The sequence below is a fragment of the Streptomyces sp. NPDC040610 genome, assembly GCF_055594065.1.
This window is the reverse complement of sequence record NZ_JBVIXA010000003.1, coordinates 171,354-217,547: the sequence shown is the minus strand read 5'-3', so window position 1 is coordinate 217,547 and position 46,194 is coordinate 171,354. Positions and strand designations below refer to the sequence as shown.

47 protein-coding genes and 1 tRNA gene (1 of these 48 cut by a window edge) are annotated in these 46,194 nt (G+C 71.4%); 19 read left to right on the top strand and 29 right to left on the bottom strand.

The window, feature by feature from the left end; all coding sequences use genetic code 11:
• From ACZ6AA_RS13630 to pdhA, 4 genes are all read right to left on the bottom strand, one after another.
• On the bottom strand, positions 1-681 hold a 681-nt coding region (locus tag ACZ6AA_RS13630; RefSeq protein WP_471458049.1), incomplete at its 3' end, for a molybdenum cofactor guanylyltransferase.
• Positions 682-771: 90 nt separating this feature from the next.
• Positions 772-2,418, bottom strand: coding sequence for a dihydrolipoamide acetyltransferase family protein (locus ACZ6AA_RS13625; RefSeq protein ID WP_471458047.1), 1,647 nt, complete (start codon positions 2,416-2,418; stop codon positions 772-774).
• Positions 2,418-3,422 carry an alpha-ketoacid dehydrogenase subunit beta gene (locus ACZ6AA_RS13620; RefSeq protein ID WP_468454043.1) on the bottom strand — a complete coding sequence of 335 codons (1,005 nt, stop codon included), beginning with the start codon at positions 3,420-3,422 and terminating at the stop codon, positions 2,418-2,420. Before ACZ6AA_RS13620 ends, ACZ6AA_RS13625 begins: the two co-directional genes overlap by 1 nt.
• Positions 3,419-4,561, bottom strand: coding sequence for a pyruvate dehydrogenase (acetyl-transferring) E1 component subunit alpha (gene pdhA, locus ACZ6AA_RS13615; RefSeq protein WP_468454041.1), 1,143 nt, complete (start codon positions 4,559-4,561; stop codon positions 3,419-3,421). Before pdhA ends, ACZ6AA_RS13620 begins: the two co-directional genes overlap by 4 nt.
• A gap of 191 nt (positions 4,562-4,752) precedes the next feature.
• On the opposite strand from pdhA, the gene ACZ6AA_RS13610 reads away from it, so the two are divergent.
• The gene (locus ACZ6AA_RS13610) at positions 4,753-5,253 is read left to right on the top strand and encodes an Lrp/AsnC family transcriptional regulator (protein ID WP_468454039.1); all 501 of its coding nucleotides are present in this window, start codon (positions 4,753-4,755) and stop codon (positions 5,251-5,253) included.
• Positions 5,254-5,310: 57 nt separating this feature from the next.
• Here the strand turns inward: ACZ6AA_RS13610 and ACZ6AA_RS13605 are convergent, their stop codons facing one another.
• Both ACZ6AA_RS13605 and ACZ6AA_RS13600 read right to left on the bottom strand, forming a co-directional pair.
• Positions 5,311-5,904 (bottom strand): TetR/AcrR family transcriptional regulator, encoded by a 594-nt coding sequence (locus ACZ6AA_RS13605; protein ID WP_468454037.1) that lies wholly within the window; start codon positions 5,902-5,904, stop codon positions 5,311-5,313.
• A complete protein-coding gene (locus ACZ6AA_RS13600; RefSeq protein ID WP_471458044.1) occupies positions 5,901-7,415 on the bottom strand; it encodes a 3-hydroxyacyl-CoA dehydrogenase in 1,515 nt (504 codons plus the stop codon). The genes ACZ6AA_RS13605 and ACZ6AA_RS13600 overlap by 4 nt, the downstream gene beginning before the upstream one ends.
• Before the next feature lie 217 nt (positions 7,416-7,632).
• On the opposite strand from ACZ6AA_RS13600, the gene paaN reads away from it, so the two are divergent.
• Positions 7,633-9,324 (top strand): phenylacetic acid degradation protein PaaN, encoded by a 1,692-nt coding sequence (gene paaN, locus ACZ6AA_RS13595; protein ID WP_471458042.1) that lies wholly within the window; start codon positions 7,633-7,635, stop codon positions 9,322-9,324.
• Between the two features lie 34 nt (positions 9,325-9,358).
• Here the strand turns inward: paaN and ACZ6AA_RS13590 are convergent, their stop codons facing one another.
• Genes ACZ6AA_RS13590 through ACZ6AA_RS13580 form a run of 3 tightly spaced genes read right to left on the bottom strand, consistent with a single transcriptional unit; the run spans position 9,359 to position 12,358 of the window.
• Positions 9,359-10,168, bottom strand: a complete 810-nt coding sequence (locus ACZ6AA_RS13590) for a TrmH family RNA methyltransferase (protein ID WP_468481565.1) — start codon at positions 10,166-10,168, stop codon at positions 9,359-9,361.
• Positions 10,169-10,223: 55 nt separating this feature from the next.
• A complete protein-coding gene (locus ACZ6AA_RS13585) occupies positions 10,224-11,519 on the bottom strand; it encodes an HTTM domain-containing protein (RefSeq protein ID WP_471458470.1) in 1,296 nt (431 codons plus the stop codon).
• Positions 11,519-12,358 (bottom strand): DUF5819 family protein, encoded by an 840-nt coding sequence (locus tag ACZ6AA_RS13580; protein ID WP_471458031.1) that lies wholly within the window; start codon positions 12,356-12,358, stop codon positions 11,519-11,521. The genes ACZ6AA_RS13585 and ACZ6AA_RS13580 overlap by 1 nt, the downstream gene beginning before the upstream one ends.
• Before the next feature lie 251 nt (positions 12,359-12,609).
• Between ACZ6AA_RS13580 and paaA the strand changes: the two genes are divergently transcribed.
• From paaA to ACZ6AA_RS13550, 6 genes are all read left to right on the top strand, one after another.
• Positions 12,610-13,623: a 1,2-phenylacetyl-CoA epoxidase subunit PaaA gene (paaA, locus tag ACZ6AA_RS13575; RefSeq protein WP_471458029.1), complete on the top strand. Its 1,014-nt coding sequence runs from the start codon at positions 12,610-12,612 to the stop codon at positions 13,621-13,623.
• Positions 13,620-13,910 carry a 1,2-phenylacetyl-CoA epoxidase subunit PaaB gene (gene paaB, locus ACZ6AA_RS13570; RefSeq protein ID WP_471458027.1) on the top strand — a complete coding sequence of 97 codons (291 nt, stop codon included), beginning with the start codon at positions 13,620-13,622 and terminating at the stop codon, positions 13,908-13,910. Before paaA ends, paaB begins: the two co-directional genes overlap by 4 nt.
• Before the next feature lie 11 nt (positions 13,911-13,921).
• Positions 13,922-14,692 (top strand): 1,2-phenylacetyl-CoA epoxidase subunit PaaC, encoded by a 771-nt coding sequence (gene paaC, locus ACZ6AA_RS13565; protein ID WP_471458468.1) that lies wholly within the window; start codon positions 13,922-13,924, stop codon positions 14,690-14,692.
• Positions 14,686-15,213 (top strand): 1,2-phenylacetyl-CoA epoxidase subunit PaaD, encoded by a 528-nt coding sequence (paaD, locus tag ACZ6AA_RS13560; RefSeq protein ID WP_471458025.1) that lies wholly within the window; start codon positions 14,686-14,688, stop codon positions 15,211-15,213. Before paaC ends, paaD begins: the two co-directional genes overlap by 7 nt.
• Positions 15,213-16,280, top strand: coding sequence for a 1,2-phenylacetyl-CoA epoxidase subunit PaaE (gene paaE, locus ACZ6AA_RS13555; RefSeq protein WP_471458023.1), 1,068 nt, complete (start codon positions 15,213-15,215; stop codon positions 16,278-16,280). Before paaD ends, paaE begins: the two co-directional genes overlap by 1 nt.
• A 139-nt stretch (positions 16,281-16,419) precedes the next feature.
• Positions 16,420-17,571 carry an acyl-CoA dehydrogenase family protein gene (locus ACZ6AA_RS13550; protein ID WP_468454019.1) on the top strand — a complete coding sequence of 384 codons (1,152 nt, stop codon included), beginning with the start codon at positions 16,420-16,422 and terminating at the stop codon, positions 17,569-17,571.
• A 167-nt stretch (positions 17,572-17,738) separates the two neighbouring features.
• On the opposite strand, the gene ACZ6AA_RS13545 is transcribed toward ACZ6AA_RS13550, so the two are convergent.
• From ACZ6AA_RS13545 to ACZ6AA_RS13525, 5 genes are all read right to left on the bottom strand, one after another.
• A complete protein-coding gene (locus ACZ6AA_RS13545; protein ID WP_468454315.1) occupies positions 17,739-18,068 on the bottom strand; it encodes a rhodanese-like domain-containing protein in 330 nt (109 codons plus the stop codon).
• Positions 18,069-18,171: 103 nt separating this feature from the next.
• Entirely contained in the window at positions 18,172-19,032 is an 861-nt protein-coding gene (locus ACZ6AA_RS13540) for a J domain-containing protein (protein ID WP_468454017.1), read from the bottom strand.
• A 9-nt stretch (positions 19,033-19,041) separates the two neighbouring features.
• Positions 19,042-20,586: a DUF2252 domain-containing protein gene (locus tag ACZ6AA_RS13535; protein ID WP_468481642.1), complete on the bottom strand. Its 1,545-nt coding sequence runs from the start codon at positions 20,584-20,586 to the stop codon at positions 19,042-19,044.
• Between the two features lie 164 nt (positions 20,587-20,750).
• Positions 20,751-21,272 carry a hypothetical protein gene (locus tag ACZ6AA_RS13530; protein WP_468481560.1) on the bottom strand — a complete coding sequence of 174 codons (522 nt, stop codon included), beginning with the start codon at positions 21,270-21,272 and terminating at the stop codon, positions 20,751-20,753.
• Positions 21,273-21,283: 11 nt separating this feature from the next.
• Complete coding sequence (locus tag ACZ6AA_RS13525) at positions 21,284-21,847, bottom strand: RNA polymerase sigma factor (protein ID WP_468454013.1); 564 nt, start codon at positions 21,845-21,847, stop codon at positions 21,284-21,286.
• A 189-nt stretch (positions 21,848-22,036) separates the two neighbouring features.
• On the opposite strand from ACZ6AA_RS13525, the gene ACZ6AA_RS13520 reads away from it, so the two are divergent.
• Entirely contained in the window at positions 22,037-22,942 is a 906-nt protein-coding gene (locus ACZ6AA_RS13520) for an alpha/beta fold hydrolase (RefSeq protein ID WP_468481558.1), read from the top strand.
• Between the two features lie 195 nt (positions 22,943-23,137).
• Here ACZ6AA_RS13520 and ACZ6AA_RS13515 read toward each other — a convergent pair.
• A tRNA-Leu gene (locus tag ACZ6AA_RS13515) sits at positions 23,138-23,221 on the bottom strand.
• A 768-nt stretch (positions 23,222-23,989) separates the two neighbouring features.
• Between ACZ6AA_RS13515 and ACZ6AA_RS13510 the strand changes: the two genes are divergently transcribed.
• From ACZ6AA_RS13510 to pknB, 6 genes are all read left to right on the top strand, one after another.
• The gene (locus ACZ6AA_RS13510; RefSeq protein WP_468481557.1) at positions 23,990-24,883 is read left to right on the top strand and encodes an FhaA domain-containing protein; all 894 of its coding nucleotides are present in this window, start codon (positions 23,990-23,992) and stop codon (positions 24,881-24,883) included.
• A 10-nt stretch (positions 24,884-24,893) separates the two neighbouring features.
• Positions 24,894-25,400 (top strand): FHA domain-containing protein FhaB/FipA, encoded by a 507-nt coding sequence (locus ACZ6AA_RS13505; RefSeq protein ID WP_030360578.1) that lies wholly within the window; start codon positions 24,894-24,896, stop codon positions 25,398-25,400.
• A gap of 128 nt (positions 25,401-25,528) precedes the next feature.
• Positions 25,529-27,124 carry a Stp1/IreP family PP2C-type Ser/Thr phosphatase gene (locus ACZ6AA_RS13500; protein WP_468454007.1) on the top strand — a complete coding sequence of 532 codons (1,596 nt, stop codon included), beginning with the start codon at positions 25,529-25,531 and terminating at the stop codon, positions 27,122-27,124.
• Between the two features lie 26 nt (positions 27,125-27,150).
• The gene (locus ACZ6AA_RS13495) at positions 27,151-28,563 is read left to right on the top strand and encodes an FtsW/RodA/SpoVE family cell cycle protein (RefSeq protein ID WP_468454005.1); all 1,413 of its coding nucleotides are present in this window, start codon (positions 27,151-27,153) and stop codon (positions 28,561-28,563) included.
• The gene (locus ACZ6AA_RS13490; RefSeq protein WP_468481556.1) at positions 28,560-30,023 is read left to right on the top strand and encodes a peptidoglycan D,D-transpeptidase FtsI family protein; all 1,464 of its coding nucleotides are present in this window, start codon (positions 28,560-28,562) and stop codon (positions 30,021-30,023) included. The genes ACZ6AA_RS13495 and ACZ6AA_RS13490 overlap by 4 nt, the downstream gene beginning before the upstream one ends.
• A 171-nt stretch (positions 30,024-30,194) precedes the next feature.
• Complete coding sequence (gene pknB / locus ACZ6AA_RS13485; RefSeq protein WP_471458018.1) at positions 30,195-32,231, top strand: Stk1 family PASTA domain-containing Ser/Thr kinase; 2,037 nt, start codon at positions 30,195-30,197, stop codon at positions 32,229-32,231.
• A 133-nt stretch (positions 32,232-32,364) separates the two neighbouring features.
• On the opposite strand, the gene ACZ6AA_RS13480 is transcribed toward pknB, so the two are convergent.
• Genes ACZ6AA_RS13480 through ACZ6AA_RS13455 form a run of 6 tightly spaced genes read right to left on the bottom strand, consistent with a single transcriptional unit; the run spans position 32,365 to position 36,564 of the window.
• Complete coding sequence (locus tag ACZ6AA_RS13480) at positions 32,365-33,108, bottom strand: class E sortase (protein ID WP_471458016.1); 744 nt, start codon at positions 33,106-33,108, stop codon at positions 32,365-32,367.
• A gap of 26 nt (positions 33,109-33,134) precedes the next feature.
• Positions 33,135-34,235, bottom strand: a complete 1,101-nt coding sequence (locus ACZ6AA_RS13475) for a class E sortase (RefSeq protein ID WP_471458014.1) — start codon at positions 34,233-34,235, stop codon at positions 33,135-33,137.
• Positions 34,232-34,870, bottom strand: coding sequence for an aminodeoxychorismate/anthranilate synthase component II (locus ACZ6AA_RS13470; RefSeq protein WP_468481552.1), 639 nt, complete (start codon positions 34,868-34,870; stop codon positions 34,232-34,234). Before ACZ6AA_RS13470 ends, ACZ6AA_RS13475 begins: the two co-directional genes overlap by 4 nt.
• Entirely contained in the window at positions 34,867-35,055 is a 189-nt protein-coding gene (locus ACZ6AA_RS13465; protein ID WP_469007229.1) for a hypothetical protein, read from the bottom strand. Before ACZ6AA_RS13465 ends, ACZ6AA_RS13470 begins: the two co-directional genes overlap by 4 nt.
• Positions 35,056-35,079: 24 nt before the next feature.
• Entirely contained in the window at positions 35,080-35,769 is a 690-nt protein-coding gene (locus ACZ6AA_RS13460) for a class E sortase (RefSeq protein WP_468454311.1), read from the bottom strand.
• Between the two features lie 21 nt (positions 35,770-35,790).
• Positions 35,791-36,564 carry a DUF881 domain-containing protein gene (locus ACZ6AA_RS13455; protein ID WP_468453993.1) on the bottom strand — a complete coding sequence of 258 codons (774 nt, stop codon included), beginning with the start codon at positions 36,562-36,564 and terminating at the stop codon, positions 35,791-35,793.
• Between the two features lie 149 nt (positions 36,565-36,713).
• Here ACZ6AA_RS13455 and crgA point away from each other — a divergent pair, with 149 nt between their 5' ends.
• The gene (crgA, locus tag ACZ6AA_RS13450; RefSeq protein WP_468453991.1) at positions 36,714-36,971 is read left to right on the top strand and encodes a cell division protein CrgA; all 258 of its coding nucleotides are present in this window, start codon (positions 36,714-36,716) and stop codon (positions 36,969-36,971) included.
• 351 nt (positions 36,972-37,322) lie between these two features.
• Here the strand turns inward: crgA and ACZ6AA_RS13445 are convergent, their stop codons facing one another.
• The gene (locus tag ACZ6AA_RS13445; RefSeq protein ID WP_468453989.1) at positions 37,323-38,219 is read right to left on the bottom strand and encodes a rhomboid family intramembrane serine protease; all 897 of its coding nucleotides are present in this window, start codon (positions 38,217-38,219) and stop codon (positions 37,323-37,325) included.
• Between the two features lie 134 nt (positions 38,220-38,353).
• Positions 38,354-38,887: a peptidylprolyl isomerase gene (locus tag ACZ6AA_RS13440; protein ID WP_468453987.1), complete on the bottom strand. Its 534-nt coding sequence runs from the start codon at positions 38,885-38,887 to the stop codon at positions 38,354-38,356.
• Positions 38,888-39,149: 262 nt separating this feature from the next.
• Between ACZ6AA_RS13440 and ACZ6AA_RS13435 the strand changes: the two genes are divergently transcribed.
• The gene (locus ACZ6AA_RS13435; protein ID WP_468453985.1) at positions 39,150-39,872 is read left to right on the top strand and encodes a DUF5324 family protein; all 723 of its coding nucleotides are present in this window, start codon (positions 39,150-39,152) and stop codon (positions 39,870-39,872) included.
• A gap of 126 nt (positions 39,873-39,998) precedes the next feature.
• Here ACZ6AA_RS13435 and ACZ6AA_RS13430 read toward each other — a convergent pair whose 3' ends face one another.
• The 4 genes from ACZ6AA_RS13430 to ACZ6AA_RS13415 all read right to left on the bottom strand — a co-directional run bounded on the left by ACZ6AA_RS13430 (position 39,999) and on the right by ACZ6AA_RS13415 (position 44,204).
• Entirely contained in the window at positions 39,999-40,718 is a 720-nt protein-coding gene (locus ACZ6AA_RS13430; RefSeq protein ID WP_468481551.1) for an ANTAR domain-containing protein, read from the bottom strand.
• The gene (locus tag ACZ6AA_RS13425) at positions 40,715-41,581 is read right to left on the bottom strand and encodes a GAF domain-containing protein (RefSeq protein ID WP_468481550.1); all 867 of its coding nucleotides are present in this window, start codon (positions 41,579-41,581) and stop codon (positions 40,715-40,717) included. The genes ACZ6AA_RS13430 and ACZ6AA_RS13425 overlap by 4 nt, the downstream gene beginning before the upstream one ends.
• A gap of 140 nt (positions 41,582-41,721) precedes the next feature.
• The gene (locus tag ACZ6AA_RS13420) at positions 41,722-43,584 is read right to left on the bottom strand and encodes a CheR family methyltransferase (protein WP_468481549.1); all 1,863 of its coding nucleotides are present in this window, start codon (positions 43,582-43,584) and stop codon (positions 41,722-41,724) included.
• Positions 43,584-44,204, bottom strand: coding sequence for a chemotaxis protein CheB (locus ACZ6AA_RS13415; RefSeq protein ID WP_468454309.1), 621 nt, complete (start codon positions 44,202-44,204; stop codon positions 43,584-43,586). Before ACZ6AA_RS13415 ends, ACZ6AA_RS13420 begins: the two co-directional genes overlap by 1 nt.
• A 182-nt stretch (positions 44,205-44,386) precedes the next feature.
• On the opposite strand from ACZ6AA_RS13415, the gene ACZ6AA_RS13410 reads away from it, so the two are divergent.
• On the top strand, positions 44,387-45,082 hold the full coding sequence (locus ACZ6AA_RS13410) for a M23 family metallopeptidase (RefSeq protein ID WP_468453977.1): 696 nt from the start codon (positions 44,387-44,389) through the stop codon (positions 45,080-45,082).
• Positions 45,083-45,111: 29 nt separating this feature from the next.
• On the opposite strand, the gene ACZ6AA_RS13405 is transcribed toward ACZ6AA_RS13410, so the two are convergent.
• Positions 45,112-45,393 (bottom strand): hypothetical protein, encoded by a 282-nt coding sequence (locus ACZ6AA_RS13405; RefSeq protein ID WP_468453975.1) that lies wholly within the window; start codon positions 45,391-45,393, stop codon positions 45,112-45,114.
• Between the two features lie 219 nt (positions 45,394-45,612).
• Here ACZ6AA_RS13405 and ACZ6AA_RS13400 point away from each other — a divergent pair, with 219 nt between their 5' ends.
• Positions 45,613-45,879 (top strand): chaplin, encoded by a 267-nt coding sequence (locus tag ACZ6AA_RS13400; RefSeq protein ID WP_468453974.1) that lies wholly within the window; start codon positions 45,613-45,615, stop codon positions 45,877-45,879.
• A 109-nt stretch (positions 45,880-45,988) separates the two neighbouring features.
• Here ACZ6AA_RS13400 and ACZ6AA_RS13395 read toward each other — a convergent pair whose 3' ends face one another.
• Positions 45,989-46,194 carry the 3' portion of a tyrosinase family protein gene (locus ACZ6AA_RS13395; RefSeq protein WP_471458010.1) on the bottom strand. Its footprint extends 664 nt past the window's final position, so 206 of the gene's 870 nt are visible here — the last part of the coding sequence; the start codon falls outside the window, past its right edge; the stop codon is at positions 45,989-45,991.

The window sequence follows — 46,194 nt, the reverse complement described above, 5'->3', positions numbered from 1 at the left end:
CTCCGTGGAGCCAACGACGTTGGCGGGCCTCAGGGCACCACTTGCACCAGTTGCACCAGGGGGTTCTTCCGCCCCGGCAGCCCCTGCCATACCGGCGAGTCCAACAGAAGCAGCAGGCCCCGTCGACCCCCTCAGCCCCGCCACACCCGCCACACCCGCCGCACGCCCCGCCCCCGCCGACCCCGAAGGCCCGCTGGCCGCAGGCGCCCCACCTCCCCCGAGCCCCGCCAACTCCCTCCGCAACGCCCCGCTCCGGTAAGCGGCGACGAGCGGCTGGTCCCGGCCCTCGGGGTCGGTGAGCAGCACGCCGTCCGCGCCGTCGGCCGCGGCGAGGGTGGCGACGAGTCGGCGTACGGTCTCCTGCCGCAGGAACGGCAGGTCGGCGGAGAGCACCACGACCACCTCGGCGTGTGTGCGGCGCAGCCCGGCGTCGAGGGCGGCGAGCGGACCGCCGCCTTCGGGCTCCTCACGGGCCCACTCCACGGGCCGTCCGGTGGGCCGGGGCGCCGCGACGACGACGGTGGTCCCGGCGTCGGCGCACGCCGCGAGCACCCGGTCGAGCAGGGCCCGGCCGCCCACCCGTACACCGGGCTTGTCCGCGCCGCCGAGCCGCGCGGCGCGCCCGCCGGCGAGCACGACGGCGTCGAACGCGGCGGTGTCCGGAGCTGTGCGCGAGGTCATCCCCCGAGTATGGGCGCACCCCCGGTCAATGCCACCTCCGCGGCCGCGCTCCGGCCCGCACCTCGCTCCCGGTGCGTGCCGGAGCGTGCGTCACACCGACCGCAGCAGCACCGCCGGCTGCTCCACGCAGTCCGCGACGAACCGCAGGAATCCGCCCGCCGTGCCGCCGTCGCACACCCGGTGGTCGAAGGTGAGCGAGAGCTGGACTACCTGACGGACCGCCAGCTCGCCCTGGTGCACCCATGGTTTGGGCACGATCCGGCCGACGCCGAGCATCGCCGCTTCGGGGTGGTTGATGATCGGCGTGGAGCCGTCGACCCCGAACACCCCGTAGTTGTTCAACGTGAACGTGGACCCCGTGAGTTCCCCCGGCGTCAGCGTCCCGGTCCTTGCCGCGTCCGAGAGGCGGGCGAGCTCCGCGCTCAGGGACTCCGTGTCGCGTGCGTGCGCGCCCTTCACGACGGGCACGACGAGTCCGCGGTCGGTCTGCGCGGCGAAGCCGAGGTGCACCTGGTCGAGCCGCACGATCTCACGGGCTTCCATGTCGACCGTGGAGTTGAGCTCCGGGTAGCGGGCGAGGGCGGCGGTGCAGACGCGGGCGAGGAGCGCGAGCAGGGAGACCTTCGGTCCGCCCGCCGCGTTCATCGCCCGGCGCGCGGCCATCAGTTCCGTCGCGTCGGCGTCGACCCAGCACGTGGCGTCCGGTATCTCACGACGGCTGCGCGCCAGCTTGTCGGCGACGGCACCGCGAACACCCCGCAGGGGAATCCGCGTACCGCCTCCGGGGACCGCGGCCGACCGCGCGCCGCCGACGGCCCCCCGCTCGCCGCCCGCCGACTGCGCACGCGTCCCCGCGCCCTCGGCGACGCCCGCCCCGGGGCTCCCGAAGGTGGCCCCGATGCCCGACGCCACGGCCCGTGCCGCCACGGACGCCGACGCCGGACCCGCGACCGGCGCCGCCGAGGCCCGCATGGCGTACTCCACGTCGGCCCGCAGGATCAGCCCGTCCGGCCCGGATCCCACCAACTCCCGCAGGTCCACGCCGTTCTCCCGGGCGAGCTTGCGGACGAGCGGGGAGATCACGGGGACCGGGCCGTCCCCGCGCGCGGCCGCCGCACCCGGGCCGGAGTCGGGCCCGGCCTCGGCCGCAGCCGCCGTCCCCGCCGTCACAGTCACCGGTGAGCCCTCCGCGCGGGAGACGGCGCCGAGGCCGTCGCCCGCGTCCCCGGAACCCGCACCCGCACCCGCACCCGCACCGGAACTCGCGCCGGACGCCGTGTCCGCACCGCTCCCCCCGGACTGCCCGGCAGCCCCCGACGTGCCCCCGTTCGCGGGCCGCACCCGGCGCCGTCGCGCGGGCGCCGCCGCCGTGCCGTACCCGACGAGGACGTTCCCGGACGCCTCGTCCCCGCCCGCCTCGGGAGTGCCGTCGGCGGACGCGCCCGACCGCGTACCGGAGGCGGCCGCGCCGGTCTCCAGGTCAGCGACCGACGCCCCCACGGCGACCGTCAACAGCGGCGCGCCCACGGGGAGTTCCGTGCCCTCCTCGCCGAATCGGGCGGTCACCACGCCCCCGTACGGACAGGGGACCTCGACCATCGCCTTGGCGGTCTCCACCTCCACGACCGGCTGGTCCACCTCGACGACGTCGCCGACCCGCACCAGCCAGCGGGTGATCTCCGCCTCCGTGAGGCCTTCGCCGAGGTCGGGCAGCTTGAACTCGAGGACCTGCGCCATCAGCTCTCCGCCTCCCACTGCAGCCGTGCCACCGCGTCCAGGATCCGGTCGACGCCCGGCAGATGGTGCCGCTCCAGCATCGGCGGCGGATAGGGGATGTCGAACCCGGCGACCCGCAGCACCGGCGCCTCCAGGTGGTGGAAGCACCGCTCCGTGACGCGCGCGGCGATCTCCCCGCCGGGGCCTCCGAAGCCGCCCGACTCGTGCACGACGACCGCGCGCCCCGTGCGCCGCACGGACGCCGTCACCGTCTCGTCGTCGAACGGCACCAGCGAGCGCAGGTCGACGACTTCGAGGTCCCAGCCCTCGGCCCGCGCCGCCTCGGCGGCCTCCAGGCAGACGGGCACGGACGGGCCGTACGTGAGCAGCGTCGCGCTGCGGCCCGCGCGCCGCACCACGGCCTTCCCGATGGGTTCAACGCTTGCGGGCTCGTCCGGGTTCCAGTCGGCCTTGGACCAGTAGAGCCGCTTCGGCTCCAGGAAGACGACCGGGTCGTCGGAGGCGATGGACGCGCGCAACAGGCCGTAGGCGTCGGCGACGGTGGCGGGCGTGACGACGTGCAGCCCGGGCGTCGCCATGTAGTACGCCTCGGAGGAGTCGCTGTGGTGCTCGACGCCGCCGATCCCGCCGCCGTACGGCACCCGGATGGTGATCGGGAGCGGCATGCCGCCCCGGGTGCGGTTGCGCATCCGCGCCACGTGCGAGATCAACTGCTCGAAGGCGGGGTACGCGAACGCGTCGAACTGCATCTCGACGACGGGCCGCAGCCCGTACATCGCCATGCCGACCGCCGCCCCGAGGATGCCCGCCTCCGCGAGCGGGGTGTCCGTGCAGCGGTCGTCGCCGAACTCCTTCGCGAGCCCGTCGGTGACCCGGAAGACCCCGCCGAGCGTGCCCACGTCCTCGCCGAGGACGTGCACGGACGGGTCGTCGGCCATCGCGTCGCGCAGCGCGCGCCCGAGGGCCTGGCCCATGGTGGCCGGTTTCACGGCGACAGTGGTCATCGTCCCGCTCCGTCCGGCTCGTTCTCGGCCTCGAGCTCGGCCCGCAACTGGGCCGCCTGCTCCCGCAGCTGGCTGGTCTGCTCGGCGTACACGTGCGTGAACAGGTCCATGGGGTCGAGGACCGGGTCCTGGTTCATCCGGGCCCTGAGGTCCGCGGCCATCGCCTCCGCGTCCTCGCGGACCGCGCGCCTGCGGTCCTCGTCGAGCAGGCCGCGCTCGGTGAGTTCGCGCTCCAGGAGGAGGATCGGGTCGTGGTCCTGCCAGGCCTCGACGTCCGCGTCCTGGCGGTAGCGCGTGGCGTCGTCGGCGTTCGTGTGCGCCTCCATCCGGTACGTGACGGCCTCGATGAGCGTGGGGCCGCCGCCCTCACGGGCGCGCCGCACCGCTTCGGAGAGGACCTCGTGCACCGCGACCGCGTCGTTGCCGTCGACCAGACGGCCGGGCATGCCGTACCCGACGGCCTTGTGGGCCAGGGACGGCGCGGCCGTCTGCTTGGCGAGCGGCACGGAGATCGCGAAGCCGTTGTTCTGCACGAGGAAGACCACGGGCGCCTGCCAGACCGCGGCGAAGTTCAGCGCCTCGTGGAAGTCGCCCTCACTGGTGCCGCCGTCGCCGACCATGGCGAGCGCGACCACGTCGTCACCCTTCAGGCGCGCGGCGTGGGCGAGGCCGACGGCGTGCGGGAGCTGGGTGGCCAAGGGGGTGCACAGGGGCGCTATGCGGTGCTCCCGCGGGTCGTAGCCGGTGTGCCAGTCGCCGCGCAGCAGCGTGAGGGCCGCCACCGGGTCGAGGCCGCGGGCGACCGCCGCGAGGGTGTCGCGATAGCTGGGAAACAGCCAATCCTGCTCGCGCAGGGCGAGCGCGGCGGCGATCTCGCACGCCTCCTGGCCGGTGCTCGACGGATAGACGGCGAGCCTGCCCTGCTTGGTCAGGGCGGTCGCCTGCGTGTTGTACCGCCGGCCGCGCACGAGCTCGCCATGGAGGCGGAGAAGCAGCTCCCGGTCCGCCTCGCGCGCGGCGTCGGTGCCGAGCACGCGATACGGCTCGGCGTCCGGCAGCAGCGGCGCGGGGTCGGTCCTGAGCTGCCATGCGGGGGGCGGGGCGGGCCGGTAGGCGCCCCGCTGCTCCATGACCGTCATGACGGCACCTCCTGGTGGGAAGCGATCTCCTCGTGGGAGCGGCAACAGAGGCGCGACGATGTGATGCGCCTCACCTACCGATTGTTCGGTCGTCGGCACATTTTGGCTACAGGCACCTCCAGGCTGTGGACAAACGGTTCTCCACAGCCTGGGATGGACGCAGTACGTCCATGGTAGGGAGGCGGGGGGACATGGCACCTGAACGAATGGCTGACGGGAACGCGGCGGGGCGTCCGGAACCCCAGCCCCGCCCGCTGGACGCCATCGACCGCGACATCCTGCAGATCCTGCACACGGACGGTCGCGCCTCGATACGCTCCGTGTCCGAGCGGGTGCATGTCTCGCGGGCGAACGCCTACGCGCGCATCAACCGCCTCATCGAGGACGGCGTCATCCGTGGTTTCGGCGCCCGCATCAACCACGAGCGGGCCGGCCAGGGCGCCTCCGCCTACATCACCCTGAAGATCGTCCAGAACACCTGGCGCACGGTGCGCGAGCAGCTGCGGACCCTGCCGGGCGCGTCCCACATCGCGCTGGTCAGCGGGGACTTCGACGTCCTGCTCCTGGTGCACACGCCGGACAACCGGGCGCTGCGCGAGCTGGTCCTCACGCGTCTCCAGGCCATGCCTGAGGTCCTCAGCACGCGCACACTGCTGGTCTTCGAAGAGGACGACCTGGAGGCGGAGGGCTGACGCCCGGCGCCCGCGCGATGCGGCACCCGGGCGCCCTCGACCCCCGACAGCCGCTGGTCAGCCGTCGGTGCGCAGCCCCGCGAAGGCCATCTGCACGACCGCGTCGGCGACTTCCTGGCCGCTCGCGGCGTTGTGGGCGTCCGGCCGGTACCACTCCACGATGGAGTTGATCATTCCGAAGAGCAGCCGGGTGGCGAGCCGCAGCTCGACGTCCGAGCGCAGGTCGCCGTCCGCGACGGCCTCCTTGAGCAGCCCGGCGACCTCGTGGTCGAACTCCCTGCGCCGCTCCAGGGCCCACCGCTCGGTGTCCGTGTTGCCGCGCACGCGCAGCAGCAGCGTCACATAGGGCAGCTCGGCGACCAGGACCTCGACGGTGCGGCGCGTGACGTACTCCAGGCGTCGCACCGCGCTGCCCTCGCGCGCGTGCTCCTCGGCGAGGATCCCGAAGAGGCCGTCGAGCGCCCGGCTCACCGCACGGCGCAGCAACTCCTCCTTGCCCGCCACATGGTGGTAGATCGACGACTTGGAGATACCGGCCGCCTTGGAGAGGTGCTCCATGGACGTGCCGTCGTAGCCGCGCTCGTTGAAGACCCGCACGGCGACCTCGAGGAGGGTCTCCGGGGTGTACGTGTCACGCCGGGCCGTGGTCATGAGTGCTCCTCCCGCGCGGCCGCCTGGCGCAACGCCTGTGAGGGGGCGTAGCGCCCCGTGGGGTACTCGCCGTGCATGCTGTCGAGGAAGTCCGCCACCCAGTACGTACGAAGTGCCGCTCCCCAGGAGAGCGGTCCGCGCGGGTAGTTCACGCCCAGGCGCATGGCGGTGTCGATGTCGTCGGCGGCGGCCACACCGCGCGCCACGGCGTCGTGCGCGAAGTCCACGAGCAGGGCGACCGTACGGGCCACGATCAGCCCCGGGGCGGCGCCCACGACGCTGACCTTCTTGCCGAGCGCCTGGAAGAGCCCCACCGCCTCGCCGAGGGCCTGCTCGCTCACGCGGGCCCCGGGGGCCAGGGCGATCCTGGTGGCCGAGGCGTAGTCGAGCGCCAGGTCGAACTGGATGGTGGGCTCCGCGGCGGCGTCGGCGGACGAGCCGTCGGCGAGGCGGAGGCGGACGCCGCTGGGCAGTTCGATCCAGCCGGGAAAGTCCGGGTACGCGGCGTCCCCGGCCTCGACACGGACCCCGGCGGCCTCGATGAGCGGGACCAGCGCGGCGGCCTGGAACAACTCGCCGTGCAGGGCGACGGACTCCGGCGCCGGCGCGGGCGCCGCCGTGTGCGGCTCGGCCTTCTCGGCGCCGTCCCCGTACGCGTACCAGCCCTGTCCCGACTTGCGTCCCAGGCGCCGTGACTCGACGAGGCGGCGCTGGGCGAGGGACGGGGTGAACTTGGGGTCCTGGAAGAACGACTCCCAGACCGAGCGTGTGACGGCTTCGTTGACGTCCTGGCCGATGAGGTCGGTGAGTTCGAAGGGGCCCATCTTGAAGCCGCCGCACTCGCGCAGCACCGCGTCGATCGTCGCGGGGTCGGTGGCCCGCTCCTCGTGCAGGCGCAGCGCCTCGGCGTAGAAGGGCCTGGCGACGCGGTTGACGATGAACCCGGGGGTGTCGGCGCAGCGCACCGGCGTCTTGCCCCAGGCCTTCGCGGTGTCGTACGCGCGCGTGGCCGCCGCTTCGTCCGTGGCGTGGCCGCTGACGACCTCGACCAGGGGCAGCAGCGGGGCGGGGTTGAAGAAGTGCAGTCCGACGAAGCGGCCGGGGTGCTTCAGCGCGCCCGCGACAGCGGTCACGGACAGGGACGAGGTGTTCGTCGCCAGCAGACAGCTCTCGGCGACGACCTCCTCCAGGTCCTGGAACAGCCTTTGTTTGACGTCCAGTTGCTCCAGGACGGCTTCGACGACGAGGTCGCATCCGGCGAGTCCCGCGAGGTCCTCGACGGCGCTCAGGCGGCCGGTCGCGGCGTCGCGGGCGGCGGCATCGAGGCGGCCCTTCTCCACGAGGCGGTCGAGGCGGGCGGTGATCGCGGCGGCCGCCGTCTTCGCGAAGCCGGGCGCGGCGTCGTAAAGACGCACGGGATGGCCCGCCACCAGCGCGACCTGGGCGATGCCCTGGCCCATGGTGCCGGTGCCGACCACGGCGACGGGGCCGCTGAGATCGAGTGCTGTCATGCTCGCGATCCTCCCGCACGGGGGTGTCGGCCGGGAAACAGGGGGTCTTGGCCAGGGGTTCGGGGCGGCCGGGGGGAGGTTTTCCACAGGTTCGGCAGACCCCCTTGTACCGACCGATCGTTCGGTTACTCTAGCTCTGTCCAGCTGTTCCTGCCCACTGCCCCTGCCCAGCTCGCCAGCTCGAAGGAGAGCTGACTCGACGAGGAGTTGGTCCCTCATGGCCGCCGAACTCACCGCGCACCAGCTGATCGCCAAGCACCGGCCCACCCTCGACCAGGCGCTGGAGACGATCCGCACGCGCGCGTACTGGTCGCCGCACCCCGAACACCCCAAGGCCTACGGGGAGAACGGAAGCCTGAGCCTGCCCGAGGGCAAGGCGGCCTTCGAGGCCCTCCTGAACAGCCGATTCGACCTCGACCAGCCGGGCACCGACGACTGGACGGGCGCGGAGACCTCGCCGTTCGGCCCCGAGTTGGGCATCACGTATCCGCATCCGGACGTGGACACCCTGCTGCCCGCCATGCGCGCCGGGATGCGCGCCTGGCGCGACGCGGGCGCGGAGACCCGCGCCATGGTCTGTCTGGAGATCCTGTCGCGCATCAGCGCCCGCACGCACGAGTTCGCGCACGCGGTCATGCACACCAGTGGCCAGGCCTTCATGATGGCGTTCCAGGCCGGCGGCCCGCACGCCCAGGACCGCGGCCTCGAAGCGGCGGCGTACGCATTCGCGGAGCAGTCCCGCACCCCCGACAACGCGGAGTGGACCAAGCCCCAGGGCAAGCGCGACCCGCTCGCCCTGACCAAGCGCTTCACGCCGGTCGGGCGCGGCATCGCCCTCCTGATCGGCTGCAACACCTTCCCGACGTGGAACGGCTACCCCGGCCTGTTCGCCTCCCTGGCCACCGGCAACCCCGTCCTGGTCAAGCCGCACCCGCGCGCGGTGCTGCCGCTCGCCCTGACGGTGCGCGTCGCCCGCGAGGTCCTGGCCGAGGCGGGCTTCGACCCGAACCTGGTCGCGCTGGCCGCCGAGCGGCCCGGCGAGGGCATCGCCAAGACCCTCGCGACCCGCCCCGAGATCAAGATCATCGACTACACGGGCTCGACGTCCTTCGGCGACTGGCTGGAGGCCAACGCCCGCCAGGCGCAGGTCTACACGGAGAAGGCGGGCGTCAACACGGTCGTCGTCGAGTCGACCGACAACTACAAGGGAATGCTGTCGAACCTGGCCTTCTCCCTGTCGCTGTACAGCGGCCAGATGTGCACGACCCCGCAGAACCTCCTGATCCCCCGCGAGGGCATCGCGACGGACGCGGGCGCGAAGTCGTACGACGAGGTGGTCGCGGACCTCGCGGGCGCGGTGGACGGCCTCCTCGGTGACGAGGCCCGGGCCAACGGCATCCTCGGCGCCCTGGTCAACCCGGACGTGAAGGCCCGCCTGGACGCGGCCCCCGGAATCGGCGAAGTCGCCCTCGCCTCACGGCAGGTCAGCAACCCGGAGTTCCCCGACGCCGTGGTGCGCACCCCGGTGATCGTCAAGCTCGACGGCGCCAAGCCGGACGCCGAGGCGGCCTACCTCAGCGAGTGCTTCGGCCCGGTCTCCTTCGCCGTCGCGGTCGACTCGGCGGCGGACGCGGTGGAGCTGCTGCGGCGCACGGTGCGCGAGAAGGGCGCGATGACCGTCGGGGCGTACACGACGTCCGCGGAGGTGTCCTCGGCCGTCGAGGAGACCTGCCTGGAGGAGAGCGCCCAGCTGTCGCTGAACCTCACGGGCGGCGTCTATGTGAACCAGACGGCGGCGTTCTCGGACTTCCACGGCTCCGGCGGCAACCCGGCGGCGAACGCCGCGCTGTGCGACAGCGCGTTCGTGGCCAACCGCTTCCGCGTGGTGGAGATCCGCAAGGAGGCGTGAGCCGGGCGGCGCCACGGCCCCCGAGGGAGCGGGCTCAGGCCTGGGCCTTCGGGGGCATGCCCGACGACCAGTGGAAGAGCGCCATCGCGACGCTCGTGGCGAGGTTGTAGCTCGACACCTGCGGCCGCATCGGCAGCGACACCAAGTGGTCGGTCCGGGCGCGCAGTTCGGCCGAGAGGCCGCTGCGCTCGGACCCGAAGGCCAGCACGGCGTCATCCGGGATCTCGACGCCCCGGATGTCCTCGCCCTCCGCGTCGAGGGCGAACAGGGGCCCCTTGGGCAGTTCCCCGACGTCCACGCGCTCCACGGCCGTCGCGAAGTGCAGGCCCGCGCCGCCGCGCACGACCGTGGGGTGCCAGGGGTCGAGCGTGCCGGTCGTCACGACTCCCGTCGCGCCGAAGCCCGCCGCGAGCCGGATCACCGCCCCGGCGTTGCCGAGGTTGCGCGGGTCGTCCAGGACGACGACAGGGGCGGCCCTGGGCGTGCGCTCCAGCGCCGCCAGGTTGGCGGCACGTGACGGGCGTACCGCCAAAGCGGCCACGGCCGTGGGGTGCAGCCGGGGCACGAGGGCGCGCAACGTCGCGTCGTCGGTCTCGGCGAGCAACGCGTCGAGCGCGTCCGACACATCCGGCGCCAAGTCCTGCGCAAGGCCGAGTACACCGGCCTTGTCGCTGGTCAGGGCGACGGGGATACGGGCGCCGAAGCGAAGCGCGTGCTTCAGGGCGTGAAAGCCGTCGAGGAGTACGGAGACGTCGGCGAGGCCGTGCCAGACACCGACCGGATCGGTCGGCTCCCCGCGCTCCGGACCGCAGTCGCCCGCGCCCTCCGTACGACTACCGCTCATCGCCACTACCGCCCACTACCGCCACTCTTGCCTCGACCCGTACCGCCACCACCGCTCACGCACCGAAGCCTACGCGCGCGTGCTCGGTGGCATCCCGGGTGTGTTCCTCCCCGGGCGGCCCCGGCGACGCCTCCGTGCGGGAGAGCCGCGGCACCCGTGAGAGCAGCCTCTTGCGCGTGCGGGCCACCCAGCCGCCGAGGCGCCGCAGGAACGACGTGGGCAGGAAGACCGCGTCGGCCGCGATCATCGCGAGCGAGAAGAACGGCAGCCCCAGGACGACGGCGATGACGGCGTGCTCGAAGATCATCACCGCGAGCAGCACGTTCTTGACGCGCCGGTTGAACAGCGTGAACGGGAAGGCGACCTGCACGGCGACCGTCCCGTACGTCACCAGCATCACCAGGACGCCGTGCGAGGTCAGCAGGTCGGCGAGCGCGGGCCAGGGCGAGAAGTAGTCGAGCTGGAGCGGGTAGTAGACGGCCGTCCCGTCCTGCCAGCGACTGCCCTGGATCTTGTACCAGCCCGCCGTGGCATAGATCAGACATGCCTCGACCATGATCACCAACAGGGCGGCGTTGTGGGCGAGATTGGCGACGACGTCGAGCAGCACACGCGCCTCACCGTCCGGCGCGCGCCGCCCGGCGACCCACCACAGCCCGTGCGCGACCCACAGCCCCCAGAACAGCAGCAGCCAGAACCAGCTGAGCTCCCCCATGAACGTCACCACGGACAGGGCGAGGCCGAGCACCCACCACAGGGCGGGACCGACCCGGTCACCCCCGCCCACGCGAGCGCCGTCGTCCTCGCGGATGCTCTCGTCCCCACGGCTGTCACCATCACCAGGGCCGCCGTCATCCCCGTGGTCGAGCCGTGCGGCACGCGCGCGTGCCGCACGGCGCGCGTCCAGGGACCAGACCTGGCCGCACCGCGTGAAGACCAGGTAGATCGCCATGAGATGGATGACGTTGTCGCCGCCGTCCCCCATGAAGATGCTGCGGTTCTGCAGGGACAGCACGCCGATCATGAACAGCACGGACATGGTGCGGGTGCGCCAGCCGACCAGCAGCAGGGCGCTGGAGCCGATCGCGAGGAAGTAGACGATCTCGAACCACACCCGGCCGTCCGACCACATCAGCGCCGTGAAGGCGTCGTTGGCGGAGATGAGCTGCTGGGCCATGTCCCAGCTCCAGGGGCCGTCGGGCCCGTACAGCTCACGCCGGTGCGGCAGTTCACGCAGCAGGAACAGCAGCCAGGTGGCGGCGAAGCCGATACGGACCACCGCGGTCTGGTACGGGCCGAGGGCCTGGGCCGTGACACGCTGCACGCCCCGAGCGAGCGGGTCGAGACGGATCACCGGACGCTCCTCTTCTGTTCCACGGCCACGTCTCTGCGCGCGCGGTCCTCGCCGACCAGCGGCAGGTCGCCCGGCGTGACCGACCACCACGGAAGCACGCGCAGCACGGGCTTGGTGGTGATCTTCTCGTCGCTCCACTCCGGCGGCTGTACGCCCGTGGTCCGTGAGCGCACCTGCACCTGGTCGAACGTCTCCCCGCGGGCGAGCGGCTCGTGCCGGTGCAGGCGCAGCAGCACGATGCGGCGGATGTAGCGCTCCGACAGTTCGCCGCGCAGACCGGTGGGACGATTCTGCGCGTCGTGCGTGGAGACGAAGAAGTCCCAGCCGCGGCGCAGCTCGTTCTGCTGCGTGTGGCTCGGCAGGAGGTTGTGGTCGATGGCGGCGCCGTCCTGCGCGGAAAGGTCGTACCAGCGCGTGGTCCTGCCGACCCCGTCCGCGGTCCGGATCTGCGCGCGGACCTGCACCGACACATTCTGCTGAAGCGGGTTCGGCGCGAACAGCTTCCAGTTCTGCTCGAACTCCGGATAGATCCAGTCGTCGACGGTCCGGCCGTGTTCCTTGGTGACGGTGTTCGACGGCGCCACGTGCAGGAACACCATCCCGACGTGGACGCAGACGGTGGCGACGACCACGGCGAGGACGAGGGCGGCGACGACCTGCGAGGGGCGGGAGAGGGCGGCGATGCCGGTACGGGCGGGTGCGATGCCGGTACGGGCGGGTGCGGCGCCGGGGCCCGTGGGCGCGGCGTCCGAGGCGGTGGGGGCGGCGCCGGAGGCCGTGGGCGCGGCGTCGGACCCGGCGGGCTCGCCGCCCACATCCTTGTCGTACCCGTCCATCTCGCCCCGTTCCTCGACCCCACGACCGAACCCTGCCGCCGGAACCGTACTCAGGCCCGCCCGCCAGGCCCAGCGTCCCGGAGGTTATCCACAGGGTTGACACCTTATGGCGAGGCGCCGCACCATTGAATTCCAATGAACCGAACGATCGGTCGGTCGGCGGGTTCGACGGAATGCCGGAATGCCGGTGCAGAGGCACACCGGCAGGACGAGAGTTGCGAAGACACTGCCCGAGGTCGAGGGGGACCGAGATGGCGACAGCACACCAGCCGCTCACCACGGCACCGCACAAGCCCGCGGCCGCCGCCGTGGACAGCGCCGTGGACACCGCGGTGCTGGAGTCGGCCTTCGACGCGGCCGTCGCGGCCGACGAGCGCATCGAGCCGCGTGACTGGATGCCGGACGCCTATCGCGCCACGCTCGTGCGCCAGATAGCGCAGCACGCCCACTCCGAGATCATCGGCATGCAGCCCGAGGCCAACTGGATCACGCGCGCGCCGTCCCTGCGCCGCAAGGCGATCCTGATGGCCAAGGTCCAGGACGAGGCGGGCCACGGCCTGTATCTGTACAGCGCCGCGGAAACGCTCGGCGCGAGCCGGGACGACCTGCTCGACAAGCTCCACTCGGGCCGCCAGAAGTACTCATCGATCTTCAACTACCCGACCCTGACCTGGGCGGACGTAGGAGCCATCGGCTGGCTCGTGGACGGCGCGGCGATCACCAACCAGGTCCCGCTGTGCCGGTGTTCGTACGGCCCCTATGCCCGCGCGATGGTCCGCGTCTGCAAGGAGGAGTCGTTCCACCAGCGCCAGGGGTACGAACTGCTGCTCGCCCTGAGCCGCGGCACCGAGGCGCAGCACGCGATGGCCCAGGACGCCGTGGACCGCTGGTGGTGGCCGTCGCTGATGATGTTCGGCCCGCCGGACGCGGAGTCGTCGCACTCCGAGCAGTCCATGATCTGGAAGATCAAGCGCCACTCGAACGACGAGCTGCGCCAGCGCTTCGTGGACATCTGCGTCCCCCAGGCAGAGTCGCTCGGCCTGACGCTCCCCGACCCGGACCTGAAGTGGAACGAGGAGCGGGGGCAGCACGACTTCGGCCCCATCGACTGGAGCGAGTTCTGGTCGGTCCTCAAGGGCAACGGCCCGTGCAACGACCAGCGGATCACGCAGCGCAAGCGAGCCCACGAAGAGGGCGCCTGGGTGCGTGGGGCGGCGGCCACGTACGCCGCCAAGCAGAGCGAGCGCAAGGAGGCGACCGCATGACCGGCTCGACCGAATGGCCGCTGTGGGAAGTGTTCGTGCGCTCGCGCCGCGGCCTGTCCCACACGCACGCGGGCAGCCTGCACGCCCCGGACGCCGAGATGGCCCTGCGCAACGCCCGGGATCTGTACACCCGCAGGAACGAGGGCATCTCCCTCTGGGTCGTGCCGTCCGCGCAGATCACCGCCTCCTCGCCGGACGAGAAGGACTCCTTCTTCGAGCCCGCCGCCGACAAGCCCTACCGTCACCCGACGTTCTACGACATCCCGGAAGGAGTGAAGCACCTGTGACCTCCGCGCCCATGACCCCAGCGCCGTCGGCCGCCGCGACCCCGCCCGCCGCCGCCCCGGCCTCCGATGCCCCCGCCGTCCACACCGCGGCCCTCGCCCTGGGCGACGACGCCCTGGTGCTCTCGCACCGCCTGGGTGAGTGGGCGGGCCACGCCCCCGTCCTCGAAGAAGAGGTGGCCCTGGCGAACATCGCCCTGGACCTGCTCGGCCAGGCCCGGGTGCTGCTCTCCCTGGCGGGCGACGAGGACGAGCTGGCGTATCTGCGCGAGGAGCGCTCCTTCCGGAACCTCCAGCTGGTCGAGCAGCCGAACGGCGACTTCGCGCACACCATCGCCCGCCAGCTGTACTTCTCCGTGTACCAGAACCTCATGTACGGCCAACTGGCGGCGGCCGAAAGCCCCTTGGCGCCGCTCGCCGCGAAGGCCGTCAAGGAGGTCGCCTACCACCAGGACCACGCCGAGCAGTGGACGCTCCGGCTCGGCGACGGCACGGCCGAGAGCCATGAGCGGATGCAGCGCGGCGTGGACGCGCTCTGGCGCTTCACCGAGGAGATGTTCGCACCCGTGGCCGGTCTCGACCTCGACCGGGAGGCCCTGCGGGAGCAGTGGACGGCCACGGTCACCGACGTGCTCGAGAAGGCGACGCTCACCGTGCCCGAGGGCCCGCAGAGCGGGGCTTGGACGGCCGGCGCCGGACGCGAGGGCCTGCACACGGAGTCGTTCGGCCGGATGCTCGCCGAGATGCAGCACCTGCACCGCAGCCACCCGGGGGCGTCATGGTGACCACGGCCCCCGCCGAGCCGACAACGGCCCCCGCGCCCACCGCCCTTGAGGCCAGGCTGCACGCCCTCGCGGGCTCCGTGCCCGACCCCGAGCTGCCCGTCCTCACCCTCGCCGAGCTGGGCGTGCTCCGCTCCGTCCGGGTCAGCGGCACCGGCCATGTGGACGTCGAGCTGACCCCGACGTACACGGGCTGCCCCGCCATCGAGGCCATGAGCGCGGACATAGAGCAGGTGCTGCGCGAGGACGGCCGGGACGATGTCACGGTGCGCACGGTGCTCTCCCCCGCCTGGTCGACGGACGACATCAGCGCCGAAGGCCGCCGCAAGCTCGCGGAGTTCGGCATCGCGCCGCCCCGCCCGCACGCCGCCGACGGACCGATCCCGCTCACCCTCACGGTCCGCTGCCCGCACTGCGGCTCGACGGACACCGAACTGCTCAGCCGCTTCTCCTCCACCGCCTGCAAGGCGCTGCGCCGCTGCGTCACCTGCCGGGAGCCCTTCGACCACTTCAAGGAGCTGTGATGGCGCGCTTCCACCCGCTCCGTGTGGCGGCCGTCGAGGAGCTCACCGACGACGCCGTGACGCTGACGTTCGAGGTGCCACCGCACCTGCGCGAGGAGTATCGGTACGCCCCCGGCCAGCACCTCGCCCTGCGCCGCGTCGTCGACGGCACGGAGATCCGGCGTACGTACTCGATCTGCTCCCCGGCCCCGCACCCCCGAGCTCCCGGCGAGCCGAGGCGGTTGCGGGTGGGGGTGCGTGTGGTGGAGGGCGGCGCCTTCTCGACGTACGCGCGCAAGGATGTCGTCGTCGGGGACGAGCTGGAGGTGATGACACCGGCGGGCCGCTTCACCCTGGATCCGGCTCCGGGGAGGTATGCCGCGGTGGTCGGCGGCAGTGGGATCACGCCGGTGCTCTCCATCGTCACGACGCTCCTGGAGCGCGAGCCGGACGCCGAGTTCTGTCTGATACGCAGCGACCGCACGGCCGCGTCCACGATGTTCCTCGACGAGGTCGCCGACCTGAAGGACCGCTGGCCGGACCGCTTCCAGCTGGTGACGGTGCTCTCCCGCGAGGAGCAGCAGGCGGGGCTCAACTCGGGCCGTCTGGACGAGGAGCGCCTCGCACGGCTGCTGCCCGCGCTGCTGCCGGTCGAGGAGGTCGACGGCTGGTTCCTGTGCGGGCCCTACGGCCTGGTGCAGGGCGCGGAGCGGACGCTGCGGGCGCTGGGAGTGGCGCGGCGGCGCATCCACGAGGAGATATTCCACGTGGACGACGGCCTCACGTCGGCTCCGGCGGTGCCCGCTCCGGCGGACAGCACGGTCACGGTCACCCTCGACGGCCGCTCCGGCACCTGGCCGGTGCAGGCGGGGGAGTCCCTGCTCGACACGGTGCTGCGCAACCGCGCGGACGCGCCGTTCGCCTGCAAGGGCGGAGTGTGCGGTACGTGCAGGGCGTTCAAGGTGTCCGGCGAGGTCCGCATGGACCGGAACTTCGCGCTGGAGCCGGAGGAGACCGAGGCCGGCTATGTGCTGGCGTGCCAGTCGCATCCGACCACGGACAAGGTGGAGTTGGACTTCGACCGCTGAGCGGCCCACCACGCGGGGCCCGACGCCGGACCACCGCCGCGGCTGTTCCCTTCCCATAGAACGTGTTCTATCTTGACGACCCGTCAGAAACTGAGGCGGAGCCGACGAGACCGAACCGGCCGGTGCGGAGGGACAAGCAGTGGACTTCACCTTCTCCGAGGAGCAGCAGGCGGCTCTCGAGGCGGCCAAGGCGGTCTTCGCCGGGGTCGCGCCGGACGGCGTGCCCAGCCCCGCCCTCACCCCCCGGGCCGTCGCCGAGGACTTCGACCGCGCGCTGTGGGCCAAGCTCGCCGACGCCGACCTGCTCAGCCTGCTGATGGCACCCGAGTACGGCGGGTCGGGCCTGGACCCCATCGCGCTCTGCCTGGTGCTGCGCGAGTCGGCGAAGGTGCTGGCGCGTGTCCCGCTGCTCGAGAGCTGTGCGGCCGCGTACGCCGTTCAGATCTACGGCGGCGACGAGTTGAAGCAGGTCGTCCTGGAGTCGGCCGCGTGCGGCGGGACCGTCCTGACCGTCGCCGCGAACGGCCGCACCGGCCACGACGGCGCCGAACTCGCCGTCACCGCGCGCCCCGACGGCGACGACTGGATCCTGGACGGCCTCCAGACCGGCGTCCCCTGGGCCTACGACGCCGACATCACCGTCGTGCCCGCCACGACCCCCGACGGCCGCGCCGTCCTCGCTCTCGTCGCGTGCGGGCTGTCCGGGCTCGCCCTCGCCGAGCAGTTCTCCACGAGCGGGGAGCGGCTCGGCGAACTGCGCTTGGACGCGGTGCGGGTCGGCGCCCGGGACGTGATCACGGCGGAGGGCGCCTGGGACTTCCTCCGGGACCTGCTCGCGACCGGCACCTGCGCGCTCGCGCTCGGACTCGGTACGGGCGTGCTCGGCATGACGAGTGAATACACCGGCAAACGCGAGCAGTTCGGGTTCCCGGTCGCCACCTTCCAGGCGGTCGCCATGCAGGCCGCCGACCGCTACATCGACCTGCGCGCCATGGAGGTCACCCTCTGGCAGGCAGCCTGGCGGCTCAGCTCACCGGACCGCGCGGGCGCGGGCAACGGCGGGCCGCTCCCGGTCTCCGGGGATGTGGCGGTGGCCAAGATCTGGGCGTCGGACGGCGTTCGTCGGGTGGTGCAGACCGCACAGCACCTGCACGGCGGCTTCGGCGCCGACACCGACTACCCCCTGCACCGCTACCACGCCTGGGCCAAGCACCTGGAGCTCGCGCTCGGCCCGGCAGCGGCACACGAGGACGCCCTCGGCGACCTGCTGGCGGCACACTCCCTCAGCTGAGGCGACGGCTCACGCAGCCGAGGCGCCAGCTCACGGAACTGAGGCGACGGCTCACCCAGCCGAGGCGCCAGCTCACACAGCTGAAGCGATGGCTCGCGACCGGGCGACGACGGCCGCACCACACCCACGCCGGGCGGGGCCACGCCGGGCCACGGACCCCGACCGGGCTAGATCACCGTGCCGGGCTGGCCCTTTTCATCGACGACGGCCTTGCCCGAGGCCTCCCAGACCTGCATGCCGCCGTCGACGTTCACCGCGTCGATGCCCTGCTGCGCGAGGTACATGGTCACCTGGGCGGAACGGCCGCCGGACCGGCAGATGACGTTCACCTTGCCGTCCTGCGGCGCCGCCTCGGTCAGCTCTCCGAAGCGGGCGACGAAGTCGCTCATCGGGATGTGCAGCGCCTCCGGCGCGTGACCCGCCTGCCATTCATCGTCCTCGCGGACGTCCAGCAGGAAGTCTCCGTCCGAGAGGTCGCCGACCGTGACCGTGGGCACACCAGATCCGAATTCCATGCACCCGACGCTACCCGACCGCCACCGCCCCACCGCCGCCCACCCACAGGGCACAACCCGCCGTCCCGCTCAGGCGCTCAGGCGCTCAGGCAGTCAGCCGCTCCAGCTCCGCCTCGCGCTCCGCGACCTGGGCCAGCAGCTGCTCGGCGATCTCCTCCAGAAGCCGGTCCGGATCGTCGGGCGCCAGCTTGAGCATCGACCCGATCGCGCTCTCCTCCAGCTCCCGGGCCACGACCGAGAGCAGCTCCTTGCGCCGGGCGAGCCATTCGAGCCGGGCGTACAGCTCCTCGCTCGGCGTGGGCCGCAGCTCCTCGGGCACCGGACCCGCCGCCCACTCGGCGAGCAACTCCCGCAGCAGCGCCTCGTCACCACGGCCGTACGCGGCGTTCACGCGGGTGATGAACTCGTCGCGGCGCCCGCGCTCCTTCTCGTCCTGCGCGAGGTCGGGGTGGGCCTTGCGGACCAGCTCCCGGTAGAGCTTGCGGACCTCGTCGCTCGGCCGCACCCGCTGCGGCGGCCGGACGGCCTGCTCGGTGAGCATCGCGGCGGCCTCGGGGAAAAGGCCGTCGCCGTCCATCCAGCCGTGGAACAGCTCCTCGACCGCCGGCATCGGCAGCACCCGCGCCCGCGCCTCGTCCGCCTTGCGCAGGTCCTCCGGGTCACCGGACCGCGCCGCCACGGCCTCGGCGATCAGGGCGTCCAGCTCGTCCAGGCGCGAGTACATCGGGCCGAGCTTCTGGTGATGCAGCCGGGAGAAGTTCTCCACCTCGACCCGGAACGTCTCCACGGCGATCTCGTACTCGATCAGCGCCTGCTCGGCGACGCGCACGGCCTTCTCAAGCCGCTCCTCGGGCCGCGCACCGGCATCGGCCCGGCCATCCGCCACCGCCTCGTGCGGCTGCTCGGGCGTCTCAGGGCTCGTCGGCTCGGCTTCCGGGGTCGTCACCTGTCCAGCCTAGGCCACAGCTCCCGGGGTCACGGCTCCCTGGTCCGAGGCCCGCAGCCGCCCCTCGCGCACCGCGGCGACCAGGTGGGCGTGGTCGGCCTCCGTGCGGTCCGCGTACGTCACTGCGAAGGCGGCCACGGCCTCGTCCAGCTCGTCGTTCTTGCCGCAGTACCCGGAGATGAGCCGGGGGTCGGCGCTGTGCGCGTGGGCGCGGGCGAGCAGGGCGCCGGTCATGCGGCCGTAGTCGTCGAGCTGGTCGGCGGCGAGTGCGGCCGGGTCCACGCTGCCCTTGCGGTTCCTGAACTGCCGTACCTGGAAAGGCCGTCCGGAGATCGTCGTCCAGCCGAGCAGGAAGTCGCTGACGACCTGCATGCGCTTCTGGCCGAACACCACCCGCCGACCCTCGTGCTCGCTCTCCTGCTCCTTGAAGCCGGCCACCGGCAGGTGCGGCAGCAGCGCGGAGGGCCCGGCCTCCTTGACCTGGAGGACCAGCGGCTCCCCCCGGTGGTCGAGGAGCAGCACCACATAGGAGCGCAGTCCGACGCTGCCGGTGCCCACGACGCGGAAGGCGACGTCCTGGATGGAGTACCTCGCGAGGAGGGGGAGGCGGTCCTCCGGCAGGGTGGTGCGGTACTCACCGAGGGCTGCGGCGACCGCCGCCGCCTCCTCGTCCGGTATCCGCCGCAGCACCGGGGGCGCGTCGACGAAGCGCCGGGGCGTGACGCCGCCCGCCGGGGCCCCGGCGTCCGGGACCGGCTCGGTGGACTTGGCGGCGAAGCGGGCGCTCGTGTTCTGCCGGGCCTTCTCGGAGACGCGGTCGAGGGTGCCGAGCAGGTCGCGGGCGTCGGTGTGGGAGACCAGTTCCTCGTCGGCGATCGCGTTCCAGGCGTCCAGTACGGGGAGCTTGGCGAGGAGGCGCATCGTGCGGCGGTAGGCACCCACCGCGTCGTAGGCCGCCTCGGCACAGGTGTCCTCCTTGGCGCCCGCTTCCCGTCCGGCCAGGACGAGGGAGGTGGCGAGACGCTTGACGTCCCACTCCCACGGCCCGTGCACCGTCTCGTCGAAGTCGTTCAGGTCGATGATGAGGCCGCCGCGCGCGTCCCCGTAGAGACCGAAGTTGGCCGCGTGGGCGTCGCCGCATATCTGGGCGCCGATGCCGGTGAGCGGGGTGCGGGCGAGGTCGTACGCCATGAGTCCGGCGGAGCCGCGCAGGAAGGCGAAGGGGGACGCGGCCATCCTGGCCACCCGCAGCGGCGTCAGCTCGGCGAGCCGCCCCCGGTTGGTCTCCTCGATGACGGAGACGGGGTCGGGACGGTGGTCGTCCTCCACGAACTCCGCGTGCGCGGTGCGCGGGGTGCGTCCCCGCAGGTTCTTGCCCTCCTGCTTGGGCTGCGCAGGTACGACGGACCCGGCCGACCCGGCGCCCCCGGACGAACCGGACACCCCCGCCGCCCCGCCTCCGGGCCAGTGCGCGAACCCCTCCACACGCGGCAGCCGCCGCACGCCCGGCTGCTCGACCCCCGCGAACGCCATACCGTCGCCGCCCACACCCATCGCCCCCCTGTTTGCCGACAACCCGACCACCACCGGGCCCCCCGAACTCGATCGCCGGGCCCGCGAAATCAACTGACACCGACGGTACCGCCGCGGGCGAATTCCCGTCACAGCCTGTGGATAACTCTCCCCGCACCTCCCACCGAGCCAGGCAAAACCCCAGCTCAGGCCCTACCTCCCGCGACCTCTCCGCGCCGCACCGCCACGCGCCGACGAGTCCTGTCGATCATGCGGGCCCCCCTCCCGCGTCCGATCGGCCGCAGCGGGGAGAGGCCACCGCGGAGCCAGCCGGGCCGGGCCCCGCCCAGAACAGCGAAGCGCGTCCCCGCGCCCTCCGCCACAGCGGCCATCCCGCCGATCACCATCCGGCTCTGCATCAGGCACCAGCCCGACTGCAGCAGTACGTCGAAGTCGGCGGCATGCCCCAGCGGGCCGTGCGCCACGGCCCGCCACCGATCACGACCGCCCTCCGCGGCACCCCCCGCTCCCCCTTCCTCCAGCCGAAACGCCCGTATCGACGGAATGAGGTGCGGCAGCTCACCCTCCAGATCCCCGGCCACCGCCCACACCTCCGCGAAGGGCACGTCGAGGTAAGCCTCCGCGTACATCACCGAGTTCAGGCCCGCCGCCAGCACCCGGAGCCTGCGGACCGGGTCGAGCCCGCCCGTCGACCGATCGGCTTCCATCGCATCCCCGTTCACCGCACCCACGCCTTCCGGAAGTTGTCGCGGGCCCGGTGCAACCGGGACTTCACCGTTCCGATCGATACGTTCAGCAACTCACCCGCCGCCTTCTCGTCCAGGCCCTCCAACTCCCGCAGGACCAGGATGGCCCGGTGTTCGGAGGAGAGCCGACGCAGCACGTCGTGCACTTCGGAGGCGATCTCCGTAGTGGTTCGCGTGCCCAGTAGGCCGACGATTCCGTCGCAGTCGTCGACCGGTACAGGGACCTCCCGGGAGGCACGCCGGGCGACACGTACCGCCTCACGTACGGCGATCGTGCGCACCCAGGCGTACAGCGAGCGCGGATCCTTGAGTTTCGGCAGTCCCCTGAAGACAGCGATCAGCGCTTCCTGCACCGCGTCCGCCGTGTCCGTCAGGGCGATGGGACGGCAGAGTCGGCTCACGTACGGAGTGAGCAGTTCGAGCAGGTCGTTGAGCGCCAGCACGTCACCGGACCGCGCCGCCACGACCAGCGGCTCAGCGGCGGCCCACGGAGTGACGTGAACCTCCTCGGCGGCATCCCGCCCACCCTGGCCCACGCCCTCACCAACCCCAACCCCAACCCCAACATCGGCATCCGCACCCGCACCCGCACCCGCACCCGCACCCGCACCCGCACCCGAGTCAGCCGAATTCATCCCCCACCCCCTCCAAATCCAACGGAACCTTCTCCCCACCCGCCGCCTCCTGACACCCCGACAACCAACCGCACTTCAAGGAGGTTCGCCATGACTTCGATCGCGGACGAGGTGGACGCGGGCGAGATGCCACACCTGGCAGGCGTGCGCCACCACTACAGGGACGTGCGGGGCGTACGCCTGCACATGGCGGAGGCCGGGGACGCGGACGCGGAGCCGGTCCTGCTGCTGCACGGATTCCCGCAGCACTGGTACGCCTGGCGCCGGATCATTCCGCGGCTCGCGGGCGAGTACCGGCTGATCTGCCCGGACCTGCGCGGCTTCGGCTGGTCGGAGGCACCGGCCAAGGGGTACGACACCGACAGCCGGGTCGACGACGTCCTCGCGCTGCTGGACGCGCTGGGCCTGGACCGGGTGCGGCTGATCGGGCACGACTGGGGCGCCTGGGCCGGGTTCCACGCCTGCCTGCGCGCGCCCGAGCGCTTCAGCCACCACCTGGCGCTCAACATGATGCATCCGTGGCCGCTGCACCGCCGCCTCATGCCGCAGGCCTGGCGGTTCTGGTACACGGCGCTCCTGGAGCAGCCGCTGCTCGGCCGGTGGGTACTGCGCAGGCGGCCGGGCCTGACCCGGTACCTGCTGCGCAAGGGCGTGGTGGACCAGGCCGTGTGGGAGCCGGACGTGCTGGCCGGGTTCGTCGCGTCGAGCCGGGAGCCGGGCCGGGCGCGGGCCGGTGAGGCGCTGCACCGGGGTTTCGCCCTGCGGGACATCTCCCGGCTGGTGCTGGGCCGGTACAAGGGGCTCCGGCTGCACACCCCGACGGTGGTCCTGGGCGGCGACGCGGACTTCATGCTGCCGCCGGGCGTACTGACCGAGGATCCGGTGCGCGCGCCGCGGCTGCGGGTCGAGGTGGTGGACGGCTGCGGCCACTACGTCCACGAGGAACACCCCGAAGCGGTGGTCTCGGCAGCGCGCGCGCTCTTCACGAGCCCGTGATCACCCGACCGATCGATTGCCGCGCGGCCGGACCGCGACAAGCGCGTAGATGACCTGAGGAGGGCAAGAAATACGCGCGGGCCCTGATCGTGAGATAGCTCACCGTCGGGGCCCTGAAAGTGTCACCACCACGAGAAACGGGCCTCCACCAGGACTTTCGTCCTTGGTGAAGACCCGTTCATCGGTTCTTCTCTGTGCGCGAGGGGGGAGTTGAACCCCCACGCCCTTTCGGGCACTGGAACCTGAATCCAGCGCGTCTGCCTATTCCGCCACCCGCGCATGGGTGTTGTCTTTGGGTCTCTCACTGGTTGGTGCGAGCGCCTGCCGACATCCAGAAGATTAGCACGCTGGAGAGGGTGGATTCACATCCGTATTCGGGGGCACCCGCACGGCACCCGGGGACGTACCGACAGCCTGCGCGGACGTGTCGTACCCCGTCCTCACCAGCCGCCCCGGCCCGATCGCGGCCCGTCCCCGCCCCGATGCCACCCCGCCCCCATCTAGCCCCCGCACAGGCCTCCGCGCAGGGCTCCGCTCGAACAGAACCGGCCGAACCACCCGCCCGACGCAACCAAGGCGGACGTCAAGTCCTCCTCCTAGGTCCACAGCCGCGTGCGGGACACTGTCTTGGGACCCCCTCTACGATCCCTGGTAAGAGGAAGTAGGAGGAGGCCCGAGCCAGGCCAGGCCCGGGACCCGGAAGGAGCCCACAAGGAGCCCAGGAGGAGCGCGGAAGTAGCCCCGAGCGGAGCGCGGCACCAGGCGCGGAGCGAGCCCGGACCGAGCCGTCGGCCACGCCTCCGACGCGGGACTCAGGACGGTTCCCGCGGGAGCCCTGACCGATCCCGGAGGATCGGCGGAGCGAACCCGGGCGGAGCCCCGGGTCACCCCTGAGGGAACCCTGAGGATCGCGGAAGACCAGTGCGGGCATGCCTTGTGAGGGGCGACACTCGTGGTCCGGGCGGACAGGGGGAACCACCTGATTTCCCGGCGCGTGGATACGATCAGTAAGCAGTACGAGGATGACAACGACGGAGGAGGTGCCCCATGGGAGTCCTGAAGAAGTTCGAGCAGCGACTCGAAGGTCTGGTCAACGGCACCTTCGCCAAGGTGTTCAAGTCCGAGGTCCAGCCCGTCGAGATCGCCGGCGCCCTGCAGCGCGAGTGCGACAACAACGCGACGATCTGGAACCGCGAGCGGACCGTCGTTCCCAATGACTTCATCGTGGAGCTCAGCGCGCCCGACTTCGAGCGCCTGAGCCCGTACTCCGGACAGCTCGGCGACGAGCTCTCCGGCATGGTGCGTGAGTACGCGAAGCAGCAGCGGTACAGCTTCATGGGACCCATCAAGGTCCACCTGGAGAAGGCGGAGGACCTGGACACGGGCCTCTACCGGGTGCGCAGCCGCACGCTCGCGTCCAGCACCTCGCAGACTCCCGACCCCGCTCCCGGTGGCCCCGCGGGCCCCGGCGGGCCCGCCGCCCCAGGCGGCGGCCCCACGAGCGCGGGCCAGGGCCCCCGCGGCGGCCACGGCTATCCGCAGGGCCCCTCGGGCGCCCCTCCCATGCCCGCCGCGCCGCCTCCCGGCGCGGGTGCGGGCCGCGGAGCCGCTCCGGCGGCCGCGCGGCCGCAGGGGCCGGGCTCCGGCTCCCCGGGCGCGCAAGTGCGGCGCTGGATTGAGATCAACGGCAACCGCCATCAGATCTCCCGCCCGACGCTGGTGCTGGGTCGCAGCACCGACGCCGATGTGCGGATCGACGACCCCGGCGTCTCGCGCCGGCACTGTGAGATCCGGACCGGAACGCCCTCGACGATCCAGGATCTCGGGTCTACCAACGGCATCGTGGTAGACGGGCAGCACACCACCCGCGCTACGCTCCGCGACGGCTCGCGGATCGTCGTGGGCAGCACCACCATCATTTACCGGCAAGCCGAAGGGTGAAGCGGGGGCAATGTCAGAGCTGACCCTGACGGTCATGCGGCTGGGTTTCCTGGCCGTTCTGTGGCTGTTCGTGATCGTGGCCGTCCAGGTCATTCGCAGCGACCTGTTCGGTACGCGCGTCACCCAGCGCGGTTCGCGCCGTGAGGGCGGCCGCCAAGCGGCCCGCCAGCAGGCCGCGCCGCCGCCACAGCGCCAGCAGAGCGGCGGCCGCCAGCGTCGTGGCGCCCCCACCAAGCTGGTCGTCTCGGAGGGCACCCTCACGGGCACCACCGTCGCGCTGCAGGGGCAGACGATCTCGCTGGGCCGGGCACACGATTCGACCATCGTCCTTGACGACGACTACGCCTCCAGCAGGCATGCCAGGATCTACCCGGACCGTGACGGCCAGTGGATCGTCGAGGATCTCGGGTCCACGAACGGCACGTATCTCGACCGGACCCGCCTGACCACCCCGACGCCCGTTCCGCTGGGCGCGCCGATCCGCATCGGCAAGACCGTCATCGAGCTGCGGAAGTAGTGCTACATCATGAATGAGCGCGAGCGGAGCGAGCGAGCCGACGCGGTCCAGGACCTGGACGCCAGCGCGCTCCCGACCGGAGGGTGGGCACCGTGCGGATGTACCCGGAGCCGACGGGCGAGGTGCGCATGAGTCTGTCACTGCGCTTCGCCGCCGGATCGCACAAAGGCATGATCCGGGAGGGGAACGAGGACTCCGGCTACGCGGGTCCGCGTCTCCTCGCCATCGCCGACGGCATGGGGGGCCAGGCCGCGGGCGAGGTCGCCAGCTCCGAGGTGATCTCGACGCTCGTCACGCTCGACGACGACGTCCCCGGCTCCGACATCCTCACGTCGCTCGGCACGGCCGTGCAGCGGGCCAACGACCAGCTGCGGCTGATGGTCGAGGAGGACCCGCAGCTCGAGGGCATGGGCACCACCCTGACCGCCCTGCTGTGGACCGGTCAGCGGCTCGGCCTCGTGCACGTCGGCGACTCGCGCGCGTACCTGCTGCGCGACGGCGTGCTCACGCAGATCACGCAGGACCACACCTGGGTGCAGCGGCTCGTCGACGAGGGCCGCATCACCGAGGAGGAGGCGACGACGCATCCGCAGCGCTCGCTCCTGATGCGCGCGCTCGGCAGCGGCGACCACGTGGAGCCGGATCTGTCGATCCGTGAAGTCCGCGCGGGCGACCGGTACTTGATCTGCTCCGACGGCCTCTCCGGCGTCGTGTCCCACCAGACGATGGAGGACACCCTCGCCAGCTACCAGGGCCCCCAGGAGACCGTGCAGGAGCTGATCCAGCTCGCGCTGCGCGGCGGCGGCCCCGACAACATCACGGTGATCGTCGCCGACGTCCTGGACATCGACACCGGCGACACCCTCGCGGGCCAGCTGTCCGACACCCCCGTGGTGGTCGGCGCGGTCGCCGAGAACCAGCTCCAGGCGAACGACGACGGCGCCATGCAGACGCCCGCGGGCCGCGCCTCCGGCCTCGGCCGCCAGACCCCGCCCAGCCCCTCCGGAGGCGGCTTCGGCCCGCCCGGAAGCGGCGACGGCACCCCCGGGTACGCCCCCGAGGGCGGCTCCTTCGGGGCGTACGGCGACGAGGACCTGGTGAAGCCCGGCGGCGGCCGCAAGTGGCTGAAGAGATCGCTGTACATCGCGCTGGCCCTCGCCGTCGTCGGCGGCGGCCTGTACGGCGGCTATCGCTGGACCCAGACGCAGTACTACGTCGGCACCAAGGACGAGCACGTCGCGCTCTACCGGGGCATCGACCAGGACCTCGCCTGGGTGAGCCTGTCGAAGGTCGAGAAGGACCACCCCGAGATCGAACTCAAGTACCTGCCGCCGTACCAGCGCAAGCAGGTCGAGTCCACGATCCAGGAGGGCAACCTCGACGACGCCGAGAAGAAGATCGGCGAGCTCGGCCTGCAGGCGTCGGCGTGCAAGAAGGACGCCGAGCGGCGCGCCATCGAGCGGGAGAACCGCGAGAAGCGCGAGCGCGAGCGCGAGAAGAACGACAACACCAAGCCCGGTGAAGGCGAGGCGGGCGGCCAGGACGGCTCGCCCGACCCGGCCGACACCTCCAAGCCCGACTTCCGCAACGCGAGCTTCCGCGCGGCGGACGACCCGGGCACCAAGGACGACAAGTCCAAGTCCACCACCGCACCGACTCCCACACCCGGCCCCAGCCTCTCCCAGCAGGAGAAGGATCTGGTCCCGCAGTGCGGTAAGCAGTAAGCAGCCGTTGGGGGCCCTTGCACGCCATGAGCAGTAGCACTACACAAACGTCGACGATCGGCGCCATCGGTGCGCCGAGCCGGCGCAACACCGAGCTCGCGCTCCTGGTGTTCGCCGTCGTCATCCCGCTGTTCGCCTACATGAACGTGGGCCTCGCCATCTCCGGCGAGCTGCCGCCCGGCATGCTCGGCTACGGCCTGGGCCTCGGCCTGCTCGCGGGCGTCGCGCACCTCGTCGTGCGCAAGTTCGCGCCGTACGCGGACCCGCTGCTGCTGCCCCTGGCGACGCTGCTCAACGGCCTCGGCCTGGTGGTCATCTGGCGGCTCGACCAGTCGGAGAAGCTCCAGCAGCGGCCCAACTTCTCCGAGGCCGCGCCCAACCAGCTGCTCTACTCCGCGGTCGGCATCGCGCTGTTCGTCGGCGTACTGCTGCTGCTCAAGGACCACCGCGTCCTGCAGCGGTACACGTACATCTCCATGGTCGCCGCGATCCTGCTGCTCCTGCTTCCGCTGGTGCCCGGCCTCGGCATGAACGTCTTCGGCGCGAAGATCTGGATCCGCGTCGGCGGGTTCTCGATCCAGCCCGGTGAGTTCGCGAAGATCGTCATCGCGGTGTTCTTCGCGGGCTATCTGATGGTCAAGCGGGACGCCCTCGCCCTCGCCAGCCGCCGCTTCATGGGCCTGTACCTGCCCCGTGGCCGCGACCTCGGTCCGATCCTGGTCGTCTGGGCGATGTCGATCCTGATCCTGGTCTTCGAGACCGACCTCGGTACGTCGCTGCTGTTCTTCGGCATGTTCGTCGTGATGCTGTACGTGGCCACGGAGCGCACCAGCTGGATCGTGTTCGGTCTGCTGATGTCCGCCGTCGGCGCCGTCGGTGTGGCGTCCTTCGAGCCGCACGTGCAGGTGCGTGTGGACGCCTGGCTGGACCCGTTCAGCAAGACCGTGATCGCGGAGACCGGCACGGACCAGATCGCCCAGTCGCTGATGGCGTTCGGCTCCGGCGGCGTGCTCGGCAGCGGCCTCGGCCAGGGCCACTCCGACCTCATCGGCTTCGCCGCCAACTCCGACTTCATCCTCGCCACGTACGGCGAGGAGCTGGGCCTGGCCGGGATCATGGCCGTCCTGCTGATCTACGGCCTGATCGTGGAGCGCGGTGTGCGCACGGCGCTCGCGGCCCGCGACCCGTTCGGCAAGCTGCTCGCGGTCGGCCTGTCCGGCGCCTTCGCCATCCAGGTCTTCGTCGTCGCGGGCGGCGTCATGGGCCTGATCCCGCTGACGGGTATGACGATGCCGTTCATCGCGTACGGCGGTTCCTCGGTGATCGCGAACTGGGCCCTTGTGGGCATCCTGCTGCGCATCAGCGACACCGCGCGCCGCCCGGCCCCGTCGCCCGCCCCGAACCCCGACGCCGAGATGACCCAGGTGGTACGGCCGTGAACAAGCCTCTGCGCCGCATCGCGATCTTCTGCGGCCTGCTCGTCCTCGCGCTGCTCGTCCGCGACAACTGGCTCCAGTACGTCAAGGCCGACCACCTCGCCGAGCACGAGATGAACCGCCGCGTGCCCATCGAGCGGTACGCCCAGCCGCGCGGCGACATCATCGTCGACGGCAAGGCCATCACCGGCTCGCAGAAGGTCGACGGCGACGACTTCAAGTACAAGCGGACCTACAAGAACGGGCCCATGTGGTCGCCCGTGACCGGCTTCGCCTCGCAGCGCATCGGCGCCACCCAGATCGAGTCCATCGAGGACCGCATCCTCACCGGCAACGACGACCGGCTCTTCTTCCGCCGCAGCCTCGACATGCTGACCGGCAAGAAGAAGGAGGGCGGCAACGTCGTCACGACGCTCAACCGGGACGCGCAGAAGGCCGCGTACGAAGGTCTGAAGGGCCGTGGCAAGGGCGCGGTCGCCGCCATAGACCCCTCGACCGGCGCGATCCTCGCGCTGGCCTCGACGCCCTCGTACGACCCCTCGAAGTTCGCCGGCAACACCAACGCCGAGGCGGAGACCTTCGGGAAGCTCGACAAGGACTCCGACAAGCCGATGCTGAACCGCGCGCTGCGCGAGACCTACCCGCCCGGCTCCACCTTCAAGGTGGTCACGGCCGCGGCGGCGATGGAGCACGGCCTGTACACGGAGATAGACGAGAAGACGAAGTCGCCGCTGCCCTGGACGATGCCGAACACCACCACCGAGCTGAAGAACGAGGGCAACATCCCCTGCAAGAACGCCACGCTGCGCGAGGCGCTGCGGGTGTCCTGCAACACGGTCTTCGGCAAGATCGGCTCGGACCTCGGCAAGGACAAGATGCTGGAGACGGCCGAGAAGTTCGGCTTCAACGAGGAGCAGTTCGTCCCGGTCCGCTCGAACGCCTCCGTCTTCCCCAAGGAGATGGACAAGCCGCAGACCGCGCTGTCCTCCATCGGCCAGTTCGAGACCGCGACGACGCCGCTGCAGATGGCCATGGTCACCTCGGCGATCGCCAACGACGGCACCCTGATGGAGCCGTACATGGTCAAGGAGCTCCAGGCGCCGAACCTCGACGTGATCGAGAAGCACTCGCCCAAGGAGATGAGCGAGCCGCTGTCCAAGGAGAACGCGCAGAAGCTCCAGGACATGATGCAGACCGTGGTGAACGAGGGCACGGGAACCAAGGCCAAGATCCCGGGCGTCACAGTGGGCGGCAAGACCGGCACCGCTCAGCACGGTCTGAACAACAGCAAGAACCCGTACGCCTGGTTCATCAGCTACGCCAAGACCGACTCGGGCTCCCCGGTCGCCGTGGCCGTGGTCGTCGAGGACAGTGACGCCAGCCGTGGCGACATCTCCGGCGGTGGGCTCGCGGCGCCGATCGCGAGGGACGTGATGAAGGCGGTCATCGACAGCAAGAAGTGACCCCTGTCACGACCCCTCCACATCGGTGCACGTTGCGATACCGGTCCTGTATCGGGTGACGGTTGCGGCCGGGTCACGTCAGGCGAGCCGGGTACGGTATGCCCGGACAGCACACCGCCGGACCGCGCAACACGGTGCGGTCGGGACCGACGGAGAGGGCTGGGAATAGCTATGGAAGAGCCGCGTCGCCTCGGCGGCCGGTATGAGCTGGGCCAGGTGCTCGGCCGCGGCGGGATGGCGGAGGTCTACCTCGCGCACGACACCCGCCTCGGCCGCACCGTGGCGGTGAAGACGCTGCGAGTCGACCTCGCCCGCGACCCGTCGTTCCAGGCCCGGTTCCGCCGTGAGGCCCAGTCGGCCGCCTCGCTCAACCACCCGGCGATCGTCGCGGTCTACGACACCGGCGAGGACTACGTCGACGGGGTCTCCATCCCGTACATCGTGATGGAGTACGTCGACGGCTCCACGCTGCGCGAGCTGCTGCACTCCGGGCGCAAGCTGCTGCCCGAGCGCGCCATGGAGATGACGATCGGCATCCTCCAGGCCCTGGAGTACTCGCACCGCAACCAGATCGTCCACCGCGACATCAAGCCCGCGAACGTCATGCTGACGCGCAACGGCCAGGTCAAGGTCATGGACTTCGGCATCGCCCGGGCGATGGGCGAGTCCGGCATGACGATGACGCAGACGGCCGCCGTCATCGGCACCGCACAGTACCTCTCCCCGGAGCAGGCCAAGGGCGAGCAGGTCGACGCGCGCTCCGACCTGTACTCGACGGGCTGTCTGCTGTACGAGCTGCTGACCGTCCGCCCGCCGTTCGTCGGCGACTCGCCGGTCGCGGTCGCCTACCAGCACGTACGGGAAGAGCCGCAGGCCCCCAGCGTCTTCGACGGCGAGATCACGCCCGAGATGGACGCAATCGTCCTGAAGGCGCTCACCAAGGACCCGGACTACCGCTACCAGTCGGCCGACGAGATGCGCGCCGACATCGAGGCCTGCCTCGACGGCCAGCCCGTCGCGGCCACCGCTGCCATGGGCGCCGTCGGCTACGGCGGTCACCCGGACGACCAGGCCACGGCCATGCTCCGCCCGCAGAACGGCGCGGGCCACGGCCAGACGTCCATGATGCCGCCGGTCAACCCGGACGACGGCTACGACGACGGGTCGCGGCGCGGCCGGGGCCAGAAGAAGAGCAACACGTCGACGATCCTGCTGATCGCCGCGGGCGTGCTCGTCCTGGTGGGGGCGATCCTCATCGGGAAGTGGGCGTTCAGCGGGGGCAGCAGCAACAACGACAGCGTCACGGTGCCCAACTTCATCGGCGAGAAGGTGAGCAAGGCCCAGACCTCCGCGAAGAACGTCGACCTGACGATCAAGATCTCCGAGCGCAAGCCGTGCGAGAAGTACCCCAAGGGGGAGATCTGCTCGCAGGACCCCGGTGCGGACGCCAAGGCCGAGAAGGGCGACACGATCAATGTGATCGTGTCGACCGGGGCGCCGAAGGTGGCGGTGCCGAGCGTCATCGGCATGGACATCGACGAGGCGACCGAGAAGCTCGAAGGCAGCAAGTACGGGTTCCGCGTGGAGCGCAAGCAGCGGATCTCCAGCGAGACCGAGGGCGAGGTCCTGGAGCAGGACCCGACCTCCGGCACGGAGCGGCAGAAGGGCAGCACGATCACGCTGACCGTCGCCAAGGAGCAGCAGAAGACCCCTGTGCCGGACGTCTCCGGTCAGACCTGGGAAGCCGCGAAGAAGCAGCTCGAGGACAACGGTCTGAAGCCGGTCCGCTCGGACGTCGAGAGCGACAGCGTCGAGGAGGGCAAGGTCATCCAGACCTCGCCCGCGTCCGGCACCCAGGTCGTCGCCGGCTCCACGGTGACCGTCCAGGTCGCCAAGAAGAAGGCCGAGGAAGAGCCGGAGGAGGCCACCGTCCCGGCGGTCGGCGGCCAGACCCTCTCGGACGCCCGTGACGCCATCGAGGACGCCGACCTCACCGTGGGCACCATCACGGGCCCGCAGGACGACGACGCCCGTGTGGTCCTCTCCACGCCGACCGGCGGCCAGAAGGTCCCGTCCGGCACGGCGATCAACCTGGTGACCACCGGCGGCTCCGGCGGCCCGGGCGGCGGCGACCAGGGCGGCGGCGACAACGGTGGCGGCAGCTTCATCGAGGGCGCCACCGGCTTCGGCCGCCACGGGCGGGACTGACGCCTCCGGCGGTACAGCGGACACGGACGAGGGCCCGGCACCAGAAGGTGCCGGGCCCTCGTCCGTGCTCCGGGCTCGCGTCCTGGGACAGCTCAACGGGCTCGCGTCCTGGTACAGCTCAACGGCTCAGCGGCTAGCTCAGCTCCCGCGGCGGCGTCCGCTTGTTGTCGACCTTCTCGATCCGCTCCAGCTTCCCCCACACCACGTACCGGTAGTTCGACGTGAAGACGGGGGTGCAGGTGGTGAGCGTGATGTAGCGGTCGGGCTTCTTCGCGCCCGACTCCTTCGGGATCGGGTCGAGGACGCGGACGTTGTACTTCGAGGTCTCGGGGAGGGTTTTGTAGACCTTGTAGACGTACCACTTGTCGCGGGACTCGAAGACGATCGGGTCGCCCTCGTCGATCTTGTCGATCTTGTGGAACTTCGCGCCGTGGCCGTCGCGGTGGGCGGCCAGGGTGAAGTTGCCCTTCTCGTCCTCGGGCAGGGCGGACTTGATGGGGGCCGTGTAGTAGCCGGCGACGCCGTGGTTGAGGGTCTTGGGGTTGGTGCCCTTGGTGACGAGGATTTCGCCGCCGCTCATCGAGGGCACGTGCAGGAAGCCGATGCCGTCCTTGGTGTCGATGGCGCCGGGGCCCTTGGCCTCCCAGTGGTCGCGGACGCGGTTCCCCTGCTTCTTGGCCTCGCGGTCCGCTATGACGTTGGTCCACCACAGCGAGTAGGCGACGAACAGGCCGAGGATCACGCCCGCGGTGATGAGGAGTTCGCCGAAGACGCTGACCGCCGTCGCGATCCGGCCACGGCCGCGCTGCCGCGGCGCGGGCGTCGGCGCGGACTCCTCGGTCCGGCCCTGCTCGTCCTCTTCGGTGGTGGCTGCCACTGCGTCTGCCCCGTCCGTCTCAGCTGCTAGTCGACCAACGCGGGTGGCTTGCCCTTGTCGCGTGGCCGGTCTTCGACCATCTTGCCCCACACGATCATTCGGTACTTACTCGTGAACTCGGGGGTGCAGGTGGTCAGTGTGATGTAGCGGCCCGGTTTCGTGAAGCCGGAGCCGGGCGGCACCGGATCGAGGACGGCCGTGTTGCCGGGGCTCGTCTGCGGCAGGATGCTCGCCATCTTGTAGACGTAGTACTTGTCCTGCGTCTCGACGACGATCGGATCGCCCGGTTTGAGCCGGTTGATGTACCGGAACGGCTCGCCGTGCGTATTGCGGTGACCGGCGAGCGCGAAGTTGCCGGGGTTCGCGTCCGGCATCGGGGTCTTGGTGCCGCCCTTGTTGTAGTGGCCGACCATCCCCCGGTCGAGGACCTTGTGCTTGTCGATGCCCTCGGCGACCGGTGTGACGACGTCCAGCTTCGGGATGTGCAGGAGCGCGAAGCCCTGGCCGGGTTCGAAGGCCCCCGGCTTGCCCTTGCCCTTCGCCCAGTCCTCCTGAAGCTTGCGGGCGGCCGCGTCGGCCTGCTGCTGGGCCCTTATGTTCGTCCACCACAGCTGGTACGTGACGAAGAGGAGCATCAGGACGCCGATGGTGATGAAGAGTTCGCCGATGGCGCGGCTGGCGACGGTGGCGGGACCCGGCTTCGCGGCACGGGCGGCGCGGCGGGCCTCGACCCGGGTGAGGGGGCGCTCCGCTTCGGCGGGGGGCGTGGCGGGCGGGGTGGCCGGGGGCTTCGCGCCCCGACGCCCCTTGTGCTTGGCGGCCTTGCGGCGGGCCGCACGCCCACCCGTGGGCGGCGCCACCCCGGCCTCGCCGACTATTCGGCGCGTGTCCGCCGTCCGCAGCCCGATGGTCTCGTCGTCACGGGGAGGGTCGTACGCCGCCGGGTACGGCTCGGGCGGCACCTCCGCGTCCCCCAGAGCCTCCCCCAGCGCCTCCCCCGAGGGCACCTCGGGCACCGCGGGCACCTCGGGCCCCACCTGCCCCTCAGCCGCCCCCGCCCCGCTCCGGAACCACGGCGACGGATGCTCCCCCGGCGCGGCGGCGTCGGGGCCACCGGGCACGGTCACGCCGTGGCCCTGCCCACCACCGGCGCAAGCCCGCTCGACCGCCCCACCGCCCCCGCGTCGCCGCACTCCACCAGCCAGTTGGCGAGCATGAGGTGGCCGTGTTCGGTGAGGACGGACTCGGGGTGGAACTGGACGCCCTCGACGGGCAGTTCGCGGTGGCGCAGGCCCATGATGATGCCGTCGGCCGTGCGGGCGGTCACTTCGAGCTCGGCCGGGACGGCGGCGGGCTCGGCGGCCAGCGAGTGGTAGCGGGTGGCGATGAAGGGGGACGGCAGGCCCGCGAAGACGCCCTTGCCCTCGTGCGTGACCGGCGAGGTCTTGCCGTGCAGAAGCTCAGGGGCCCGGTCCACCACACCCCCGTACGCCACCGCCATGGACTGCATGCCGAGGCAGACGCCGAAGACGGGCACGCCGGTCGCGGCGCAGTGGCGCACCATCTCCACGCAGACGCCCGCCTGCTCGGGCGTGCCGGGTCCCGGCGAGAGCAGGACGCCGTCGAAGCCGTCCTGGGCGTGCCGCAGCTCGACCTCGTCGTTGCGAAGGACCTCGCACTCGGCGCCGAGCTGGTACAGGTACTGGACCAGGTTGAAGACGAAGCTGTCGTAGTTGTCGACGACAAGAATGCGGGCGCTCATTGGCCGTCCACCGTCACATCGTTGAAGGGCAGCAGCGGCTCCGCCCAGGGGAAGACGTACTGGAACAGCACATAGACGACGGCGAGGACGAGCAGCAGCGAGAGCAGCGCCTTCACCCAAGCGTTCCCGGGCAGATGCCGCCAGATCCAGCCGTACATGCCGTCCCTTCCGTCGTCGGGCGCCACCAGGCGTCGCCGTTCGGCACCAGACTAACGGCGCAGTGCCTCGGGTTTCCCGGCCTCCACGGGCTGGGTGGCATCGAGGTGGGCCCAGGCGATCAGGCGGTGGCTGTGGCCCCACTCGGGTTCACAGGTGGTGAGGGTGAGATAGCGGCCGGGCTCGCGGTAGCCGGATTTGCGCGGGACGGCGTCGATGACACCGATGTCGGCGGGCAGTGTGCGGTACGGCTTCCTGTCGATGCGGTACGTGAACCAGGTCGTCCCGTCGGTCAGGACGACGGCGTCGCCGGGGCGCAGCTCGGGGAAGTCCTTGAAGGGGTCGCCGTAGGTGCGGCGGTGTCCGGCGACGGCGAAGTTGCCCTTCTGGCCGAGCTGGGCGGTGCGCGCGTAGTGGCCGAGGCCCTTCTTGAGGGTGCCGGTGGCGGTGCCCTGGAGCACGGGCTTGTTCCACGTGAAACCGAAGCGCGGGATGTACATCACGGCGAAGGGCTTGCCGTCCCGGTACGCGGCGGGCTCCGGCGGCGCGGCGTCCGCGTCCTTGCCCGAGCCCTGGGCGGCCACCGGTCGCCGCGCCCACTGGTCCTGCAACTGGTCGATCTGGCTGTCCATCGCACGGTCGGCCTTCACACCGGTCCAGAACAGGACGTACACGACGAACAGCACGATCACGGTCCCGATGGTGATGCACAGTTCGCTGAACGTCCTGACGATCACTCGCACCGGCACGGGGTCCCCCAGGGGCTACTGCTCCACAGGCTTCGCGTAGTGGAGATCCACTGTGCCCGAGTAGCCGGGAAGAGTCACCGCCCCGTCGTCGTCGACTTTCCAGCCGAGGCCGTAGGCGTTGACGTACAGCATGTAGTTCTGGATCTCCGGGGAGGCGGCCAGGGCCTTGCGGAGCCGGTCGGGGTCGCCGACGGCCGTGACCTTGTACGGCGGTGAGTAGACGCGGCCCTGGAGGATCAGGGTGTTGCCGACGCAGCGCACGGCGCTGGTGGAGATCAGGCGCTGGTCCATGACCTTGATGCCCTCGGCGCCGCCCTGCCACAGCGCGTTCACCACGGCTTGCAGGTCCTGCTGGTGGATGACCAGGTCGTTGGGCTGCGGCTCGGGGTAGCCGGGGAGCTTGGCGGTGGCGTCCGGCGGGGCGTCGGTGAGGGTGACCGTGACGGCGTCGCCGGTGAGCTTGCGGGTGCCCGCGTTCTTCTCCAGGGCCTTCAGGCGGGCGTCGTCGGCCTTGGTGCCGGGGCTGTCGCGCTGGGCCAGGGAGTCGACGTCGCCGCGCAGGGAGCCGTTGGACTCCTCCAGGTCCTTGTTCTCGCGGCTGCGCTCCTGGATGAGGTCGGAGAGCTTCAACAGGGAGGCGTCCGTACGGATGTTGGTGCCCTTGGCGGTGTTGAAGCTGGTGACGAAGATCAGGCCGGCGAGGGCGAAGACGGCGATCGTGAGGAGCCGTACGGGGCGCCAGCGGCGGCCTCGACCGGTGCCTCCCGGGAAGTCGGCAGAATTGCTCAACGTACCCTTATCTCCTTCACCGCCGCGGAAGCACTACGCTAACGGACGCCCGGGGGAGGACTTCGCGCACCGTAGCGCCGAAGAACCCGCCCCCGCGTCACACCCCGTTCCCTGCGCGGCCACGCAGCGCATCGACAGGAGAGACCCTCGTGCCGAAGTCACGTATCCGCAAGAAGGACGACGACTACACGCCGCCGGCGTCGAAGAAGGCGACGAACATCAAGCTGACCAGCCGGAGCTGGGTGGCTCCGGTGATGCTGGCCATGTTCCTCATCGGCCTGGCCTGGATCGTCGTCTTCTACGTCACGGACGGAAAGCTGCCGATCGACCCGCTGGGCAACTGGAACATCGTTGTCGGCTTCGGCTTCATCGCGGCCGGGTTCGGCGTCTCCACGCAGTGGAAGTAACGGTTCCACGCGGCTGAGGGCACGGCGGGCGGGCACACGTGTGCCGCGAGAGCGGAAACGGAGCCCGTCCGCAAGCCCTGGCCTGAGTTATCCACAGCGCGAGCGTCGCCATCCACAGACCTGGGGAAAGGTCTGAAGATCTGTGGATAACTCTCAGAAGGTTGACGCCGGTGTGACTGGCCCACCGCCGCGCACCGGCCCGCACACCCCTTGTCCTGCCTGGGAAAACCCGGACCGGTGACGCGCGGAACACCCGTTCCCCACTTCGTGCACAAGATCGGGCACAGACTGTGGACAACACGGGTGCGCGCGCCGGTCCGCGCACCTCGCGCACGGACCGGCCGCCGCACCTCAGCTGAGCTGGGCCGTCCGCAGCACCACGGTCACCACGATCACCGCGAACACCACCGCGCACGTCCCCCACTGCACCAGGGCGCGCCGCTCGCGCGGGGCGTGCACCATGCCGTACGCGATGGCCACACCCGCGATCAGACCGCCGACGTGGGCCTGCCAGGCGATGCCGCTCCAGGTGAAGGTGAAGAGCAGGTTCAGCGCGAGGAGCGCGATGACCGGGCGCATGTCGTAGTTCAGGCGCCGCATCAGGACCGCCGTCGCGCCGAGCAGGCCGAAGATCGCGCCGGAGGCGCCGAGGGAGGCCTTGCTCGCGTCCTCCAGGAGATAGGTGAGGGCGCTGCCGCCGAGGCCGGACAGCAGGTAGAGCGTCAGATAGCGGGCCCGGCCGAGCGCCGCCTCCAGGGGGCCGCCGAGCCACCACAGGCCCAGCATGTTGAACGCGATGTGCCAGATCTCCTGGTGCGTGAACATCGACGTGACCAGGCGGTACGCCTGGCCGTCCGCGACGCCCTCCGTCGGCACGAACGGGTGCGGCGGCCACTGGCCGATCAGCACCAGATCGCTGAGCAGGCTGTCCCCGCGCACCCGGACCGCGACGAACACCAGCAGGTTGATCGCCAGGATGATCTTCGTGAGCAGTCGGGGGTCCTGGGCGATGGTGCCCCCCGCGAGCGTGCGCGGCTGGGTCGCCGCGGGCGAGTGCCCGGTGCCCGAGCCGCCCCGGACGCACTCCGGGCACTGGAAGCCGACCGAGGCGCTGATCATGCACTCCGGGCAGATCGGCCGCTCGCAGCGCGTGCAGGTGATGCCGGTCTCCCGGTCCGGATGCCGGTAGCACATCGGCGGGCCCTGCGCGTCCCGCGGCTCCTGCGGGCTTCCTGGCGCCTGGTCCATTGCGGTCCCCTCATTCTCCGTACGAAGGTGGCGTGGCGAACGCGCCGCCCCGCCCTTCCTCTACGGATGGGCGGGGCGGTTTGGTTCCCTCACGGGTGCGCCGCTCCGGGCACGCCCGGAGCTCGCGTCGGCGCTCAGCCCTCGCGCGTCTCGATGACGACGGACTCGATCACGACGTCGTTGACCGGGCGGTCGGTGCGCGGGTTGGTCTGGGTGCCCGCGATGGCGTCCACGACCTTCTTGCCGGCGTCGTTGGAGACCTCGCCGAAGATGGTGTGCTTGCGCGTCAGCCACGCGGTCGGCGAGACCGTGACGAAGAACTGCGAGCCGTTGGTGCCCGGGCCCGCGTTGGCCATCGCGAGCAGGTAGGGCTTGTCGAAGGCCAGGTCCGGGTGGAACTCGTCCTCGAACTCGTAGCCCGGGCCGCCGGTGCCGTTGCCCAGCGGGTCACCGCCCTGGATCATGAAGCCGCTGATCACCCGGTGGAAGACGGTGCCGTCGTACAGCTTGTCCGTCGACTTCTTGCCGGTCGCGGGGTGCACCCACTCGCGCTCGCCCTGGGCGAGCTCAACAAAGTTCTTGACCGTCTTGGGCGCGTGATTCGGCAGGAGCCGGATCTCGATGTCGCCCTGGTTGGTCTTCAGGGTGGCGTAAAGCTGCTCGGCCACGATCTGCCTTCCGTTGTCCTCTGTGACCCTCCGATCCTCGCACGGACCGGATTGGGACGAGTAGCCACCGACTGGGCGCGCGCCGCCGGGATCCGTGGCATTGTCGACGACAAGCTCCGCTCGTACCGAAGGGTCGAGTTCACGGGGGAGCGGCCGATGACCCGGATGCCCGCCCTCACATGCCCCGGTTCCATCCGGCAGGCATGATCCCGGAAAGGGTGGAAAGGTGACATACCTAAACGCCACCAAGGAGGAGGATCCCGTGACCCGCAAAGACAGCGTGCGCGCCGCGGCCGACTCGGCGAAGGAGAGCGTGCGGCACGCCGCGGACGCGGTGGCCCCGTACGCGGACAAGGCGGCCGAGGCCAAGGACAAGGCCGCGCACCTGGCGCAGGAGGCCCGGGCACGCCTTGCGCCGAAGGTGTCGCACGCCGCCCACACGGCAGCCGATCAGGCCCGCGTCCAGTTCGACACGCATGTGGCACCGCGCGTGGAGCAGGCCCGCAGCCATGTGCCGCCGAAGGTCGACCACGCGGCGCACGAGGCAGCGGCCCGCACCCGCAGGGCCGCGCGCCAGGCCGCCGACTTCTCAAGGCCCCACGTCGAGCACGCCGTGGCGGCGGCGGGGCCGGTCCGCGATGAGGCCGCTTCCCGCGGTGCCGCGGCGCTCGCCGCGCTGCGCGGGCAGGTCTCGCCCGAGCAGATCGAGCACCTGGCCCGCAAGAACGAACGCCGTGCCCGCGCCGGACGGCTCGCCAAGCGGCTGGCCGTCCTCGGCGTGCTCGCGGCCGGTGCCGTCGCGGTGTGGAAGTGGTGGGACAAGCAGGCCAACCCGGAGTGGCTGGTCGAACCCCCCGCGGCCACGGAGGTCCCCGACCGGACCCCGCTGACCTCGGTCGACGGCAGCGCCCAGGCCTCCCTGGACCCGGAGGTCCAGGCGAAGCAGGCGGAGGCCGAGGCCGACGGCCGCGAGGACCGCACCTGACCGACGCCGAGCACCGGGCCCGACCCTCCACACGGGGGGCCGGGCCCGAGCCGCGCCGGGGCGAGCCACGCCCTTGAGCCCTCGCCCGCCAGAGTCCTCGCCCGCCGGAACGGCCGACCGGAACGGCTAAAGCGCCAACCGCCCCTCCACCACCTCCCGCGCCACCTCCGCCAGCTTGCGCTGGTGGGAGCGGGCGTGGCCGCGGAGGATCGCGAAGGACTCGTCCATGGACAGGGACTTGCGGGCGGCGAGGATGCCCTTGGCCTGTTCGATGGCGAGGCGGCTGGTCAGGGCGTGTTCCAGTTGGTCGGTGCGGGTGCGGCTGAGGCTCAGCTCGCGTTCCCGCAGGACGGCGATGGCCACGATGTCGGCGAGCGACTGGCCGAGCCGCAGCCCCTCGTCGGTGACCGGCGCCCGGTCGTTGCCGAACAGGACGAGCGCGCCGACGGTCCGCTCCCGGCCGCGCAGTGGACGGGCCGCGACATGGGTGTGGCCGAGGGCGAGCGCGCGGGGCACGTAGTACGGCCAGCGCTGCCGGGCGATCAGGCCCGTCAGATCGGTGCGCGGCACGGGGCGGCCGGTGTACCAGCACTGCGGTCCCGGCCCCTGCTGCCGGCCGTGGGCGTCCAGGACCAGCTCGCGGGACGGTTCCTCGGACGCGTAGACCTCGGCGGCGTCGGTGCTGTCACCCGCGCCGGCCAGCACACTGCAGGCACGGACGCCGAGGAGTTCTCTGCTACGGACGGCGAGCGCGGTCAGCAGCCCGGGCGAGTCGAGGGGCAACTCGGGGCTGCCGCCGGACAGTTCGACGAAGATGTCCGCCAGGTGTTGCCGTGGCGTCGTCATGACGGCCCTTCCGGGGTGAGTTTGAGTTCACCGGACACGATGCTTCGGGCAAGGCTCTCCAGAGGCACGGCGAGAGTGAACGCGCGGGCCTTGATGAGCGCCAGCGCGTCGTCGACATGGCAGTCGACGTGTACGGACACCATCCCCGCGGCCTGCTGCACCACATCCCGGTGATCGGTACCGCCGTACAGGTCGGGGTCGGCGTCGGGGTCGAGGAGCACGAGGCGGGTCAGCGCCTCCACCATCTCGGCGAAGGCCCGGGTGCCGATGAGCCCGGGGCGCGGGTCGAACACCGCCAGGGCGCCGAGACGGCGCAGCGAGGTGTCCAGCGGCACGGCGGCGACCTCGCGGATGCCGAGGGCGATGAGCGCGGGGCCGTAGCAGGGCCAGCGCTCCTCGATCAAGCTCCCGGAGGCGAGCACCGGGCCGCGGTGGACGACGGCGTCCCGGGTCGGCCCTTCGCCGAGGATGAACTCCAGTTCCTGTGCGGCGCGCGCCGGTTCGTTGGACGCGGCGACGGCGAGCTGGCTGTTGCCCGAGTCGACCAGGGTGAGCGCGGCGCTCCTGGTGCCACAGGCCTCGGCGACGCCGGTCATGAACCGTGGCCGGACAGCACCGTGCCCCTGCGCCCACCGGGTCATCCGGCGGGCGAACGCCTCCTGGAGCTCCGCCGAGGAGCGGTGACAGCCGGCGCTCTTGCGGAGCGCGGCAGCCGTCTCCTTGTGCAGGTCCTGCCCCGGTTCCAGCGCCCAGGCGTCATGCCGAAGAGCGGCCTCCTCGGCGTTCGTGGCCCGCTGGCGCGCGGCCGCGGCCCGGCCGTACGCCGAAGCGGCCTGCTCGGCATAACCGTCACCCCGGGTCATGTCCGAAGCGTACGCCCGGAGTTCACCGAGCACAGGGCCCTTGGGGACTTCTCCCTCCACACTGGCGCAAACGCTCCGTGTCGCCGCCCGCCTCCCCGCACCGGGCGCCACACCCGCGGGCAGGAGAGCCGTGCGGCTCCTCAGCCGCCGCTCTGCAACAGCTCCTCCATGAGCAGCACGACCCCGCCGTTGTGGCCGTTGAACGGCGAGCAGACGATGTTGCACACGATGGTGCGGCCGATGCGGCTCACGGCGGTGACGCCGACCTGCTCGGTGCGCTTGCCGGTGTCCAGGCACTTCTGGACGAGCGGCCGCAGCTCCTCCGTGGGCAGCCCGAAGTCGAGTCCGTAGAACGGCTCGTCGATGACCTCGTCCAGGCGCAGCCCCCACAGCTCGCTCGCGCCCCGGTTCCAGCTCTTGACCCGCATCTCGGCGTCCAGGACCACCACGCCCGCCGCGATGCTGCTCATCACGCCCTCCAGGAAGGCGCGGGCCTCGTCCAGCTCCTCCGAGCGGATGCGCATCTCGTCGTTCATGGTCTCCAGTTCCTCGTTCCCGGACTGGAGTTCCTCGTTCGTCGTCTCCAGTTCCTCGTTCGTGGACTGGAGTTCCTCGTTGGTGGTCTCCAGCTCCTCGATGCTGGACTGGAGTTCCTCGTTGGTGGTCTCCAGCTCCTCATTGGTGGACTGGAGCTCCTCGTAGGCCGTCTCCAGATCTTCGCGTACGCGCTTGATCTCGGCCTTGAGCTGCGTGGACACCGTGACGTCGGAGAACGTGATGATGGTGGCCGCGGGCAGCCCGTCGGTGCCGGAGAGCGGCTGGATCACGATGTCGTTGTACTGGACGTCGTCTCCCGTCCGCCGCTCGACCCGGTTGATGCGCAGCGTCCTGCGTTCGTGCGTGGCCTGCTCGATCAGGGAGCGCAGCTCGACCGGCCGGTAGGAGATCTCCAGGTCCTGGAAGAGCCGCCCGCAGTCGTTCGAGGTGAGCCCGAACTGCACCCGGGCGTGCGCGTTGACCAGCACGACCGTCCCGTCCACGTCGACGGCGACGGCCGGTACCGGAATGGCGTCGAGCAGCAGGTCGCGCAGCTGCCGGTTGCGGGCCACCGAGCGCTGTTCCAGGCCGACGCCGGTCCTGATCTTCAGGGGCGTGGGCTGGTAGGGCGGTCCCGAGTCGCCGGGCCTGCGCCTGAAGACGCGCTGGCGCATGCTGACGACCTCGAAGCGCTCGGCGTCGTTCAGGAGCATCTCGGCCTTGCCGAGGAACAGGAACCCGCGCTCGCGCAGCGCGAAGTGGAAGCGGTCGACGATCTGCGCCTGCGCCTCGACGTTGAAGTACATCAGGGTGTTGCGGCAGACGAGCAGGTCGAGCCGGGAGATGGGGGCGTCGCGGGTCACGTCGTGCCGCCCGAAGATCACCCGGCGCCGCAGGTCGGGCCGGAAGCCGAACTGTGCGCCGTTCTGCTCGAAGTACTTGTCGCGCAGCTCGGCGGGCAGGGCCTCCAGGTCCTTGGCGGTGTAGAGCGCGGAGCGGGCCTCGCGCAGCGCCTCCTCGTCGACGTCCGTGCCGTAGATCTTGACGCGGTTGACGCACTCCTCGATGCCGAGCGCCTCGGCGAACATGATCGCCAGGGAGTACGCCTCCTCGCCGCTCGAACAGCCCGCGCTCCACACCCGCACCTCCTCGTCGGGGTCGAGCCCGGCGAGCAGCTCCGGCACCACCTCGCGCTGCAGAAACGTCCATGCGTCGGGGTCGCGGAAGATCGAGGTGACATTGATCAGGATGGTGTTGAAGAGCGCACCGAATTCGTCGGCGCTGGTCTCCAGGCGGTCGCGGTAGTCCGCGTACGTCTGCACGTCGACGTCGGACATCCGCTTGCGGATGCGACGCCCGAGGGAAGAGCGCTTGTACCCGGTGAAGTCGAATCCCCGCGCGTCCCGCAGAAAGCCGAGAAGGTCCTCAAGTTCCTCATCCGTCTCGGTGTCCTGCGTACCGGCCATCACTGCCTCTTGTCCTCGACGAGTCCGCGCACGACCGCGGCGATCTCCTCCAGAGGTAGCACGAAGTCGACGGATCCCGTGCCCACGGCGGCCTGCGGCATACCGCTGAATTCGGCCGTCTCCGGGTCCTGGGCGATCACCGTGCCGCCGCGCGACTTCACCGCGTCGACGCCCATCGCGCCGTCGCTGCCCGTCCCGGTCAGGACACAGGCGATGGCCCGGGGCCCGTACGCCCCCGCCACCGACTCGAAGAGCAGGTCGGCCGAGGGCCGCACGAAGTGGACCAGGGCGCTGTCCGACAGCCAGAGCCTGCCGTCCGCGCCCACGAGGAGGTGCCGGTCGGGTGGCGCGATGTGAACGGTGCCGGGCCGGGCCCGCTCACCGTGCTCCGCGAGCTTCACCGGCAGGTCGGTCCGGCGGGAGAGCACCTCGGCGATCACCGTGCGGTGGCGCGGGTCGAGGTGCTGGACGAGGAGCACGGGCACGCGCAGATCGGGGCCGAGGCCGCTGAGCAGCACTCCGGCACCGTGCACGCCTCCGGCCGACGACGCGATGGCCACCACCCCGTAGGAGGTGTCCGCGTCGACGTCCGTGCCGGGGTTCGCCGACTCCTGAGGCATCACACTGTCGAGCCTAGCGCGGGCGGCGGCCACGGTCTCGGGCCCGGACACGAACAGCCTGTTCGGAAGGGTCGAAGAGGGCCCGCCCGCGGCGCGGGCGGCGCCCCCGCGCTCCCCCGCCCTTACGCCAGGCGGCGCAACCGATCGTGCGCGCCGGTGCCGTCCCGCGTGTCCTTGCAGGTATGGGCTACGGCATAGACGGCCCGCGCGAAGCGGGCACCACACGACGGAACGCGCTCGGCCTGGCCGCGGGACTGCTGGCCGGCGGCGCGCTGACTGCGACCACGGCGACCCCCGCGTCGGCGGACGACGACGAATGGACCGTGCCGGGGGAGGAGTGGGCCCCCGAGGCCGAGGACTGGTGCGTCGCGGACTTCGACGAGGAGTTCGAGGCCGACCTCGCCGCCGCGGAGGCCATGCTCCCCGAGGAGGACAGCCGGGGCCTCGGCGCCCAGGCGAAGCCCACGGGCAGGTACACCCGGCCGCTGCGCCGCCGCTACCGCGTCACCTCGCGCTACGGCGTGCGCGGCAACTGGGCCGCCGGGCACCACACCGGCATCGACCTGGGGGTGCCGCACGGGACTCCGGTGTACGCGGTGACCGGCGGTGTCGTCGTGCTCGCCCGCTGGTCGGGGGCGTACGGCAAGGCGGTGACGGTGCGGATGCCGGACAAGCGCTATGTGCTGTTCGCGCACCTCTCGCGGATCTCGGTGCGCCAGGGCCAGCGCATCCGCACCGGCGCCCGCATCGGCTACAGCGGCGCCACCGGACGTGCCACGGGCCCGCACCTCCACTTGGAGATACGGGCCCGGCGCGGCTACGGCTCGGACATCAACCCCGTCTCCTACCTGGCCAGGCGAGGGGTACGGCTGCTGTAGGCGGCTTGTCCTTGAGCGTCGGCCGCGGGCTACTGGACGGCGGGCACCGCGTTGGTCACGGGTGCCGCCAGGTCGGTGAGCTGGTGCAGTTGGTGAAGCTGGCTGAGGCCGCCGAGCTGGCTGGCGACCGTGGGCACCTCGGCCCGGCGCTCGGCGGGGATGCCGGAGGTCTGCAGGTCGTCGATCGTGTCCAGGACGGAGATCTTGGACGCGGTCGGCGCGTCGGTGGACGCGTGCGCGGCGGGCGCGGCCAGCGCAGCGGCACCGGCGGCGAGGGAGACGGCGGCCATGAGTCGGCGTGCTGATGTCATGCCCTCACAAACGCCCGGGCGCGGTGAAGGATACGGCTCACCGACCGCTGTCACTCAGGAAGCGCACCCCGCCCCTGACTGTTTTCCGGAATTGCTCGGCCCCCCGTACGACACGAATACGCAAAGCCTCACCCGGCGTGACTTCGTGTCAACAACGTGCGTTAGAGGAACCGCGGCCGTCCCTATGCGGCCGTATTTTCCCAGTCAAAGGAGAACGTGATGTCTCGCATCGCGAAGGCAGCCGCCGTCACGCTCGGCGCGGGTGCCGTCGTACTCAGCGGTGCCGCGCTTGCCTCGGCGGACGCGGGCGCGCAGGGCAAGGCCGTCGGCTCCCCCGGTGTGCTCTCGGGCAACCTGATCCAGGTCCCCGTCAACGTTCCGGTGAACGTCTGCGGCAACACCGTCGACGTCGTCGGCCTGCTGAACCCCGCGTTCGGCAACAAGTGCGCCAACACCGGCGACCTGCACGGCGGCTACGGCAAGTGACGCCGAGGCGAGGCCCCCGGCATCGGCCGGGGGCCTCGCCGTGTGGGCCGCCCGCGCGGGGCGGCGCCGCCCCGTCCTCGCGGCGCCACTCGACGTACCGGTGGATCGGCTACTCGGCGTACCGGTAGATCGTCTTGTGGCTGAGCATGTCCTGCGGCGTCGTCCGCCACGGCGGCATCGCCTCGCGGCGCGCGACGATGCGCTGGTACTGCGCGTCGCCGAGGGTGGGCGGCTTCGCCGGGAGGAACGGCGCCGAGTCGGGGCGCAGCCGCTGCCACCGGCTCCACAGCAGGTCCACGAAGGCGTGGTTCAGCC

Coding starts and splice junctions, on each gene's coding strand:
- ACZ6AA_RS13625 (WP_471458047.1), bottom strand. CDS start 2,418: ATGGCGCAGGTCCTCGAGTTCAAGCTGCCCGACCTCGGCGAAGGCCTC.
- ACZ6AA_RS13620 (WP_468454043.1), bottom strand. CDS start 3,422: ATGACCACTGTCGCCGTGAAACCGGCCACCATGGGCCAGGCCCTCGGG.
- pdhA (WP_468454041.1), bottom strand. CDS start 4,561: ATGACGGTCATGGAGCAGCGGGGCGCCTACCGGCCCGCCCCGCCCCCC.
- ACZ6AA_RS13610 (WP_468454039.1), top strand. CDS start 4,753: ATGGCACCTGAACGAATGGCTGACGGGAACGCGGCGGGGCGTCCGGAA.
- ACZ6AA_RS13605 (WP_468454037.1), bottom strand. CDS start 5,904: ATGACCACGGCCCGGCGTGACACGTACACCCCGGAGACCCTCCTCGAG.
- ACZ6AA_RS13600 (WP_471458044.1), bottom strand. CDS start 7,415: ATGACAGCACTCGATCTCAGCGGCCCCGTCGCCGTGGTCGGCACCGGC.
- paaN (WP_471458042.1), top strand. CDS start 7,633: ATGGCCGCCGAACTCACCGCGCACCAGCTGATCGCCAAGCACCGGCCC.
- ACZ6AA_RS13590 (WP_468481565.1), bottom strand. CDS start 10,168: ATGAGCGGTAGTCGTACGGAGGGCGCGGGCGACTGCGGTCCGGAGCGC.
- ACZ6AA_RS13580 (WP_471458031.1), bottom strand. CDS start 12,358: ATGGACGGGTACGACAAGGATGTGGGCGGCGAGCCCGCCGGGTCCGAC.
- paaA (WP_471458029.1), top strand. CDS start 12,610: ATGGCGACAGCACACCAGCCGCTCACCACGGCACCGCACAAGCCCGCG.
- paaB (WP_471458027.1), top strand. CDS start 13,620: ATGACCGGCTCGACCGAATGGCCGCTGTGGGAAGTGTTCGTGCGCTCG.
- paaC (WP_471458468.1), top strand. CDS start 13,922: ATGACCCCAGCGCCGTCGGCCGCCGCGACCCCGCCCGCCGCCGCCCCG.
- paaD (WP_471458025.1), top strand. CDS start 14,686: ATGGTGACCACGGCCCCCGCCGAGCCGACAACGGCCCCCGCGCCCACC.
- paaE (WP_471458023.1), top strand. CDS start 15,213: ATGGCGCGCTTCCACCCGCTCCGTGTGGCGGCCGTCGAGGAGCTCACC.
- ACZ6AA_RS13535 (WP_468481642.1), bottom strand. CDS start 20,586: ATGGGTGTGGGCGGCGACGGTATGGCGTTCGCGGGGGTCGAGCAGCCG.
- ACZ6AA_RS13530 (WP_468481560.1), bottom strand. CDS start 21,272: ATGGAAGCCGATCGGTCGACGGGCGGGCTCGACCCGGTCCGCAGGCTC.
- ACZ6AA_RS13520 (WP_468481558.1), top strand. CDS start 22,037: ATGACTTCGATCGCGGACGAGGTGGACGCGGGCGAGATGCCACACCTG.
- ACZ6AA_RS13510 (WP_468481557.1), top strand. CDS start 23,990: ATGGGAGTCCTGAAGAAGTTCGAGCAGCGACTCGAAGGTCTGGTCAAC.
- ACZ6AA_RS13505 (WP_030360578.1), top strand. CDS start 24,894: ATGTCAGAGCTGACCCTGACGGTCATGCGGCTGGGTTTCCTGGCCGTT.
- ACZ6AA_RS13500 (WP_468454007.1), top strand. CDS start 25,529: ATGAGTCTGTCACTGCGCTTCGCCGCCGGATCGCACAAAGGCATGATC.
- ACZ6AA_RS13495 (WP_468454005.1), top strand. CDS start 27,151: ATGAGCAGTAGCACTACACAAACGTCGACGATCGGCGCCATCGGTGCG.
- pknB (WP_471458018.1), top strand. CDS start 30,195: ATGGAAGAGCCGCGTCGCCTCGGCGGCCGGTATGAGCTGGGCCAGGTG.
- ACZ6AA_RS13470 (WP_468481552.1), bottom strand. CDS start 34,870: ATGAGCGCCCGCATTCTTGTCGTCGACAACTACGACAGCTTCGTCTTC.
- ACZ6AA_RS13445 (WP_468453989.1), bottom strand. CDS start 38,219: ATGGACCAGGCGCCAGGAAGCCCGCAGGAGCCGCGGGACGCGCAGGGC.
- ACZ6AA_RS13430 (WP_468481551.1), bottom strand. CDS start 40,718: ATGACGACGCCACGGCAACACCTGGCGGACATCTTCGTCGAACTGTCC.
- ACZ6AA_RS13425 (WP_468481550.1), bottom strand. CDS start 41,581: ATGACCCGGGGTGACGGTTATGCCGAGCAGGCCGCTTCGGCGTACGGC.
- ACZ6AA_RS13420 (WP_468481549.1), bottom strand. CDS start 43,584: ATGGCCGGTACGCAGGACACCGAGACGGATGAGGAACTTGAGGACCTT.
- ACZ6AA_RS13415 (WP_468454309.1), bottom strand. CDS start 44,204: ATGCCTCAGGAGTCGGCGAACCCCGGCACGGACGTCGACGCGGACACC.
- ACZ6AA_RS13410 (WP_468453977.1), top strand. CDS start 44,387: ATGGGCTACGGCATAGACGGCCCGCGCGAAGCGGGCACCACACGACGG.
- ACZ6AA_RS13405 (WP_468453975.1), bottom strand. CDS start 45,393: ATGACATCAGCACGCCGACTCATGGCCGCCGTCTCCCTCGCCGCCGGT.
- ACZ6AA_RS13400 (WP_468453974.1), top strand. CDS start 45,613: ATGTCTCGCATCGCGAAGGCAGCCGCCGTCACGCTCGGCGCGGGTGCC.